61 protein-coding genes (2 of these 61 cut by a window edge) are annotated in these 54,007 nt (G+C 69.8%); 34 read left to right on the top strand and 27 right to left on the bottom strand.

Translation table 11 applies throughout. The features are described from left to right. From NLF94_RS17835 to NLF94_RS17815, 5 genes are all read left to right on the top strand, one after another. Positions 1-1,368, top strand: the 3' portion of a protein-coding gene (locus NLF94_RS17835; RefSeq protein ID WP_254838989.1) for a dihydrolipoamide acetyltransferase family protein. Its footprint begins 240 nt before the window's first position; only the last 1,368 of its 1,608 coding nucleotides appear in the window; its start codon lies beyond the left edge, outside the window; it ends in the stop codon at positions 1,366-1,368. Between the two features lie 55 nt (positions 1,369-1,423). Next, positions 1,424-1,669, top strand: a complete 246-nt coding sequence (locus tag NLF94_RS17830; protein WP_254838988.1) for a PLDc N-terminal domain-containing protein — start codon at positions 1,424-1,426, stop codon at positions 1,667-1,669. 151 nt (positions 1,670-1,820) lie between these two features. Next, complete coding sequence (locus NLF94_RS17825; protein ID WP_254838987.1) at positions 1,821-2,564, top strand: DNA polymerase sliding clamp; 744 nt, start codon at positions 1,821-1,823, stop codon at positions 2,562-2,564. 244 nt (positions 2,565-2,808) lie between these two features. Continuing rightward, positions 2,809-2,979, top strand: coding sequence for a hypothetical protein (locus NLF94_RS17820; protein ID WP_254838986.1), 171 nt, complete (start codon positions 2,809-2,811; stop codon positions 2,977-2,979). Beyond that, entirely contained in the window at positions 2,976-3,275 is a 300-nt protein-coding gene (locus tag NLF94_RS17815; RefSeq protein ID WP_254838985.1) for a DUF7552 domain-containing protein, read from the top strand. The genes NLF94_RS17820 and NLF94_RS17815 overlap by 4 nt, the downstream gene beginning before the upstream one ends. 34 nt (positions 3,276-3,309) lie before the next feature. Here the strand turns inward: NLF94_RS17815 and NLF94_RS17810 are convergent, their stop codons facing one another. The 3 genes from NLF94_RS17810 to NLF94_RS17800 all read right to left on the bottom strand — a co-directional run bounded on the left by NLF94_RS17810 (position 3,310) and on the right by NLF94_RS17800 (position 4,893). Further along, positions 3,310-3,831, bottom strand: coding sequence for an SLOG cluster 4 domain-containing protein (locus tag NLF94_RS17810; protein WP_254838984.1), 522 nt, complete (start codon positions 3,829-3,831; stop codon positions 3,310-3,312). Between the two features lie 59 nt (positions 3,832-3,890). Further along, positions 3,891-4,055, bottom strand: a complete 165-nt coding sequence (locus NLF94_RS17805) for a DUF6757 family protein (protein WP_254838983.1) — start codon at positions 4,053-4,055, stop codon at positions 3,891-3,893. A gap of 67 nt (positions 4,056-4,122) precedes the next feature. Then, positions 4,123-4,893 carry a PHP domain-containing protein gene (locus NLF94_RS17800; protein ID WP_254838982.1) on the bottom strand — a complete coding sequence of 257 codons (771 nt, stop codon included), beginning with the start codon at positions 4,891-4,893 and terminating at the stop codon, positions 4,123-4,125. A gap of 121 nt (positions 4,894-5,014) precedes the next feature. Between NLF94_RS17800 and NLF94_RS17795 the strand changes: the two genes are divergently transcribed. After that, a complete protein-coding gene (locus tag NLF94_RS17795) occupies positions 5,015-5,305 on the top strand; it encodes a DUF5789 family protein (protein WP_254838981.1) in 291 nt (96 codons plus the stop codon). A 90-nt stretch (positions 5,306-5,395) separates the two neighbouring features. Further along, the gene (locus tag NLF94_RS17790) at positions 5,396-5,632 is read left to right on the top strand and encodes a HalOD1 output domain-containing protein (protein ID WP_254838980.1); all 237 of its coding nucleotides are present in this window, start codon (positions 5,396-5,398) and stop codon (positions 5,630-5,632) included. Between the two features lie 78 nt (positions 5,633-5,710). Here NLF94_RS17790 and NLF94_RS17785 read toward each other — a convergent pair whose 3' ends face one another. Both NLF94_RS17785 and NLF94_RS17780 read right to left on the bottom strand, forming a co-directional pair. Next, positions 5,711-7,123, bottom strand: coding sequence for a DUF4393 domain-containing protein (locus NLF94_RS17785; RefSeq protein WP_254838979.1), 1,413 nt, complete (start codon positions 7,121-7,123; stop codon positions 5,711-5,713). Further along, on the bottom strand, positions 7,120-8,427 hold the full coding sequence (locus NLF94_RS17780) for a DUF445 domain-containing protein (RefSeq protein ID WP_254838978.1): 1,308 nt from the start codon (positions 8,425-8,427) through the stop codon (positions 7,120-7,122). Before NLF94_RS17780 ends, NLF94_RS17785 begins: the two co-directional genes overlap by 4 nt. Positions 8,428-8,674: 247 nt before the next feature. On the opposite strand from NLF94_RS17780, the gene NLF94_RS17775 reads away from it, so the two are divergent. Next, positions 8,675-9,346: an apolipoprotein A1/A4/E family protein gene (locus NLF94_RS17775; protein ID WP_254838977.1), complete on the top strand. Its 672-nt coding sequence runs from the start codon at positions 8,675-8,677 to the stop codon at positions 9,344-9,346. Between the two features lie 52 nt (positions 9,347-9,398). Here NLF94_RS17775 and NLF94_RS17770 read toward each other — a convergent pair whose 3' ends face one another. After that, the gene (locus NLF94_RS17770) at positions 9,399-9,752 is read right to left on the bottom strand and encodes a hypothetical protein (RefSeq protein ID WP_254838976.1); all 354 of its coding nucleotides are present in this window, start codon (positions 9,750-9,752) and stop codon (positions 9,399-9,401) included. 53 nt (positions 9,753-9,805) lie between these two features. After that, positions 9,806-12,598 (bottom strand): alanine--tRNA ligase, encoded by a 2,793-nt coding sequence (gene alaS, locus NLF94_RS17765; protein ID WP_254838975.1) that lies wholly within the window; start codon positions 12,596-12,598, stop codon positions 9,806-9,808. 204 nt (positions 12,599-12,802) lie between these two features. On the opposite strand from alaS, the gene NLF94_RS17760 reads away from it, so the two are divergent. After that, on the top strand, positions 12,803-15,286 hold the full coding sequence (locus NLF94_RS17760) for a DEAD/DEAH box helicase (RefSeq protein WP_254838974.1): 2,484 nt from the start codon (positions 12,803-12,805) through the stop codon (positions 15,284-15,286). Here NLF94_RS17760 and NLF94_RS17755 read toward each other — a convergent pair whose 3' ends face one another. Continuing rightward, positions 15,287-15,679, bottom strand: coding sequence for a hypothetical protein (locus tag NLF94_RS17755; protein WP_254838973.1), 393 nt, complete (start codon positions 15,677-15,679; stop codon positions 15,287-15,289). 81 nt (positions 15,680-15,760) lie between these two features. Beyond that, positions 15,761-16,912, bottom strand: a complete 1,152-nt coding sequence (locus NLF94_RS17750; protein ID WP_254838972.1) for an MBL fold metallo-hydrolase — start codon at positions 16,910-16,912, stop codon at positions 15,761-15,763. A gap of 78 nt (positions 16,913-16,990) precedes the next feature. Here NLF94_RS17750 and NLF94_RS17745 point away from each other — a divergent pair, with 78 nt between their 5' ends. The 3 genes from NLF94_RS17745 to NLF94_RS17730 all read left to right on the top strand — a co-directional run bounded on the left by NLF94_RS17745 (position 16,991) and on the right by NLF94_RS17730 (position 18,669). Next, entirely contained in the window at positions 16,991-17,620 is a 630-nt protein-coding gene (locus NLF94_RS17745) for a rubrerythrin family protein (protein WP_254838971.1), read from the top strand. Positions 17,621-17,703: 83 nt separating this feature from the next. Then, a complete protein-coding gene (locus tag NLF94_RS17740) occupies positions 17,704-18,225 on the top strand; it encodes a MarR family transcriptional regulator (protein WP_254838970.1) in 522 nt (173 codons plus the stop codon). Positions 18,226-18,408: 183 nt separating this feature from the next. Then, entirely contained in the window at positions 18,409-18,669 is a 261-nt protein-coding gene (locus tag NLF94_RS17730; RefSeq protein ID WP_256558653.1) for a glutathione S-transferase N-terminal domain-containing protein, read from the top strand. A 94-nt stretch (positions 18,670-18,763) separates the two neighbouring features. Here NLF94_RS17730 and NLF94_RS17725 read toward each other — a convergent pair whose 3' ends face one another. From NLF94_RS17725 to NLF94_RS17715, 3 genes are all read right to left on the bottom strand, one after another. After that, the gene (locus NLF94_RS17725; protein WP_254838969.1) at positions 18,764-19,237 is read right to left on the bottom strand and encodes a histidine kinase; all 474 of its coding nucleotides are present in this window, start codon (positions 19,235-19,237) and stop codon (positions 18,764-18,766) included. A 124-nt stretch (positions 19,238-19,361) separates the two neighbouring features. Then, positions 19,362-20,075, bottom strand: a complete 714-nt coding sequence (locus tag NLF94_RS17720; protein ID WP_254838968.1) for an Sjogren's syndrome/scleroderma autoantigen 1 family protein — start codon at positions 20,073-20,075, stop codon at positions 19,362-19,364. A 37-nt stretch (positions 20,076-20,112) separates the two neighbouring features. Beyond that, positions 20,113-21,474, bottom strand: coding sequence for an APC family permease (locus NLF94_RS17715; protein ID WP_254838967.1), 1,362 nt, complete (start codon positions 21,472-21,474; stop codon positions 20,113-20,115). 119 nt (positions 21,475-21,593) lie between these two features. On the opposite strand from NLF94_RS17715, the gene NLF94_RS17710 reads away from it, so the two are divergent. Continuing rightward, positions 21,594-22,331: an HpcH/HpaI aldolase family protein gene (locus NLF94_RS17710; protein ID WP_254838966.1), complete on the top strand. Its 738-nt coding sequence runs from the start codon at positions 21,594-21,596 to the stop codon at positions 22,329-22,331. On the opposite strand, the gene NLF94_RS17705 is transcribed toward NLF94_RS17710, so the two are convergent. Further along, complete coding sequence (locus tag NLF94_RS17705; protein WP_254838965.1) at positions 22,328-22,906, bottom strand: DUF7090 family protein; 579 nt, start codon at positions 22,904-22,906, stop codon at positions 22,328-22,330. The genes NLF94_RS17710 and NLF94_RS17705 overlap by 4 nt on opposite strands. 51 nt (positions 22,907-22,957) lie before the next feature. Next, the gene (locus NLF94_RS17700; protein WP_254838964.1) at positions 22,958-23,386 is read right to left on the bottom strand and encodes a DUF2391 family protein; all 429 of its coding nucleotides are present in this window, start codon (positions 23,384-23,386) and stop codon (positions 22,958-22,960) included. Between the two features lie 85 nt (positions 23,387-23,471). On the opposite strand from NLF94_RS17700, the gene NLF94_RS17695 reads away from it, so the two are divergent. Beyond that, on the top strand, positions 23,472-24,152 hold the full coding sequence (locus tag NLF94_RS17695) for a class I SAM-dependent methyltransferase (protein WP_254838963.1): 681 nt from the start codon (positions 23,472-23,474) through the stop codon (positions 24,150-24,152). Here the strand turns inward: NLF94_RS17695 and NLF94_RS17690 are convergent. Further along, the gene (locus tag NLF94_RS17690; RefSeq protein ID WP_254838962.1) at positions 24,149-24,715 is read right to left on the bottom strand and encodes a DUF1684 domain-containing protein; all 567 of its coding nucleotides are present in this window, start codon (positions 24,713-24,715) and stop codon (positions 24,149-24,151) included. The two genes, NLF94_RS17695 and NLF94_RS17690, sit on opposite strands and share 4 nt — an antisense overlap. 100 nt (positions 24,716-24,815) lie before the next feature. Between NLF94_RS17690 and NLF94_RS17685 the strand changes: the two genes are divergently transcribed. Next, on the top strand, positions 24,816-27,176 hold the full coding sequence (locus NLF94_RS17685) for an ATP-dependent DNA helicase (RefSeq protein ID WP_254838961.1): 2,361 nt from the start codon (positions 24,816-24,818) through the stop codon (positions 27,174-27,176). Here the strand turns inward: NLF94_RS17685 and NLF94_RS17680 are convergent. Genes NLF94_RS17680 through NLF94_RS17670 form a run of 3 tightly spaced genes read right to left on the bottom strand, consistent with a single transcriptional unit; the run spans position 27,168 to position 30,951 of the window. Further along, positions 27,168-28,214: an ABC transporter ATP-binding protein gene (locus NLF94_RS17680; RefSeq protein WP_254838960.1), complete on the bottom strand. Its 1,047-nt coding sequence runs from the start codon at positions 28,212-28,214 to the stop codon at positions 27,168-27,170. The genes NLF94_RS17685 and NLF94_RS17680 overlap by 9 nt on opposite strands. A gap of 19 nt (positions 28,215-28,233) precedes the next feature. Further along, positions 28,234-29,907: an ABC transporter permease gene (locus tag NLF94_RS17675; RefSeq protein WP_254838959.1), complete on the bottom strand. Its 1,674-nt coding sequence runs from the start codon at positions 29,905-29,907 to the stop codon at positions 28,234-28,236. A 3-nt stretch (positions 29,908-29,910) separates the two neighbouring features. Beyond that, positions 29,911-30,951 (bottom strand): thiamine ABC transporter substrate-binding protein, encoded by a 1,041-nt coding sequence (locus NLF94_RS17670; protein WP_254838958.1) that lies wholly within the window; start codon positions 30,949-30,951, stop codon positions 29,911-29,913. Positions 30,952-31,035: 84 nt separating this feature from the next. On the opposite strand from NLF94_RS17670, the gene NLF94_RS17665 reads away from it, so the two are divergent. Continuing rightward, entirely contained in the window at positions 31,036-32,034 is a 999-nt protein-coding gene (locus NLF94_RS17665) for an AI-2E family transporter (protein ID WP_254838957.1), read from the top strand. A gap of 4 nt (positions 32,035-32,038) precedes the next feature. On the opposite strand, the gene htpX is transcribed toward NLF94_RS17665, so the two are convergent. Beyond that, the gene (gene htpX, locus NLF94_RS17660) at positions 32,039-32,908 is read right to left on the bottom strand and encodes a zinc metalloprotease HtpX (protein WP_254838956.1); all 870 of its coding nucleotides are present in this window, start codon (positions 32,906-32,908) and stop codon (positions 32,039-32,041) included. A 41-nt stretch (positions 32,909-32,949) separates the two neighbouring features. Then, positions 32,950-34,623, bottom strand: a complete 1,674-nt coding sequence (locus NLF94_RS17655) for a gamma-glutamyltransferase family protein (RefSeq protein ID WP_254841444.1) — start codon at positions 34,621-34,623, stop codon at positions 32,950-32,952. Positions 34,624-34,795: 172 nt separating this feature from the next. On the opposite strand from NLF94_RS17655, the gene NLF94_RS17650 reads away from it, so the two are divergent. The 7 genes from NLF94_RS17650 (at position 34,796) to NLF94_RS17620 (ending at position 40,032) form a co-directional block, all read left to right on the top strand. After that, positions 34,796-35,563 carry a hypothetical protein gene (locus NLF94_RS17650; RefSeq protein ID WP_254838955.1) on the top strand — a complete coding sequence of 256 codons (768 nt, stop codon included), beginning with the start codon at positions 34,796-34,798 and terminating at the stop codon, positions 35,561-35,563. A gap of 59 nt (positions 35,564-35,622) precedes the next feature. Then, positions 35,623-35,982, top strand: coding sequence for a MarR family transcriptional regulator (locus NLF94_RS17645; protein ID WP_254838954.1), 360 nt, complete (start codon positions 35,623-35,625; stop codon positions 35,980-35,982). Then, positions 35,983-36,231, top strand: a complete 249-nt coding sequence (locus tag NLF94_RS17640; RefSeq protein WP_254838953.1) for a type II toxin-antitoxin system PemK/MazF family toxin — start codon at positions 35,983-35,985, stop codon at positions 36,229-36,231. It abuts the gene before it with no gap. Positions 36,232-36,327: 96 nt separating this feature from the next. Next, the gene (locus NLF94_RS17635) at positions 36,328-37,590 is read left to right on the top strand and encodes an RNA-guided endonuclease InsQ/TnpB family protein (RefSeq protein ID WP_254838952.1); all 1,263 of its coding nucleotides are present in this window, start codon (positions 36,328-36,330) and stop codon (positions 37,588-37,590) included. A 39-nt stretch (positions 37,591-37,629) separates the two neighbouring features. Next, positions 37,630-37,782, top strand: coding sequence for a hypothetical protein (locus tag NLF94_RS17630; protein ID WP_254838951.1), 153 nt, complete (start codon positions 37,630-37,632; stop codon positions 37,780-37,782). A gap of 37 nt (positions 37,783-37,819) precedes the next feature. After that, entirely contained in the window at positions 37,820-38,950 is a 1,131-nt protein-coding gene (locus NLF94_RS17625; RefSeq protein ID WP_254838950.1) for a 60S ribosomal export protein NMD3, read from the top strand. 2 nt (positions 38,951-38,952) lie between these two features. Next, complete coding sequence (locus tag NLF94_RS17620; protein WP_254838949.1) at positions 38,953-40,032, top strand: class I SAM-dependent methyltransferase; 1,080 nt, start codon at positions 38,953-38,955, stop codon at positions 40,030-40,032. A 183-nt stretch (positions 40,033-40,215) separates the two neighbouring features. Here the strand turns inward: NLF94_RS17620 and NLF94_RS17615 are convergent, their stop codons facing one another. The 3 genes from NLF94_RS17615 to NLF94_RS17605 all read right to left on the bottom strand — a co-directional run bounded on the left by NLF94_RS17615 (position 40,216) and on the right by NLF94_RS17605 (position 42,718). Beyond that, entirely contained in the window at positions 40,216-42,048 is a 1,833-nt protein-coding gene (locus NLF94_RS17615) for a helicase C-terminal domain-containing protein (RefSeq protein ID WP_254838948.1), read from the bottom strand. A gap of 167 nt (positions 42,049-42,215) precedes the next feature. Further along, positions 42,216-42,422 carry a DUF7561 family protein gene (locus tag NLF94_RS17610; protein ID WP_254838947.1) on the bottom strand — a complete coding sequence of 69 codons (207 nt, stop codon included), beginning with the start codon at positions 42,420-42,422 and terminating at the stop codon, positions 42,216-42,218. A 38-nt stretch (positions 42,423-42,460) separates the two neighbouring features. Beyond that, a complete protein-coding gene (locus NLF94_RS17605; protein ID WP_491562649.1) occupies positions 42,461-42,718 on the bottom strand; it encodes a DUF8015 family protein in 258 nt (85 codons plus the stop codon). Between the two features lie 175 nt (positions 42,719-42,893). On the opposite strand from NLF94_RS17605, the gene NLF94_RS17600 reads away from it, so the two are divergent. The 3 genes from NLF94_RS17600 to NLF94_RS17590 are packed head-to-tail and all read left to right on the top strand — an operon-like array spanning position 42,894 to position 45,380. Further along, entirely contained in the window at positions 42,894-43,742 is an 849-nt protein-coding gene (locus NLF94_RS17600) for a YkgJ family cysteine cluster protein (protein ID WP_254838945.1), read from the top strand. Positions 43,743-43,766: 24 nt separating this feature from the next. After that, entirely contained in the window at positions 43,767-44,681 is a 915-nt protein-coding gene (locus NLF94_RS17595) for an NAD(P)H-binding protein (protein WP_254838944.1), read from the top strand. Beyond that, positions 44,682-45,380, top strand: a complete 699-nt coding sequence (locus tag NLF94_RS17590; protein WP_254838943.1) for a DUF7530 family protein — start codon at positions 44,682-44,684, stop codon at positions 45,378-45,380. A gap of 3 nt (positions 45,381-45,383) precedes the next feature. Here NLF94_RS17590 and NLF94_RS17585 read toward each other — a convergent pair whose 3' ends face one another. Further along, positions 45,384-45,554 carry a DUF5786 family protein gene (locus NLF94_RS17585; RefSeq protein WP_254838942.1) on the bottom strand — a complete coding sequence of 57 codons (171 nt, stop codon included), beginning with the start codon at positions 45,552-45,554 and terminating at the stop codon, positions 45,384-45,386. Positions 45,555-45,698: 144 nt separating this feature from the next. Here NLF94_RS17585 and NLF94_RS17580 point away from each other — a divergent pair, with 144 nt between their 5' ends. The 8 genes from NLF94_RS17580 (at position 45,699) to NLF94_RS17545 (ending at position 53,027) form a co-directional block, all read left to right on the top strand. Then, on the top strand, positions 45,699-46,694 hold the full coding sequence (locus tag NLF94_RS17580; RefSeq protein ID WP_254838941.1) for a DUF5784 family protein: 996 nt from the start codon (positions 45,699-45,701) through the stop codon (positions 46,692-46,694). Between the two features lie 40 nt (positions 46,695-46,734). Then, positions 46,735-47,124, top strand: a complete 390-nt coding sequence (locus tag NLF94_RS17575) for a pyridoxamine 5'-phosphate oxidase family protein (RefSeq protein WP_254838940.1) — start codon at positions 46,735-46,737, stop codon at positions 47,122-47,124. A gap of 78 nt (positions 47,125-47,202) precedes the next feature. Beyond that, complete coding sequence (locus NLF94_RS17570) at positions 47,203-48,192, top strand: ornithine cyclodeaminase family protein (protein ID WP_254838939.1); 990 nt, start codon at positions 47,203-47,205, stop codon at positions 48,190-48,192. A 168-nt stretch (positions 48,193-48,360) separates the two neighbouring features. Beyond that, the gene (locus tag NLF94_RS17565; protein WP_254838938.1) at positions 48,361-48,903 is read left to right on the top strand and encodes a fasciclin domain-containing protein; all 543 of its coding nucleotides are present in this window, start codon (positions 48,361-48,363) and stop codon (positions 48,901-48,903) included. 132 nt (positions 48,904-49,035) lie between these two features. Beyond that, entirely contained in the window at positions 49,036-51,678 is a 2,643-nt protein-coding gene (gene leuS / locus NLF94_RS17560; protein ID WP_254838937.1) for a leucine--tRNA ligase, read from the top strand. Between the two features lie 75 nt (positions 51,679-51,753). Next, complete coding sequence (locus tag NLF94_RS17555; RefSeq protein WP_254838936.1) at positions 51,754-52,005, top strand: AbrB/MazE/SpoVT family DNA-binding domain-containing protein; 252 nt, start codon at positions 51,754-51,756, stop codon at positions 52,003-52,005. Continuing rightward, positions 52,002-52,430 carry a type II toxin-antitoxin system VapC family toxin gene (locus tag NLF94_RS17550; RefSeq protein ID WP_254838935.1) on the top strand — a complete coding sequence of 143 codons (429 nt, stop codon included), beginning with the start codon at positions 52,002-52,004 and terminating at the stop codon, positions 52,428-52,430. Before NLF94_RS17555 ends, NLF94_RS17550 begins: the two co-directional genes overlap by 4 nt. A 243-nt stretch (positions 52,431-52,673) precedes the next feature. Then, positions 52,674-53,027 carry a hypothetical protein gene (locus NLF94_RS17545; RefSeq protein ID WP_254838934.1) on the top strand — a complete coding sequence of 118 codons (354 nt, stop codon included), beginning with the start codon at positions 52,674-52,676 and terminating at the stop codon, positions 53,025-53,027. Positions 53,028-53,039: 12 nt separating this feature from the next. On the opposite strand, the gene NLF94_RS17540 is transcribed toward NLF94_RS17545, so the two are convergent. From NLF94_RS17540 to NLF94_RS17530, 3 genes are all read right to left on the bottom strand, one after another. After that, a complete protein-coding gene (locus NLF94_RS17540) occupies positions 53,040-53,192 on the bottom strand; it encodes a hypothetical protein (RefSeq protein ID WP_254838933.1) in 153 nt (50 codons plus the stop codon). 71 nt (positions 53,193-53,263) lie between these two features. Further along, complete coding sequence (locus NLF94_RS17535) at positions 53,264-53,710, bottom strand: peroxiredoxin (protein ID WP_254838932.1); 447 nt, start codon at positions 53,708-53,710, stop codon at positions 53,264-53,266. Between the two features lie 51 nt (positions 53,711-53,761). Then, a protein-coding gene (locus NLF94_RS17530; RefSeq protein ID WP_254838931.1) for a peroxiredoxin crosses the window boundary here: on the bottom strand, positions 53,762-54,007 show its 3' portion. The gene runs 210 nt beyond the window's last position; only the last 246 of its 456 coding nucleotides appear in the window; its start codon lies beyond the right edge, outside the window; it ends in the stop codon at positions 53,762-53,764.

The following is a 54,007-nucleotide window of genomic DNA, read 5'->3' as shown; positions in this document are numbered from 1 at the left end:
GAGGCGGTTCAGGAGGAACCCACTGATGCCGAGGCGGCGGCTGCCGACGAGGCGGCCGACGCGGGCGAGGCCGGCGACGCGACCACCGAGGCCGAGCCCGCGGAGACGGCCGACGCCGGCGACGTGAGCGAGACGGAGGGCCGCGTCTTCGCGGCGCCCTCCGCTCGGCGGGTCGCCCGCGAACTCGGCGTCGACATCGGGAGCGTCGAGGGCAGCGGCCCCGGCGGCCGCGTGACCGAGGCGGACGTCCGGGCGGCCGCCGAGAGCGGCGGCGCGGCCGGCGAAGCCGACGAGTCCGGCGACGGGCAGGCGGTCGAGTCGGCGACCCGGCGGGTCGACGACGAGGGCGACGCGGCGGCGACGACGCCGACGGACGCCGACGGCGCGACGCCGGCCGAATCCGCCGACCGCGACCGCACGCTGGCGGCGCCAGCCACCCGGAAACTCGCCGAGGAGGAGGGCGTCGACCTCGACGCCGTGCCGACCGACGAGCGGAAGGACGGCGAGGCCTTCGTCACCGAGGCGCAGGTCCAGCAGTACGCCGAGGCCCAGCAGCGGGCCCAGGCCGCCGACGCCGAGGCCGTCTCGGCGGGCGGCGAGTCCGCCGCCGTGGAGGCTGCCGGCGAGGACGAACGCATCCCCTACCGGGGCGTCCGCCGCACCATCGGCCAGCAGATGGAGCGCTCGAAGTTCACCGCACCGCACGTCACCCACCACGACCAGGTCGACGTCACGGGGCTGGTGGAGGCCCGCGGCCGACTGAAGGAGCGCGCCGAGGAGCGCGGCACGAAACTGACCTACATGCCGTTCGTCGTCAAGGCCGTCGTCGCCGCGCTGAAGGAACACCCCATCCTCAACTCCCAACTCGACGAGGACGACGAGGAGATCCTCGTCCGGGGCGACTACAACATCGGCGTGGCGACGGCGACCGACGCGGGCCTGATGGTCCCGGTCGTGAAGGGCGCAGACCGGAAGGGGATGCTCGAAATCGCCGACGAGATGCGGGACCTCGTCGAGAGCGCGCGGGAGCGTTCCATCGCCCGCGAGGACATGCAGGGCGGTACCTTCACCATCACGAACTTCGGTGCCATCGGCGGCGAGTACGCCACGCCGATCATCAACTACCCCGAGACGGCCATCCTCGGACTGGGCGCCATCGAGGAGCGGCCGTGGGTCGTCGAGCGCGAGGCGCAAGGCGCCTCGGACGGTGCGAACGGCGACGCCGTGAGCAAAGAGGTGGAGGCGAGGAAGGTGATGACCCTGTCGCTGTCCATCGACCACCGGGTCATCGACGGCGCCGACGCTGCGCAGTTCGTCAACACCGTCAAGGAGTACCTCGAGACGCCCGAGTTGCTGTTGCTCGAGTGATCGTTCGGACGACGAACGAAATCGTTTTGTAACTCCTGGGGGAACGGCCCCATGCATGATTCCAGCCCTCCCCTTGCAGAACGGCGGTGCCGGACTCGTCTTGGTAATCTGGCTCGTGTTCCTGGCGATATTCATCGGTCTCGCCGTCTGGGTCTACAAGGACGCCCAAAAGAACAGCGAGCACCCCGCCTTCCTGTGGGCCGTGGTCGTCTTTCTGGCCCCGCTCCTCGGACTCGTCCTCTACGTGTTGCTCGGTCGCAACGGCGGTGGCGGCGGCTCCCACTCGAGCAGCGGTATCTGAGACTCGTCCGAGCGTCGGTTCGCGTCCCGTCGCGCCGTCGTTCGGACCCGATAGCGTCCGTCGAGAGAGCGGCCGTCGGGTCCTGTAGACGGCCTCGCGCCCGCACACGTACAAGAGAGATTTTTTAAACCGGCGGACAGAACCACCGTCCATGTTCAACGCTATCGTGAGTGCGGACACGCTCGGGGCTGCGCTCGACTCCGTGAGCGTGCTGGTCGACGAGTGCAAGATACGCCTCGAGGAGGAGGGCCTCACGATCCGCGCGGTCGACCCGGCAAACGTGGGGATGGTCGACCTGGAGCTGTCGGCCGAGGCCTTCGAGTCCTACGAGACCGACGGCGGCGTCATCGGCGTCAACCTCGACCGTCTGGAGGACATCGTCGGTATGGCCGACTCCGACCAGCTCGTCCACCTCGAACTCGACGAGGAAACCCGGAAGCTCCACATCTCGCTGGACGGCCTGGAGTACACGCTGGCGCTCATCGACCCCGACTCCATCCGCCAGGAGCCGGACCTGCCGGAACTCGACCTGTCGGCCGAGATCGTCATCGAGGGGCGCGACATCGCCCGCGCCGTGACGGCCGCCGACATGGTGAGCGACCACATCGCGCTGGGCGTCGACCCCGACGACGAGGAGTTCTACGTCGACGCCGAGGGCGACACCGACGACGTCCACCTCGAACTCGGCCGCGAGGACCTCATCGACCTCACCGCCGGCGAGGCCCGCTCGCTGTTCTCGCTGGACTACCTCAAGGACATGAACAAGGCCATCCCGAAGGACGCCGAGGTGACGATGGAACTCGGCGAGGAGTTCCCCGTCAAGATGCACTTCGGCTTCGCCGAGGGCGACGGTCACGTCACCTACATGCTGGCGCCGCGCATCCAGAGCGACTGAACACCCCCCTCTTCCTCGATTGCTCCGACGGCACGACCGCTTCCGTCCACCCGTTTTCAGTTCCCACTCCGCCATCGCTCGGCGCAGGAACCGAAAAGGCTATCAATTTTTAGGCTAGCCTAAAACCATGGCGACGGAGACCGTGGCGTGTGGTGCACCGACGCGGCGAGGCGACCCGAAGCGCGGGTCGCGGCCCCGCAGTCGTCGACTCTCCGCGAGGAACGACGGGACAGGGGTGGCGTAGATGCGGGCCCGCGAGTGGGTCCTCGCCCATCGGTTCGGTGACCCGGCCGACCACGGCATCCCGGAACTCCCGGCGTGGACGGTCTACCGAGACGACTGTGGCGGCATCGCGCTGGCGGACGAGGGAGCACCGTTTATCGCCGCCGAACGACCGGTGGACGTCCGACGATGAGTGATCGGCCCGACACGACGGCCGGACGCACGCTCGCGGACATCAGGCGTCGCCTCGAGGCCCTCGCGGACCCGTCGGGCCGGTACTACCTCGTCTGCGCCCGGACCGGCGGACGACCGTTCCCGGCCGAGACGTTGCGGTTCCGCGACCGGGAGGCGGCCCTTGAGGCGGCCGAGACCGCCAGCGCCTACCGCGCACGGCTCCGGACCTGGGACGAACGGCTCCCCTTCCGTGAGTTCGTCGTCCGGGCCGCGGACCACAGCGAGGGACCGGTCAGGTCGGCGACCGAGGCCTGAACGACGGGCGCTCTCGGTGTCGGCCCTGTTCTGTCTACCTGTGGCTGTCGGCAGCGGATTCGACGTAGTCGACGGCGGCCTCGGGCGTCTCGACGGTCTCGAAGCCGTCGAGGTCGACGGCGTGGGTGTCCAGGCCGGCGACGGGGCGGCCGAAGTCCAGCGCGTGGCCGAGTTCCGAGAGGGTTCCCGCGGCGCCGTCGATGGCGATCGCGGCGTCGCCGTTCAGGACGACGGCGACGTTGCGGGCGTTACCCATCCCGGTTGCGATGGGCGTCGTGACCCACTCGTTGGCGTCGGCGCGGCGCGCGGTGGGCAGGATGCCGATGGTCTCGGCGTCGTGCTCGCCGCTCGCGGGGCTGCCGCCCCGCTCGCCCGATTCGAGGCCACTCGCTTCGCTCGAGGCCTCGCGAGCCCCCCGGCAGACGGCCTCCATCGTTCCGCCGAGGCCGCCACAGACGACGGTGTGGCCCCGCTCGCCGAGCAGGCGACCGACCTCGCGGGCGGTCCCGTAGGTCGCCTCGTCGATGCTGGAGCCGCCGATGACGGAGACGCGCATGCCGGGCGTAGCACGCGACCACGGAAATGTGCCCCGAACGCGCCGAAAAGAGCCGGTCGTCAGTCCTTCAGCGAATCGTCGACCTGTGACTCGACCTCCTCGAGCCACTCGGAGTCGGAGAGTTCCTCCATCCGGTCGCGGAGGTGCTGCTCGCAGAGGCCGACCTTGACGTGGTCCTTCTCGACGGCGACGGCGGCCTCCTCGTCACAGTAGTGACACTGCATGTAGCAGGATAGGACGCCGAGCGGTTTGAACCCAGCGTTATCGGACGCCAGCCGTCGAACGTGCGTCTTACAGCGCGGCGCGGAACCGGCGGTACTCCGTCCGGTCCAGGCCCGCCTCGCCGAGCGTCTCGCCGTGGGCGTCGCTGCCGCCGGTCACGAGCAGGTCGTATCGCTCGACGGCCCGCTCCAGCGGGCGGGTGTCGACCTCCCGGCCGTAGGGGTAGAACCGCTCGACGGCGTCGAGATCGGCACACAACTCCAGGGCTGCCTCGGGGTCGTCGTACCGGAACGGGTGCGCCAGCGAGACCAGTCCGCAGGCCTCCCGGAGGACGGCGGCGCCCTCCTCGAAGGAGGGGACGTCGCGGGCGACGAAGCAGGGACAGTCCGCGCCGATGAGTTCCTCGAAGGCGCCCTCGTAGCTGTACTCGGTCGCGGACTCGATGGCGCGGGCGATGTGGGGCCGACCCAGCCCCTCGCGGGGTTCGACGGGTAACTCGACGCCGACCCGCTCCTCGACGCGCTCGATGATCCTCCGCCCGCGCTCGATGCGGTCGGCCTGGAGGTGCTCGACGAGGGACTCGAGGTCGTCGGTTCGGCGCGCGCCGTAGCCGAGCAGGTCGACCCGTTCGTCGCCGGCCTCGACCCGCAACTCGATGCCGTGGACGACGGTCAGCTCGCCGACGGCGGCGACCGGCGCCCGGATGTCGGGGTGGAGTCGGTCGTGGTCGGTGACGGCGACGGCGGAGACGCCGGCCGCCTCGGCGGCCTCGGCCAGCGTCGAGAGCGTCAACGTTCCGTCGGAGTTCGTCGTGTGTACGTGGAGGTCCGCGACGACCATGCCGACCCTCCGCGCTCGGGGGGCAAAGCCCCGGCGTTTCGGTCCCGCGTCCTAGATGTGATTATATCCGGGGGAGGAAATTATAGACAACATTGATGAAGGATCGGTCGCCAGTTCCGGTATGCGACTGCTCGCCAACGCCGACGAGAAGATCGACGCCCACAGCTATCCGGCCACGGCCGCGGAACTCATCGAGGAGTACGGCGACCTCGAACTCGAGGTGGCGAACGGCGAGGAGACGTTCGGCGAGGCACTCGGCCGACTGGACGGCGAGACGACGCTGGAGAGCGCCGATGACGCCCGAACCGTGACCTACTCGGCGGTCTCGAAGAAAGCCATCGGCCGGGCGAACTACTCCGACCGCGACTCGCCGTCCATCGGGGAGGACGGCCCCGACCAGGTCTCCTTCTGACTTCGGTCCCGACGCCGACGGACCGAATCGCCGTGTGATGAATGTGTCCACAGCACAAACAGTTATACTCGTGGAAACGAATTGACGAGTATGGGGGATGCAGTACTCGGGAAGATAATCCAGGCTATCGCGGAGGCGGAGGGGCGAGAGGCCGACGACCTCGCCGTCGTCCTGCAGGATCACGTCGATACCGACGCGATACGGCTGCTGGCCGCCCATCCCAGCGACTCGTGGACCCTCCAGTTCGAACTCCCGGACCACACCGTGCGGGTGACGGGCGACGACGAGATATTCGTCGACGAAACGCGACAGCGAGCGCGTTCCTGACGACGCGCCCGACGCCGGCGGACGGTCACGAGACGACAGTCCACGATGGCCGGAGCGGCCGGACCGTCCGGCGCGGATTCACTCGCCGGATTCGCGGCGGAACCGCGCCCGCGAGCGCTCGAAGTCGACGCTGACCGGGAGGCAGGTGTCACAGAAGTCGACGCCCAGGTCGGTCAGATAGAGGCTTCCGTAGACGGTCTTGGGGCGTTTCGCGGACTCGCGGGCGGCCTCGATGTGGGGCTGGGCCTCCAGCACCTGGTAGCGCTTGAGGTCGTCGATGGGGTCCTCCGAGAAGGTGATGAGACCGAGTCGTTCGAGGTTCTGGAGGTAGATGGGCGTCCGCTCGGGGAGCCGACAGCCGGCGTCGGCGCCGACCATCGTCATGTGCTCGGCGACGAGCCGCGAGCGGAATGGGATGTAGCCGCGGTCCCGGACGTCCATGTACGCCTGGGTCCCGTCGGTCGCCAGGAGTCGCAGGATGCGCGCCTCGTCGGCGGCCAGTTCGTCGAGGATGGATGGGTAGGCGGGGTGCAGCGACTCGTCGCGGCCCACCTCGGCGGACTTCGAGAGCAGTCGCTCGCCGCGCTCGCGGAGCCGTTCGGCCGTCAGGGGTCGGCGGTCGGCTATCTCCTCCTCGTGGGCCTCCAGCCAGTCGGACTGCTCGTCGCCGATGTCGATGCCGGCCCGCTGGAGTTCGTCGAGCGTGATGGCCCGCGTCTCCGTCAGCAGGTCGGCGGGCGACTCGGCGGTGGCGGCGGCGTAGGCCATCCGGGTCCCGGTCCGGATGCCGGACTCCATGGAGTAGCCCGTCGCCCGCTGGGTCATCGCCGTCGCCACCCGTGCGATGCGGAACATGTCCATCGCGTCGCCGTCGCCGTCGGGGTCGACGTCCTCGGGGTCGACGCCCGTCAGCCCCGGAATCGGGAAGAACCCGCCGAGGTTCCCGCCGGCGGGGTCGGTCAGGTCCACGATGGCGCCCTCCAGCCCCGACCGGAACCGCTCGATGTCCTTCGGGTCCAGCGACGTCGGGTCGGTGAAGCCCTCCTCGAGGACGCCGAAGACGTCCCGCAGGTTCTCGGAGTCGGCGGCGGTCGCGCCGCTGACCGCCTCCTCGAGGACGCCGAGCAGTCCGTCGACGTTGACCTCCTCGAGGTCGTCGGGGTCGAGAACGATCTCCTCGAGAATGGAGACGAGTTCGGCCAGCGTCTCCGGGTTCGTCTCCGAGGGACTCGCCAGCGCCCGCTCCAGCACCGAGAGGAGCCGTTCGACCTGCGACCCCTCGACGGCGTCGTTCGTGACCGCCTCGTCCATCACGGAGAAGACCCGGTCGACCTCCTCCGGCGGGATGTCGGGTTCGGCCTCGGCGTCGACGTCGGGCGCCTCGGGGCGGTCATCGTCCGGTCCGTCGTCCGTCGCGGGGGTATCGCGTCCGTCGTCGGGGTCCGCCCGGCTGCCATCGGATGGGTCCGACGCGTCGGGTCCCTCGCTCATGCGGCGGTCACCACCGCGAGCTGAATCCAGCCGGCGACGAACCCGAGGACGGCCCCCAGCAGGATGAGCATCCACTCGTCCTCGACGAAGGCGGGGCGCAACAGGCCGACGAAGTCCCGTGGGTCGAGGCTCTTGATGCGGTCGGTGATCAGCTGCCGGATGGCCTCGCTGCGCTCCTCGTTGAACTCGGGGTCCTGCAGCGGTTCTATCGTCCGGTCGACGCTCTCGCTTGCGAAGGTCTCGCGGACCTCCTCGTACTGTTCGCTGCCGGTCGTCAGCCGGATGGCGGGTCCGGCGATGCCGACCGCGCGGTCGACCTCGGGGCGGATGGAGTCGCGTATCATCTTTCTGGTCCGGTCGGACTGGCTCCCGTACATGAGGTTCTCGGCGACGTTGCCGATGGTGACGATCTCGTCGGCGACGATCTCGGCGTACTTCTCGGCGGCCTCCGGCTGCCGTTTGATGAACAGTCCCTGGAGCCGGAACGGGCCGACCCGCCGCTCCTCGATGGGCAGGAAGATTATCTTCAGCGCGATCCAGTTCGTCGCGTAGCCGACGAGGATGCCGGCAACCGGGAGGACGAGGTCGCTCTCGATGTAGAGGAAAAGCGGGATGGTGAGACAGCCCAGCAGGCCGCCGATGAGGAACCCCGAGTTGATGATGAACTTCAGCTCCCGGTCGCCGACCTCGAGGAACAGCCGGTTCAGCAGTTCGGGGTTCTCGTCGAGGTGGTTGGTTATCATGAGGTTGATGTCGAGCAGTTCGTCGATGTTGTCCCCGATCTCGTCGGTTATCTCGTCGGCGATGCGGGGGAGCCGTTCTTGGACGCGGGCGTGGACGAGCTCCCGGACCGGGGTGGGCGTGTTGTGCCACAGCTCCGGGTACTCCTCGCGGAACACGTCCTCGGTGAGTTCCCGCATCTCGTCTTTGGAGTTGGTGACCATGTGCGTGGCGATGCGCTCGGGGTCGAACTCCTCGTAGAACTCCCGTTCGGTGGCTATCTTGGCGATGCCCTTCTCGGCGGCGATGGTGCCCATCCGGGCCGACCGCGAGGGGATGATGCCCTGCCAGCCGAGGCGTCCCTCGACGACGCCGGGGATCTGCTTCAGTTTCCGGGGGAACGCCGGGGCGATCTCCTTCATGCCCGGCACCCGGAGACCGACGAAGTCGATGGGGTGAAAGAGCAACTGGATGGCGACCCAGTTGGTCCCGTAGCCGATGATGCCGGTTATCAGCGGGATGAGGAGCAGTCGCCACTCCAGGCCGTAGGGCAGACCCGGCAGGATGCCGGCCAGGGAGTTCACGCTGTGTGGGTCACCACCCGTTGTCTCCGGAGGCCCGCGTCCGCTCCTGGGTCCTCGGGGGCCTCGCTACCGGTCACAGTTCGGTATGATGGGTGTGTAACTTTAATCTACGTTCTTCGACCGAGGCGTGCCACCGGCTCGGAAACCTTCGAGAGAACCTGAATACCATCTGAACCCATCTAGATACATCATATGGTTTTCAGGGGCAAATTTTAAGTGGGTCGGTGCACTACCCCGACGCACAGCCATGAGCGACGACGACTCACCCCTGGCGACCCTGTTCGAGTTGCAGCGGAGTACCATCAGACAGACCGAGGACGCCCTCGAGAGCGCCCTCGAGGTGCCGAGCGACGTGAGCGACACGCTGTACGGCGGTGTCGACACCCAGCGCGAGGTCCAGACGCAGGTCCTCAACATGACCCGGCAGTCGATCCACACGTCGCTGGACGCCGCCGAGTCGGTCACCTCCCAGTCGGCGACGCTGGACGACCTGCGCGACTCCGTCGACGAGACGTTCGACACCCTCGAGGACCAGCAGGACGAGGCCTTCGACACCGTCGACGAGGAGTACGAGTCGCTCACCGAGAGCTACGAGGAGTTCAGCGACGACGCCGCCGAGAGCCTCGACGAACAGCTCGAGGTCCTGATGGACCTCAACGAGGGCGTCGAGGACCAGCTCGTCGACACCGTCGAGGAGTTCGTCGACCAGTTCGAGGAACTCGAGGCGGAGCTCGAAGACCAGACCGACGAGGCCCAGGAGCGCGTCTCCGAGCAGGCCGAGGAGCTGGCCGACCGCTTCGAGGAGCAGCTCGACCAGCTCTCCGAGCAGTTCGAGGAGCAGGCCGAGCGGTTCGACGAACTGGAGGAGCGCATCGAGGACGTCGGCATCGACGTCGGCGACGACGGCGACGACGAGTAACGACGCCGCCCCTTCTTCGAGCGCGACGCCCCGCAGCCGCCGGTCCGTCGGCCTACGCGCCGGGGACGCCGAAGGCGCCGACGCCCAGCCCGAAGGCGGCGTCGACCACGTAGAGGATGACCAGCGCCGAGAGCCACGCGACGACGCCGATGAGTGCGGCGTTGCCCCAGCCGCCCGGGTACTGCCAGTTGATGATGCCGACCCAGACCACGAGCGCGAGAAGCGGTCCGACGAGCGGTATCCAGGACGTCAGCGCCCACCCGATGGCGCCCAGGAGCGCGGTGACGACCGCGTGGCCGTAGTCGTCGCTCCCGACGACCAGGTTCGCGCTCACGTAGATGGCCAGTCCGCCGACGAGCAGTGCGACCAGGAACGCGGCAATCGACCCCGTGTACGGTTCCGCCATGCTCGCGGTGTCCGCCGGACGCGGGAAAAGGTTGTTCGTTTGAAACGAAACCGCTACGCCTCGCGCAGTTGCCGCAGGACGTCGGGCGCGTCCGCCAGCGCGTCGTCAAGCGCGTCGACGTCGGGACCGCCGCCCTGTGCGAAGTCCGGTGGGCCGCCGCCGCCGCCACCGACCCGGCCGGCGAGTTCGCCGACCACGCTCCCGGCGTCGATGTCGACGCCGTCGGGCACCGCGACGACGAACGTCGCGCCATCGTGACCGCTCCCGAGGACGGCGACCTTCCCCTCCTCGACGAGGGCGTTGGCCGTCGCGCGTAACTCCGCCATGTCGGCGTCGACCCGCTGGACGACGGCCGACGCCTCCCCGAGGTCGACCTCCTCGGCGTCGGCGCCGCCCTCCGCGCGGACCGCCGCCAGTTGCTCCTTGAGGTCCTCGATGCGCTTGCCACGCTGTTTCCACTCCTCGAAGAACCGTTCGGCGGTCCCGGGCACCTCCTGCGGGGAGACGTCGAAGGTGTCGGCGGCCCCGTAGAGGGCGTCCTCGGTCCGCTGGGTAGCCTCGATGGCCGCGTCGCCCGCCGCGAAGGTCAGCCGCTCGACGCCGTCCTGCACCCGCTCCGTCGAGAGGATTTTGATGGTCCCGACGTCGCCCGTCCGGGTGACGTGCGTCCCCGCGCAGGCCTGGACGTCCTCGGCGACGTGGATGAGCCGCAACTGCTCGCCCGGCGGGATGCCGCCCTGATAGAGGTCGAAGCCGTGCTCCTCCTCGGCCTCGTGGCGCTGTGGCCACTCCTGTTCGACCGCGAGGTTGTCGGTGACGATTTCGTTCGCCACCCGCTCGATGCGCTTTACCTCCTCGCGGGAGATTCGCTCGTAGTGGCGGATGTCGAACCGCGAGGAGTCGGTGCCCTTCTGGGCGCCGGCCTGCCGGACGTGGTCGCCCAGCACCTCGCGGGCGGCGTAGCCGACGATGTGGGTCGCGGTGTGGTGCTGCATCAGTCGCCTGCGGCGGGCGCCGTCTATCTGTCCGCGGACGAACTCGCCCTTCCCCGGACTCTCGTCGGTCCGGTGGAGGACGACGCCGTCGACCTCCTGGACGTCGGTCACGTCGACGGTCACGTCGTCGGTCGACAGCGTCCCCACGTCGGCCGGCTGGCCGCCGCCCTCCGGGTAGAACATCGTCTGGTCCAGCACCACGTCGTAGACCGTCTCGCCGTCGGTCTCCCGCTCGACGACGTCGAGGACGACCGCCTCGAAGTCGGTCCGCTCGGGGTCCTCGTAGAACAGTTTCTCGGTCTCCGGGAGGTCGGCGACCCGGTCGTCCTCGCCGTCCTCGTCGTCCTCGAAGGCCTCCTCGCTCCCGTGACGGGCCGCCACCAGCGAGTAGAAGTCGTCCGGAATCTCCACGTCGGCGCCGTGCTCTTCGGCTATCTCCTCGACGGTCTCCGGCTGGATGCCGTGGCTGTCGTACAGCTCGATGACCTCCTCCAGTGGGACGGGCTCGTCGCGGCCGGCGTACTCGTCGGCGAGCCGTTCGACCTGTCTGGTGCCGCGTTCCAGCGTCTCGCGGTACTTCTCGACCTCCGTGCGGACGATGTCGCGGACGGTGTCGCGGTTCCGGTAGCCGAGCCGCTCGGCCTGCATGTCGACCAGTTCGTCCAGCGGCGCGTCGACGCCGACGCCGTCACAGAGCCGCTTGGTACGGCGCAGGACCATCCGCGCCAGGTATCCCGTCCCGACGTTCGAGGGGACGATGCCGTCGCCGAGCATGTACGCCAGCGTCCGGCAGTGGTCGGCGATGGCGTAGACGTCCTCCAGCGGTTCGACGAGTTCGAGGAGCCGGTCCGTCTCCACGTCGAGCGCGTCGGCGATGTCGTCGCGGGCGGCCTCGACGTCGTCGACGTCGTCGATGTCGAGTTGCCCCGACAGCCGGGCGGCCCGGCCGACGAGTTCGGCCTCCTCGTCGGTGTACTCGATGCCGGCGTTGTCCTTCAGGAAGTCGACCATCTCGGGGTAGACCGCCTCGTAGACGGTGGCGGTCCCCTGGGACATCCAGGTCCACCGCTCGAGCCCGTAGCCCGTGTCGACGATGTAGGTGTCCATGAAGGAGTAGCTGTTGCCGTCCTTCAGTTCGTAGTCGCCGTCGGGGTCCTGCTCCATGCACATGAAGACCAGCGTCGCCAGTTCCAGCCCCCGGTAGATGACCTCGATGGCGGGGCCGGCGTTGCCGCCGCCGACCCAGGGGTCCTCGATGTAGGTCACGTCCTCGATGTCGGCGCCCATCTCCGCCAGCAGTTCGTCGCAGTACCGCACCGTCTCGTCCTTCCAGTAGACCTCGCCCTGGTAGGCGTACTGGTCCGGATCGTCGAGGTCCTCGCGGGCGTTGAACGCGTGGTGGGCCATCATCTCGAAGGCCATCGTGTGCCGGCCCGTCTTCCCGACGTTGTCGATGTCCTGCATCCGGATGCAGGGCTGGCTGACCGTCAGGGGGTTGGCCGGCGGCGGCGTCTTCCCCGACGTGACCAGCGGCTGGAAGTCGTAAATCGACGCCTGCGTCAGCAGGACGTCGTCCCGCCAGCGGTTCGCCGCCACGGGATAGGGGTCGATTCGCTCGTGGTCGTGCTCCTCGAAAAAGGAGAGGAACGCCTCCCGCATCTCCTCGAGGGTGTACGGCTCGTCGAAGCCCGGGTCGTCGATGAACTCGTAGTCGGCACACGGCGGCTCCCCGCACAGCTCCCGCTCCGTGTCGCGCGTCCAGAAGTGGTCCCCGCAGGACGGACACTCCCGGCGTACGAACCCCTCCTCGTGGAAATAGTCCAGCTGATACTCCTCCTCGAGGTCGCTCATTACGTCCCCTTCACCCGTCGTCGGCTAAAGGGTTTTCGAGGCCAGGGAGAGAAACTGAACGAACGCGAGCGGTCGTCACGGCGGCGGAAACGGAACGAGACAGTCACGAGGTCGGTAACGAAGCGAGACCTCCGTGCAGAAAGGTCGTTTACTTTCACCGCGCTGGCCGAACCCTTATGCGGCGAAGCGACGAACGACCGGTAGATGGCGACGGCCACGGACGAGGTGGAGTACGTCGAGGGTCCGCTCCTCGAGGACGGCCTCATCGAGGAGCGGCGCTACCAGTTGCAGTTGGCCGACACCGCCAGCGGGGACCACACCCTGGTCTGTCTGCCGACCGGCTTGGGCAAGACGGCGGTGAGCCTGCTGGTGACGGCCGACCGGCTGGCCGAGAAGGGCGGCAAGTCGCTGTTGCTCGCGCCGACGAAGCCGCTCGTCCAGCAGCACGCGGCCTTCTACCGGGAGGCCCTCGAGGTGCCCGACGACGAAATCGTGGTCTTCACCGGCGACGTCCGCCCCGACGACCGCGCCGACCTCTGGGAGGAGGCCCGCGTCGTCTGTGCGACGCCGCAGGTCGTCGAGAACGACCTGGTCGGCAACCGCGTCTCGCTGGCGGGCGTGACACACCTGACGTTCGACGAGTGCCACCGCGCGACCGGCGACTACGCGTACAACTACATCGCCGACCGCTACCACGCCGACGCCGACGCGCCGCTGGTGACCGGCATGAGCGCCTCCCCTGGCGGCGACAAGGAGGAGATACTGACGGTCTGCGACAACCTCGGACTGCGGGAGGTGGCGGTGATGACCGAAGAGGACGCCGACGTCAAGGCCCACACCCACCACACGTCGGTCGAGTGGGAGCACGTCGAGTTGCCCGAGACGGTCATCGAGATACGGGACGCGCTGAACGACGTGGTTTCGGACCGCCTGGAGAAACTCAAGCAACTGGGCGTGACGACATCGACGGACCCGAACATGTCCCAGAAGCAGTTGAACGCCATCCGGGCGAAACTGCAGGAACTCATCAACAACGACGACAGCGACGGCTACTCCGGGATGTCGGCCCACGCCGAGATCATGAAACTCCGGCGGGCGGTCGAACTGGTCGAGACCCAGAGCGTCGAGTCGCTTCGCCGCTACTTCGAGCGCCAGCGGGATGCCGCCCGCTCGTCGGGGTCCTCGAAGGCCAGCCAGCGGTTCGTCTCCGAGCCACGCGTCAAGGAGGCGATGCGGCGTGCCGAGGAGTTCGACGACCTGCACCCCAAGTTCCGCCGGACGCGCATCCTGCTCGCGCAGACGCTCGGCATCGAGGACGGCGAGCGCGTCATCGTCTTCACCGAATCGCGGGACACCGCCGAGACCCTCACCGAGTTCCTCGGCGAGCACTTCGAGACGCGCCGCTTCGTCGGGCAGGGTGACAAGGAGGGCTCCGACGGCATGACCCAGAAGGAGCAGAAGGAGACGCTGGACGCCTTCCGGAGCGGCGAGTTCGAGGTGCTGGTCTCCACCAGCGTCGCCGAGGAGGGACTCGACGTCCCCGACGTCGACCTCGTGCTGTTCTACGAACCCGTCCCGAAGGGAATCCGCTCCATCCAGCGGAAGGGGCGCACCGGCCGCGCAAGCGAGGGCCGCGTCGTCGTCCTGCTCGCGGAGGACACCCGCGACGAGGCGTTCTTCTGGATGTCCAGAAACGAGGAGAAGAAGATGGAGGAGGAACTCCGGAAACTGAAGGACCTCGAGGGCGAAATCGAGGCCGAAATCGCCCAACAGGCCGGCCTCGCGGAGTTCGACAGCGGGGGCGAGGCCGACGAGACCGGGGACGACAGCGACGCCGAGGAGCCGGATGCCGGTGGCGACGGGGAGGCGTCCAGCGCCGACGAGAACGCTGTGGAAGACGACAACGGAACGGCCGCGTCCGACGACGACGGCCAGGCCGGCCTCACGGACTTCGCGGGCGAGGCGGACGAGGAGGACGGGACCGACCCCGAGGGAACCGTCGCGGAGGCCGCCCCCGGCGGGGAGGGCGTCGAGGTGGTCGCCGACCAGCGGGAACTGGACTCCCACATCGCCCGGGACCTCTCGACCCGGGAGGGCGTCGAGACGCGCCTGGAGACGCTGGCCGTCGGCGACTACGTCCTCTCGGACCGGGTGGTCGTCGAGCGCAAGTCCGTCGAGGACTTCCTCGACACGCTGGTCGGCGGCGACCGCTCGATGTTCGAGCAGGTCGGCGACGCCGCCCGCTTCTACGCCCGGCCCGTCGTCGTCGTGGAGGGCGAGCGACTGTACGAGGCCCGGAACGTCCACCCCAACGCCGTCCGCGGGGCCCTGGCCTCGCTCGCGGTCGACTTCGGCGCGAGCGTCCTGCGGACCGACGACGCCGACGAGACGGCCGACCTGCTGGAGGTCATCGCCCGCCGCGAGCAGGAGACCGACGACCGCGCGGTGTCGGTCCACGGCGAGAAGGGCGGCAAGACGCTGACCGAACGCCAGGAGTACGTGGTCAGTTCCGTCGCCGAGGTCGGTCCCGTGACGGCGCGGGCGCTACTCGAGCACTTCGGCAGCGTCGAGGCGGTGATGACCGCCGGCGAGGACGACCTCCGGGCGGTCGACGGCGTCGGCGAGGTGACGGCCGAGCGCATCCGGGAAGTGACGGGAAGCGAGTACGCGGACTCGGCGGGCGAGTAGCTACCGTTCGGTGCCGCGGAGCCGGTCGGGGAGGACGGTCCGCTCGAGGGCGACGGCGACCGCGAAGCCGACTACGCCCCCGAAAACCGCGGCGTCCAACGTTTCGAGCAGGGCCCCGGAGAGGAGGCCGACGCCGAGAACGAACGGGAGACAGAGCAGTGCGACGCCGGCGACGACGTAGCCGAGGCGCTCGCGCCGTGCCGCCGGTAGTCGGGCGTGGACGGCCCACGCGAGCGGGCCGGCGAGGAGGAGGCTCCCGACGAGGAAGACGGCTACCCGTCCCCACGGCAGCGGGTCGTAGCCCAGCAGCCGACTCCCGCTCAACGCTGCCGTCGCAGCGAGCGAGGCGGTCAAAAGGACCCGTCCCAGCCACGGTCGTCCGCTGGAACCCATACGGCGTTCGAATCCGGAGCCCAGCGAGAAATACCCTCGGATTCCGCGAGCGACGAGCCGCATACCCGTCTCTCGAAAACCTCAGTCCGCCGAAACCGCGCAGTTGTTCGGGCCGAGTTCCATCTCGAAGGCAGTGGCCTCGTCCACGGACTCCCGTCCGAGGTTGACGGCGGCGATGGTCTCGAAGTTGGCCGGCGGGTCGTCCATCGAGGCGACGACGCGCTCGACGAAGGCCTCGCGGTCGGTCGAGAACGCCGACAGCCGCTCCCGTAGGTCGCCGAGCCGTGCGGTGTGAGTACCGCCCTCGCCCGCCCGCCCCGGCGGGACGTGGCCGGGCGCGACCACCGTCCGGTCCGGCAGGTCGGCCAGCCGCTCGGTCAGCGTCGCGTGCAGCGTCCGCGCCAACTCGGGCGCCGCGTCGTCGCCTTTCTGGAGGTCGGGCCGCGGCGCGCCGTCGAGGAACAGCGAGTCGCCCGACAGCAGCAGGTCGTCGACCCGCAGCGACACCGCGCCGGTGGTGTGGCCGGGCGTGGCCAGCACCTCGACCGCGACGTCGCCGACCTCGATTCCGTCGCCGTCGGCAACCGTTTCGACGCCGCCGTCCATCCCGCGCTCGGCGGCGCCCGCCGAGACGAGCGCGGTCGCGCCGGTCGATTCCGCGAGCCCTCGGAGGCCGCTGAAGTGGTCGGCGTGGACGTGCGTGTCGAGGACGTACTCGACGGTCGCGCCCGACTCGCGGGCGTCCGCGGCGTAGCGGTCGGCGAACGCTCGCAGGGGGTCGACGACGAGGGTCTCGCCGGCCGACTCGACGAGGTAGGCCAGACAGCCGCTCGCCGGCCGGCGGTACTGGTGGACGGTCGCGTCAGTGGCGTCGGCGGCGATCCGGCCGTGGCGGTAGACCCGCGCCCACCCCTCCATGCCGCCGGCGAGGTTGACGGCGTCGACGCCCGCCGCCGCAAGCATCGCTGCGACCTCGGCGCTGGCCTCCCCCTCCGGGCAGACGACCACGTAGCCGTCGTCCTCGACGAGCGAGGCGGGGTCGCCGGTCGCGTTCTCGCTCAGGAACTTCACGTAGGGGACGTGAGTTATCTCGACGCCCGGTCCCTCGACGTGCCAGGCGTCGATCTCGTCGCGGTTGCGGGTGTCGAGGACGGCGACGTCCTCGCCGGCCTCGATGCGGTCGGCCAGCGTCTCGGGCGCAATCTCGTCGGCCGCTGCCGCGTCGGGAGCCATGCACGGCGGTTGGATCTGCGGCGTAATAAGCCGCTGCCCCGCCGACAGAGTTGTGTGGCCCGCGGCCGCAGTCGGCGTATGGACGGCGCCGACTTCCTCGAGACGGTCCGGGAATCGAACGCGACCGCACTCGAACGACTCGGCTCCGAGAAGGCGCTCGTCGCGGTCACCGACGCCGCCCTCGACCGCGAGCGCGTCCTCGAGACGGCCGCGGCCGCCGAGGCCCGGGCGGTGGCGACCTTCGAGGCGTGGACCGACGACGAGGCCGACGACCGCGCCCGCGAGGCGTTCCGGGAGGTCGCGGCCAGCGAGCGGGACCACTACGACCGGGTGTGTGCCCTCGGCGACGTCGCGGCGCCGGACCCGCCGGCCGACGCCCTCCACGCCTACCTCCGGGAACTCGACGACACCGTCGAGCGGGCCGCAGCGGGGCTGGTCGCGCGCCCGCTCGTCGCCTCGCGGACGCTGCTGCAGGTCATCAGCTTCTTCATCAACGAGAGCGAGGCCGGGGCGGCCGACGTCTTCCGCGAGTTGCGGGCCGAGACCGACGAGGGGGTCGAGGCGGGGGCCGCCGTCGTCGCCGGCGTCTGCGACGATGCCGACCGCGAGCGGGCCGAGACGGCCGCCGGCCGCGCCATCGAGGCCGCCTACGGCGAGTACGTCGACAGCCTCGAGGGGCTGGGTATCGACCCCAAGCCCGTCTGCTGACGACAGACGGCCCCTCGCTGCGGTTCCCGTCACGCGCACCAACCCGCGGTACGCTTCTTAGGGTTCGTCCGCAACGACCGCGCATGGACCTCCCGGAGGGCGATGTCGACGCCTTCGAGTGTGAGACCTGCGGGAACGTCGGCCTCGGTGACGGCCGACTCGCCTGCTGTGGGTCGGCGATGTCCCGCGTCGACGTCGACGCTGCGGTCGAGGAGCCCTCGCTGGAGGACCTGCTCCGGGCGGTCTTCGACATGTCCGACGCCGAACTCGACATCTGTCTCTGCGTCATGGAGGGCGGCGACCAGACGGTCCGACAGCTAGCCGAACGGACCGACTACGACCGCAGCGTCGCCGCCCGCCATCTCAACCACCTCGTCGAACTCGGCGTCCTCCGGAAGCGCCGCCGCCTGCTCAGGGAGGGCGGTCACGTCTACGTCTACGCCCCGAAATCGCCCGAGACGGTTCGTCGAAGCTTCAAACGGCAGTTCCTCGTCTGGCTCGCCGGTGCGACCGGCCAGCTCGAGGAACTCCGCCGCGAGAAGGTCGAGGGCATCCTGGAGACCGACGCCGAGGACACCCAGTGGCAGCTCTACCACGAGGAGTGAGGGCGCGTCCGGACGTCGACGCCGATTGGCGGTTCCGTCGCCGCCGGTGTGCGTTTCCCGACGACGAACTTGCCGTCAGAACCGTTGGCTCCTCGACGGACCGACCGACGACGCGTCCGTACATCGGCGGAGACCGGGAGCCGAAACGTGATGTACGTCGGCCGTCTACTCCGGCGTAGGTCGATGCTGGTCCTGTACCAATCGGAGGGATGTCCGTACTGTAAGAAGGTTCGCGAAACGATGTCCGACCTCGGTCTGTCGTTCGTCGCCCACAACCCGCGTCTGCCGGGCGACGAAGGCGGTGACGTGACGAACGAGGTTACGCACGCCGAACTCACGGCCGGCGGCGACGACCAGATTCCGTATCTCGTCGATACCGACCGCGGTGTGACGATGTACGAGAGCGACGACATCGTCGACTACCTCGAAACGCATTACGAGTAACGACCCCGGGGACGTACCGCCGACGGACGTCCCGTCCGGCGCCGTCGGTCGATGGACGGGCGCCGCGACCGTCCCGTATTTCGGCGGCTACTGGTCAGAACCGGCCCTCGACGCCCGCGTAGACGCCGCCGAGGACGACCCCGTAGACGGCGTGCCACAGCAGCGACGGCGGCGCGAAGTTGGGCAACGGCGGGTTCGCCGGCGACCCGACCGCGCCCAGCCAGGCGGGCATCACGAGCGCCGCGAGCACGGCCCAGGTGACGACGCCCCAGACGGCGCCGACGCCGACCTGTTTGCCGGTCGAGTCGAGGTCCGCGGCACCGACGATGCCGGCGAAGACGACGCCGAGCACCGCGCCGTGGGAGACGTGGACGACGAGCCCCGCGGCCGCGTTCTGCGGCGGCGCCAGCCCGTACAGCGACGGGATGGCGACCCCGACGGTCGGGGGGTTCATCACGACGACGAGCGCGCCCATGACGGCCGCGCCGACGATACCTCCGAGGACGCCGGCCTGCCAGCTTCCGCTCGCCGGGCCGGTCGGTCGTGCGTTCTCTGTCGTGGTCGACATGCAACCGGGGCAACGACCGGGAAATATAAACTGGGGACGAGGCTGTGGCGCGACCGCCGACAACGGGGAAAGACTTATGTACGGCAGCCGGTCGGGCGGAATTTCCCGCGGACGGCGCCCGAATCTACAGCCGCCGGACGGTCTCCAGCGTCTCGGCGGCCTCGCGTGCGGCGGCGAAGAAGTCCCGCTTGCGGCCGACGTCGCGGGTCTCCTCGGCCCGCCGGGTCAGGTTGGTTATCTCGCGGACCAGCGCGGCCTCGGCGTCGGCGAGGTCGCGGCGCTCGCCGGCGTCGCCCGGCTCCTCGCGTCGGGCCGGCGGGTCGACCCTGGCGGGCCGGCGCTCGCGGGCCGGCGCGGGGCGGGTCTCCTCGCGGGGCTCGCGCCGTTCCGGCTCGCGGGGTTCGTCGGCGGTCGGCTCCTCGGCCGCTTTCTCGTCGGTGGGGTCGGAGGCCGGCGTCGAGTCGGCTGCCGCATCGGGACTCGCATCGTCGGCGCCGGGGTCGGTCTCGACGGTCTCGCCGTTGGCCGCGGGGTCGGCGGTCGTCCCGGCGTCGGCGGTGCCGGCGTCGGCTTCGGCGTCCGCGCCGGTGCCGTCGGCGCCGGCCTCGCCGGCCAACTCGCCGTCCTCGGTGACCTCGCGCTGGCAGGTCGGGCAGAACGCCGTCCCCTCGTAGGTGAACACCGGCGAGTGACACTCCGGGCAGTGGCGGTTCGTCATCGTCGCGCCCTGCAGGAGGAGTTCGCTCATCCGCTCGGAGGCCTCTCGCTTGGCCTGGTCGCGCTCGTACTGCTCGCGCAGTTTCTCGCGTTCGGCTTCGCGGTCGAAGTCGTCGCTCATACGCGTCACAACGCGGCTGTGCCGGAAAAGGACTGCGCTACCCGGACTCGTGGTCGTGGAGCGTCCGCATCCGTTCGGGCAGGTTGATTCCGCGGGCGCGGTACCGACGGACCCGGAGCCGGAAGACGACCCATCCGAGACAGAGCCACGCGAAGACGGCGCCGGCGACCCGCGGTAGCCGCGTGCCGAGTGCGAGCCACAGGAGGATCGCCGAGCAGACGCTCCCGACGGCCGTGACGCGCAGCACCGGCATCGGGAGCCGGTACAGCGAGTGCTCGTAGCGCTGCGGGAAGAGCCTCGGGAGGTTCCACAGCGCCAGTCCGCCGACGAAGACGGCAAAGAGGATTGCCAGAGACAGCGCGACCGAGAGCACGACCGGCGACGGGGTGAACGGGACGAGGACGAGCGGCGGCACGCCGAGCAGCAGCACCGCGCGGTGCGGGGTGTCGAAGCGGTCGTTGAGGTCGGCGAGCCCGGAGGGGACGACGTCGTCGCGGCCGGCGCGCATGATGGTCCGGGAGTAGCTGGCGAACGTGGTGTTCACCGAGGTGAGCGAGCCGAGCAACGCCGAGACGGCGACCAGGGCGACGAGCGGTTCGGGGAGGAAGTCGCCGGCGACGGCGGCGACGGCGGCGTCGAGGTCGCCGACGCCCTGCCAGCCGGCGACGCCGACGAACACCGCGAGCAGCGCGACCATGAGCGTCAGCCCGACGAGCGCCGAGATGGCGAGCACGCGGGGGATGTTCTTCGCGGGGTTCTCTATCTCCTCGCCGATCTCGATGACCATGCTGAAGCCCCGCAACGGGAAGTGCAGCGCGACGACGGCGACGACGAACGGGCCCAGGCCCTCGGGGAAGGTCGGGGTGAAGTTACCGGGGTCGGCCGTGAGCGCGCCCGGGACGATGAAAGCGAGCATGCCGGCGACCAGGACGGCGACCATGCCGAGCTGGAGCCACGCGACGAGTCGGATGCCGAGGAGGTTGACCACCAGAAACGTCGCGAGGATCGCGTACATCATCGTCTCCATCGGGAGCTGGAGGAAGTAGCCGGCGTAGTCGGCGAACCCGTGGGCGGTAAAGAGGAGTCCGGCCCAGACGCCGGGCACGACGACCCACGGCGTCGCAAATCCCCAGAAGGGCGCGACGAGCCGGGAGCCGTAGACGTAGGTCCCGCCGGCGACCGGGATGGCGCCGCCGAGCTGGAGGACGGTGAGGAGGCTGAAGACCAGCGGGACGCCGGCCACGAGCATCGCCAGCACGACGCTCGGGCCGGCGTCGGCGGTCAGCGGCGCCGCGAGCACGAAGATGGCGATGCCGATAACGTTGCCGACGACCAGTCCCGTCCCGCCGACGAGGCCGACGCGGCGGTCGATGACGCCGTAGTCCGTCTCGGCTCCCATGGCGGCGTGTCGGCCAACCGGCCCGTAATCGTACCGCCCCGACTCTCCGGTTCTTTTTGTCCCGTGACAGCACGGAACACGGCCCGAGGTGTTTTGCCGGCGGCGGCCGCGTATCGACTATGGACGACCTGTACGACGCGGTCGGGACGTGGTGTTCGCTCGGCGACCCCGCAGTCGCCGAGATAGCGGCCGGCGGCGACGTCGACTTCGCCGTCGTCGACACCGAACACGCGCCGCTCGGCCTGGAGACGGTCGCCGACTGCCTGCGTGCGGTCGCCGCGCGGGACTGCCGGTCGGTCGTCCGGGTCCCCTGGAACGATCCGGTCCGCATCAAGCGCCTGCTGGACCTCGGGCCCGACGGCCTGCTGGTGCCGATGGTCGACGACGCCGCGGCGGCCCGCGAGGCCGTCGCGGCCACCCGGTACCCGCCCGAGGGCGTCCGCGGCGTCGCGGCCGCCAGGGCCGCCGACTACGGGCGGGACTTCGAGTCCTACGTCGCCGACGGCCACCGCGACCTGTCGGTCGTCGTCCAGATAGAGCGCGAGGCGGCCGTCGAGAACGCCGCCGACATCGCCGCCGTCGACGGCGTCGACGCGCTGTTCGTCGGGCCGGCCGACCTCTCGACGTCGCTCGGTTGCTTCCCGGACTTCGGGGCGCCCGAGTTCGTCGCCGCCGTCGAGGCGGTGCTGTCGGCGGGCGAGACGGCCGGCGTCCCAGTCGGCACGCTCGGCACCACGCCCGAGGGGATACGCTCGCTGGGGTCGCTCGGGATCGACTTCCTCGTCGCCGGCGCCGACTTCACGCACCTCGTCGAGGGGCAGCGACGCGCCGTCGGGACCGCCGAGGACGTCCTCTAGAAGTCGGCGTAGACGGTGCCGTCCTCCGAGAGCGTGACGACGCCGTCGAAGAGCGCCTGGAACTCGGTGACCGCCTCCTCGTCGTGGACCTCCGCCGAGAGGTGGAAGAGACCGACGGCGTCGTACTCGGCGAGCAGGTCGAGTATCTCCTCGACGGCCTCCATCGCCCGCTCCTCGTCGGCGTAGTAGGCCATCTCGGTGATGGAGTCGAGGCTGACCCGCCGCTTGCCCTCGTTGTCGGCGAGGAACTCCCTCGTTATGTCGACGATGCCGGCCAGGTCGTCCGGCGAGGAGACGTAGTGGACGTGATCGGACGGTCGCCGGGAGTAGCCCCGCTCGACGGAGAGCGTGTCGAGGATGTCGGCCTTCGTCTCGTCGACGTCGTAGTACTCCAGTTTCTGCTGGACCTCCCGGGCCGTCGTCCGCGTCGAGATGACGAGCAGGTGGTCGGTGTCGGACTTCAGGAAGTCGGTGTCGATTCGGTCCGTCTCGCCCGTCGACGGGTGGACCAGCAGAACCCCCGTCCCGCCAGGTACGGTGTCGGGTGCGTTCTCGATGGCGAGTTCGTAGTCCATACCGAGGTACGGGGCCGGGGCCATCTTAAATCATTGTCAGGCGCGCCCGCCCTAGAACACCGAGTCGGCCGTCGCGGCGCCGACGACGCTGAAGACCGCGCCGATGCCGACCGCCTTCGCGGTGACGACGGCGGTCCGTCGAGGCGGGAGGTCGGCGAGGAAGGTTCCGGGCGCGTCGAACGCGACCGCCAGGACCAGGACCGCACCGTAGGAGACGAGCATCAGCGAGGCGAACCTGGCGGGAACGCCGGCGAGTTCGAAGTCGTCCTCGGGGTCCCGGTCGGCCGCCTTGTACAGCGCCGCGTAGCCGATGGTGAACACGATGGCGACCGTCAAAAGCGCCTGATAGACGTTCATGCTCTCGGCGAGCACCCACACCTCCTCGGTGACGACGAACGGGCCGGCCAGCAGGAACCCGCCGACGACCTGCTGGGCGGAGTCGGCCAACCGGAAGCGACGGTGCGGGCGGAACCGGGCCATGCCGGACCGAGCACGGCCGCGACCATAACGTCTGTTCTCCGCGTTGGTTCGTGGCGGTTAACCCGCCGCGCGTCGAACCGCCGGCATGAGCGTCCGAGCCGAGTTCGACGCCTGGGCCGCCGACGGCCGGGACCGCGGGATGGAAGAGCGCCACTGGCACACCGCGAAACACGCCCTCGCGCGGATGCCCGTCGAGACCGGCGACACCGTCCTCGATCTGGGCTGTGGCAGCGGCTACGCCGCCCGCGCGCTCCGGGAGGCCGACGGGGCCGCCCGCGCCTACGGCCTCGACGGCGCCCCCGAGATGGTCGAAAACGCCCGGAGCTACACCGACGACCCACGCGTCGCCTACGTCGTCGGGGACTTCCAGTCGCTGCCGTTCGCCGACGACAGCGTCGACCACGCCTTCTCGATGGAGGCCTTCTACTACGCCCCCGACCCGGTCGGCGCCCTCGAGGAACTCCGGCGGGTGCTCCGGCCCGGCGGGACGTTCTACTGTGCGGTCAACTACTTCGAGGAGAACGTTCACACCCACGAGTGGCAGGAGAACATCGACATCGAGATGACGCTGTGGGACTACGAGGACTACCGCGAGGCCTTCAGGGCGGCCGGCTTCGTCGTCGCCGAACAGGACACCATCCCGGACCGCGAGACGGAGATTCCGCCGGCGAGCGAGTTCCCGACCGACGACTGGGAGTCCCGCGAGGACATGGTCGAGCGCTACCGGGAGTTCGGGACGCTGCTGACCGCCGGGGTCGTGCCCTAACCCTCGTACCGCTCGCCGGCCGGAATCGCAATCTCCAGCCAGTTCTCCCGCGGCGGTAGCGGGCACTCGTAGGCGTCGCTGTACGCACAGAAGGGGCTGTACGCGAGGTTGAAGTCCAGCGGCACCTCCGCGCCGTCCTCCAGGTTCCCGTCGTGGTGCAGTTCCATGTACCGGCCGCCGGGGTAGGTCTGCTGGCCGGTCGTCTTGTCCCGGAACGGGACGAACAGCGACCCGCCGTCGTGGTCGACGCGCTGGTAGGCGACGAGCGTCGCCTCCGTCGCCTCGCCGGACGCGTCGGGCACCTCGAAGGAGAGGCGAGTGGCCCGGTGGTACAGCTGTTCGCCCTCGGTCGACGTCTCCATCGTCACCGTCTCGTCGCTGTCGACGGTCTCGACCGTCGCCTCGACCCGGTAGTCGGGGTCCGGCTCGAAGTAGTCCAGTCCGTCGAACTCCGCTCGCTCGTCTGGCGGCAGCGGCGACTGCCGGGACTCGGCGAACTGCTCGTCCTTCTGGTCGCGGTAGGACCGCAGTTCCGTCCGCCAGGCGTCGGTGTCGAACTCCATACCCGGTACGTGGTGGTTCGGCCCCATAAGCCGCCCGGCGGGCGCCGCCGTCGGCTTCCCGTTCGACACGTCTTTAGGCGAAGGCGCGTCACCTCCGGACGTGTCCGCCGACCCCGACTGGCGCCCCATCTTCGGCCACGACGAGCCCTACGACGAGCAGGTCGACGGCATCGAGACCGCAATCGAGACGGCCCGCAATTCGGGCTTCCTGGCCCTGGAGGGCGCCTGCGGGACTGGCAAGACGATGCTGGCGCTGACCGCCGGCATCGACCTCGTCCGGGACCCGGATTCGGACTTCGAGCGCGTGTTCGTCCTCACGAGCGTCAAACAGCAACTGCGGCAGTTCGAGGAGGACCTCCGGACCATCAACGCGAACCTGCCGGACGACTGGCGGCCCGTCTCGGCGATGACGCTCGTCGGGAAGGCCGACGTCTGCCCGTACAACCTCGCCGGCGCCGGCGACATCGACGACGGCAACGTCTACGAGCGCTGCGAGGGGCTCCGCGAGCGGACCCGGGCGCTGACCGAGGGGACGACCGCCGACTCGCTCGCGGCCGAGGCGCGCAGCCAGCAGGTCGGCCTCGCCGACTCCGGCGCCCGCGAGGGCGGCGGCGCGACCTACCTCGAGGCCGCCGGCGAGCCGACCCCCTATCCGCCCGAGACGCCCGAGGGCGGCGACGGCGACGTCGAGTACTGCCCCTTCTACGCGGGGTTCCTCGCGGACCTGCCCGAGGACGGCGACCCCTCGGAGGCCGTCCCCTTCGACCCGACGGACGTGGGTCTCGTCGAACCCGAGGACCTCGTCCGGCTGTCGGCGAGTCACGGCTCCTGTCCGCACTCGGTGATGGGCGCGCTGCTGCCGAAACTGGAGGTGCTCGTCGGCAACTACTACCACGCCTTCGACCCGACGACGGTGCAGTCCTTCACCGGCGCCCTCGTCGACGAGGAGACGTTCGTCGTCTGCGACGAGGCGCACATGCTCGAACCGCGCGTCCGGGAACTGGTCGGCGACGATGTCTCCGACCGGGCGCTTTCGGACGCCGGCGCGGAACTGTCGCGGGTCATCCAGCCGCTGGCGGCGATGGAGGAGGCGGGCCAGGACGCCCGTCACGGCCGCGACGCGAAGGAAGCGGCCGCGACGATTCGGGAGGAACTGGACGAGACGGACGTGACGCTCGGGGAGTTGCGCGACACCCGCCGGTTCCTCTCGGCGCTTGAGGAGGAACTCGATCGCCGCGTGACCGACCACCTCGACGCCGAACGGCCGGGCTGGCGGCGGAACCTCCCGGACCTCGAGGACGACGAGATACCGCTCCGGGACCCGGAGGAACCGGGCGTCGACGAACTGACGGCGTGGGCCGAGCGCAACGGCTTCGACGCGAAGGTCTGGACCCGGAGCGAGACGGTCTGTGCCGTCGTCGCCCGCGTGCTGAACACCCTCGAGGAGGAGGACACCCGCCGGGCGGCCCCGGCGGTCGGCCGGACGCTTTCGACGTGGTACCGGGCCGACCACACGGACTTCTTCCGGGAGATACGGCTGGAGCGAACCATCGACGAGAGCCGGCCGGCCGAGTCGTGGCGACGGGCCTACGTCGCCCGCTACTCGCTGCACAACTGCCTGCCGGCCGGCGCCATCGGCGAGCGCCTCGGCGAGTTCGGCGGCGGCGTCCTGATGAGCGCGACGCTGGAACCGCTGGACGTCTTCGCGGAGGTGACCGGTCTCCGGCACCTCGAGTCGGAGGCCGACCGGCCGGTCGTCGAGCGGACCTACGGTCTGGAGTTCCCCGAGTCCAACCGCGCCTCGATGGCGCTGTCGACGCCGAAGTTCACCTACGCTAACCGCGGCAATCCCGGCGAGGACACCGAGACCCGCCACGCCCACGCCCGCGCCATCCGGCAGGTGGCGGCCGCGCCCGGCAACGTCCTCGTCGGGATGCCCTCCTATCGGGAGGCGGAGTGGGCCGCCTCGGTTCTCGACGACTGCGACAAGGAGGTGCTCGTCGACGCCTCGACGGACGACGTGGCGACCGAGCGCCTCAAGCGGGCGTTCTTCGACGGCGACCCGAAGGTGCTCGTCACCAGCCTCCGCGGGACGCTGACGGAGGGCGTCGACTACCGGGGCGACCGCCTCTCGGCGGCCATCGTCTGCGGCGTCCCCATCATCAACACCGCGAGTCCCCGCACGCGGGCGGTCCGGACGGCCTACGACCGCGCCTTCGGCGACGGCTTCCGGTCCGCGCTGGCGGTGCCGGCCGTCCGGAAGGCCAGACAGGCCGTCGGGCGCGTCATCCGCGGGCCCGACGAGCGGGGCGTCCGGGTGCTGTGCGACGAGCGCTACGCCCGCGAGTCGTGGGACAGCGTCCGCGAGTTGCTCGGCGAGGCCGAGCGCGAGGAGTTCGACGCCGTCAGCACCGACATGTTCGAGTTCGCCCTCGAGCGGTTCTGGGACGACTCAGGGTAGGACCCACGCGTCGTCGGGGTCGAAGCCGACCGTCACCTCGTCGATCTCCGGTGGATTGTCGAGCGCGACGACGAGGCGGCGGCCCTCCCACGCGAGGTGGACGCGGGTGGTCTCGCCGAGGAACTCGCTGTCGAGGACGTCGGCGGTGATGCGGTTCTCGCCGGCGTCGCGCCGGAAGGCGGCCGGGCGGACGCAGAACGTCAGACGGCCGTCGGACGGCATCTCCACCGGAGAGAGGCGGAAATCGTGACCCTGCACCCGGACCGACGACCCCTCCGTTTCACCTCCAGGTCCCGACCCGTCGACCACCTCGGCGTCGAAGACGTTGTTCTCGCCGAGGAACTCCGCGACGAACCGGCTCTCGGGGCGGCGGTACAGGTCGCGGGGGCGGCCGACCTGCTCGAGTCGGCCGTCCGAGAGGACCGCCACGCGGTCGGAGACGGCCAGCGCCTCCGCCTGGTCGTGGGTGACGTACACCGTCGTGACGCCGAGGTCCTGCTGTATCTCGCGGACGTCCCGCCGGAGCCGTTCCCGGAGACGGGCGTCCAGCGCGCTCATCGGTTCGTCGAGCAGCAGGAGGTCGGGGTCGGGCGCCAGCGCCCGCGCCAGCGCGACCCGCTGTTGCTGGCCGCCCGATAGTTCGGTCGGATTGCGGTCGCCCATCCCCGGGAGGTCGACGAGTTCGAGGAGTTCGGCGACCCGCTCGTCCGTCGAGAGACCGCCGGGTGGGTCGGAAAACCGGAGCCCGTAGCCAACGTTCTCGGCGACCGTCATGTGGGGGAAGAGGGCGTAGCTCTGGAAGACCAGGCCGACGCCGCGGTCCTCCGGCGGCACGCCCGCCATCGACTCGGCGTCGAAGCGGATGGCGCCCTCCGTGGGGGCCTCGAAGCCGGCAAGCAGCCGCAGCGTCGTGGTCTTGCCGCACCCCGAGGGGCCGACGAGCGTGAAGAACTCGCCGTCCTCGACGGTCGCGGTGAGGTCCGACACCGCCGTCGTCGGGCCGTAGCGCTTCGAGACGGCGTCCAGCGTCACTCGCATCGGCGTGGCCTCCGGGTCGTCATCGGGCGAAGCCTCCGTACCCGCCGACGCGTTCGATGACCACGAAACTGACGCTCGTCACGACCAGGAGTACCGTCCCCATCGCGGCCGCGGGCCCGAGCGGCCGGGCCGAGAGGTACCGCTCGACGGCGACCGGCATCGTGTAGGCGTCGCTGCCCTCCACGAGGACGACCGTCGAGTTGAACTCGCCGATGCTGATGGCGAAGGCGAAGGCAGCGCCGGCGGCGACGGCGGGGGCGACCAGCGGCAACTCGACGTCCACGAGCGCGCGGGTCCGGGAGGCGCCGAGGCTGCGGGTGGTCTCGACGAGGCGGTCGTCCATCGAGGACAGTGCCGGCGCGACGGTCCGAACGACGAACGGGTAGGCACCGACCGCGTGGGCGGCGACGACGGCGACGGCGCCGGTCACCTGCACGCGGCGGCCGAGCACCTCGACGCCGAAGACGACCGTCTGCAGCAGGCCGAACCCGACGACGACGCCGGAGACGGCGAAGGGCAACATTGCGAGCGTCCCGACGACCCGCGCCGACGGGGTGTCGCGGGCCGTCGCCAGCGCGACGACGACGCCCATCGGGACGGCGACGGCCAGCGTCCCGACCGCAAAGACGAGCGAGTTGCGGATGGCGACGTCCGACTGCGTTCCGACCGCGACGTCCCGGCGAGCGAGGAGGAACTCGTACCACTGGAGGGTGAACTCGCCGCCGAGGTTCGTCACGCTCGCGAGCAGCATCGAGGCGATCGGACCCAGGAAGACGACCGCGATGCCGACGCCGTAGAGGCCGACCGCGAACGCCTCGAGCGGGTGGACCGCGGACAGCCGCCGGCGGACCCGTGGTGCGACGCTCCGGGTCGCCGCCTGCGCGGTCTCGTAGTGGAGGTACGCGTAGGTCAGTCCCAGCGTCACGACGGCCTCCAGCACCGCGAGTGCGGCCGCCTCCTGGAGCCGGAGTCGCGTGATGCGGTCGTAGAGCCACACCTCGACGGTGGCCAGCTCCAGCCCGCCCAGCGCGAGCACGATCGGGAAGGACATGAACGTGAAGATGAACACGAGCAGCGCGCTCGTGAGGACGGCCGGCGCGAGCTGTGGCGCGACGACGTCGGCGAACGCCCGGCGCGGCGACGCGCCGAGGCTGCGGGCGGTTTCGACCGTCCGGGCGTCGACGCCCTCCCAGGCGGCCGCCACGATCCGCGTCACGAGCGGCGCGTTGTAGAAGGCGTGCGCCAGGACGATGATCCGCAGCGTGAACATGAGCTCGAGTTTCGGGAGGCCGAGCGCGGCCAGCGCCCGATTGAGCGGCCCGTTGGTCCCGAACATCGCGGCGAAGCCGATCGCGACCATGATGGACGGCAGCACGAACGGGACCAGCGTCACGGACTGCAGCGTCCGCCGGCCGGGGAACTCGAAGCGCGCCAGCAGGTACGCGCCCGGCAGGCCGAGCGCGAGGCTCAGAAGCGTCGACAGGATCGCCTGGTAGATCGTAAAGCCGAACAGGTCGTGGTAGAAGGGGTCCGCGAGGACGTCCACGAGCGGCGACAGCGACGGGCGGCCGTCGACGACGACGCCCTCGACGAGGACGCTCGCAACCGGGTAGTACAGCATGACGACGAGCAGCGCGGTCGTCGCGAACCCGGCGACGAGAAACGGGAGTTCGACCCGCCGGAGCCAATCCATCGGTCAGCCGGCGATCTGGCGGGCCCAGTCCTCGATCCACCCCTCGAGGTTGCCGGTCAGTTCCTCGTAGGTGAACGTCACCGGCTCGGGCGGGACCTTGGCGAACCGTTCGAACTCCTCGTCGAGGGCGGCGTCGTCGACGGCGGGGAACTGGACGTTCCGCATCGCGATCTCGCCTTGGGCCTCGCTGGTGAGCACGAACTCCATGAAGTCGGCGGCCGCCTCGGGATCGCCGGCGTCGGCGAACCGGGCCATCCCCTCGGGGTTGGCGTAGCCCTGGTCGTTGAGGAAGCCGATCTGGTGTCGCGTCGTGTCGCCGTAGTACACCTGGTCCGTCGAGTACGAGACGACCATCGGCGCCTCGCCGTTGCGGTAGGCGCCGTTGTAGGCGGCGTCCCAGGAGCCGAGGATGCGAACCTCGTTTTCCTGCAGGTCCGCCCAGTAGTCGAGGTAGCCGTCCTCGCCGAACTCGTGGATCGTCCACAGCAGGAACGCCCGCCCCGGATCGGACTGCTGGGCGTTCTGGGTGATGAGGTCGCCGCGGTTCCGCTCGGCGGTGAGGTCCGCGAACGTCTCGGGTTCGACCTCGCTCTCGTCGTAGACGAGACTGATGTAGCCGGTGTCGTAGGGGACCGCGCGGCCGTCGGGATCGAACCGGAGCTCCTCGAGCACCCGGTCGCCGCCCTCGAGGTCGCCATCGATGCTGTCGAACAGCGCTTCGTCGAGCTGTTCGTCCAGCCGGATGAGTTCGTCGACGTTGAGGCCGACGTAGAGGTCCGCGTCGATGTCGGCGCCCTGCCTGGCGCGCTGGATGTACTGGTTGATGCCGCTCTCGGGCACCTGGAACTCGACGGTCACGTCGTCGTCACGCCGGGACTCGAAGGCCTGTTTGAGCCACGGCCCGGCCGGTTCGTTCCCGTCCACGAAGGACTCGTAGGTGGCGACGGTCACCACCCCGTCCCCCGAGGTGCCCTGGTTCCCCAGACAGCCCGCCGTCGCGGCGACGCCGGCCCCGAGGCCGGCGACGAACGTGCGTCGTCTCATTACTCGGTGGTATCTCTCCGTGTACTTAAGCGACCCGTTACGGGCGGGAAACGGTTTTGTCGCCGGGCTGAAAACGGGGCGCGCATGGCATCGCTTCGACAACGGCGCTACGTCCTGGCCGGGTTACTCGCCGCCGTCGGCCTCCTGACGGCGGCGGTGCTCTGGGACGTCCTCGAGGTCGTCTTCTTCGCCGTCACCGTGGCGTACGTGCTCTACCCTCTCCGCCAGCGGCTGGTCGGCCGCGGCGTCCCCGTCCGGGTGGCGAGCGCCCTCGTCACGACGACGGCCTTCCTCGTCGTCGTGGCTCTGCTTGCGCCCATCGGCTGGGCACTGTTCCGCCGCCGGGGCGACCTCGTGGCGCTGCTGCGGAACCTCCCCGACACCCTCCCCATCGAGGTGGCTGGCTTCACCTACCCCGTCGACGTCGCCAGCCTCACCGACGCCGCGATCGTCGGCCTCCGGGCGTTCGCCCTGGACCTCGCGGCCAACGCCGTCTCCATCCTTCTGGAGCTTGCGATGTTCACCCTCGTCCTCTACGGGCTGTTGTTGCGGCCGGGTGCCGTCGGCAAGGCCACCTTCGAGATCACGCCGCCGGACTACCACGACGTCATCCGGGCGCTCAACGGGCGGGTCAGCGGCACGCTGTACGCGCTGTACGTCATCCAGGCGGCCACCGCCGTCCTGACCTTTCCCGTCGCCTTCGGCGTCTTCTTCGCGCTCGGCTACGACGACGCCTTCGTCCTGTCTGTCGTCGCGGCCATCCTGCAGTTCATCCCCGTTCTCGGGCCGGGCTTTCTCGCCGTCGGGCTGGCCGCAAGTGACCTGCTGGCCGGGCTCACACAGCGGGCCATCGCGGTCGGCATCCTCGGTCCCGTGATCATCGGGCTCGTGCCGGATCTGATCGTCCGGCCGCAGCTGGCCAGCCGGCAGGCGAAGCTCCCGGTCAGTCTCTACTTCGTCGGGTTCGTCGGCGGCGTCCTCACCGTCGGCATCATCGGCGTCATCGCCGGGCCGCTCGTCGTCGCGCTGCTGGTCGAGGTGGTGGAACTACTGAGCGGCGACGAGGCCGTCTCCCCGGAGTGAGCGGCTACCGCGTCTCCATCTCCCGTTCGAGTTCGCGGAGCCGCTCGATGCGCTTCTCCGTCGGCGGATGCGTCCGCGCCAGCCGGCCGATGAACCCCTTCGAGATGGGGATGATGAAGAAGGCGTTCATCTCTGCCTGCTCGCGGAGGTCCTCCTCGGGGACGCGGTCCATCCGCCCCGAGATGGTCACGAGCGCCGACGCCAGTGCCGAGGGCCGGCCGGTGATTGTCGCGGCCCCCCGGTCGGCGGCGAACTCCCGGTAGCGCGACAGCGCCCGGATGAGGAGGAACGAGACCACCCACACCACCAGCGAGACGAGGATGGCGACGAGGACCGGCGCCTGGTTTCGGTCGCGCCCGCCGAACAGCCACCCCCACCGGACGATGATGAACGCGATGGTCGACAGGAAGGAGGCGATGGTCATCACCGCCACGTCGCGGTTCTTGACGTGGGCGAGTTCGTGTGCGAGGACGCCCTCCAGTTCCGCGTCGTCGAGCGCCTCCAGGAGGCCGGTCGTCACGCAGACGACGGCGTTGTCGGGCGACCGCCCCGTCGCGAAGGCGTTCGGCGTCTTGCTGTCGGCGACCGCCACCCCCGGTTTCGGCAGGTCCGCCTGCTGGGCGAGTCGGCTCACCCGGTCGTGGAGGTCGGGGTACTCCGAGGGCTCGACGCGGCGCGCGCCCATCGACCGCAGCGCGAGTCGGTCGCTGAAGAAGTACTGCACCAGCGAGAAGGACCCCAGCAGGACGACCGGAATCAACAGGTTGTCGAAGTACAGCGTCAGCACGCCGACGAAGGCGACGTAGAGGCCGAACAGGAGGAACATCGTGAACGCCATGCGGAGGCGAAGCCCCCAGTCCGGTTGCCACTCCATGTACCGAATTGGGGTCGGACGTGCTTAAGCCCCTCGCGCGGTCAGTACCCGGCCACGGTCCCGTCCTTCCGTGGCTCGGTCGCCCCCGACAGCGTCCCGCCGCGGTCCCGGACCACCTGGGCGCCGCCGAACATCGACGGCGGCAGCACCTGCACGTCGTGGCCGCGCCGCAGGAGACCGTGCTGGACCTCGGTCGGCGTGCGGGCCTCGACGGCCAGCCGACCGTCCTCGCGGTAGCGCCACCGCGGGCGGTCCAGCGCCGCCTGCAACGACAGGTCGTCGTCGAGCATCCCCACCAGCGTCTGGAGGTGGCCCTGTGGCTGCATGTAGCCGCCCATGACGCCGAAGGCCGACCAGTCGTCGGCGCCGCGCCTCAGGACGCCGGGGATGAGCGTGTGGAACGGCCGCTTTCCGGGTTCGAGCCGGTTGGGGTGGTCGGCGTCCAGCGAGAAGGAGGCGCCGCGGTTCTGCAGCGCGATGCCGGTCGACCCGGCCACGAGACCGCTGCCGAACCCGGCGAAGCGGGAGTTGATGTAGGAGACGACGTTGCCCTCGCCGTCGGCGACACACAGCAGGACCGTGTCGGCGTCCTCGGGAACGTTCGGGTCCCGGGGGTCGGCGGGACCGTCTCCCGCACTATCCTCGGCGTTCGCGTCCGGGAGGCCGAAGGAGACGTCGGCCGCCTCCGGTCCGATGTCGGCGGCCCGCTTTGCCGCCCACTCCTCTGAGGCCAGGGGCGGCACCGACTCGAACTCGGGGTCGGTGATGTAGCGATGGCCGTCGTGGAAGGCGCGCTTCAGCGACTCGACGAGGTAGTGGGTCCGGGCCGCCGAACCGGCCGGGTGGTCCGCGGCGCCGACCTCGCGGGCGATATTCAGCGCCTCCAGGGCGACCAGCCCCTGGTTGTTCGGCGGCAACTCGTAGACGTCCGCGTCGCCGTACGTCGTCGAGACGGGGTCGGGGTACTCCACCTCGAAGTCCGCGAGGTCCTCGACGGTCAGGAAGCCGCCGGCAGCCTGGACCTCCTCGGCGATGGCCTCGCCGATGTGGCCCTCGTAGACGACGTCGGCGCCCGCCTCGGCGATGGCGGACAGTGACTCCCCGAGGTTCTCCAGGCGGACGGTCTCGCCCGGCCTCGGGGCGCGCTCGCCGTCGACGAGGTACGCCTCGCGGGCATGGTCGGCGTCGAACAGCGTCTCGGCCTGCCGCCAGGCGTCGGCGACCACCTCGCTTGCGGGGTAGCCCTCCGTGGCGTACTCGATTGCGGGGTCGAGCACGTCCGCGAGCGTCAGCCGACCGAACTCCTCGACGGTCGCCTCCCAGCCGCGGGCCGTGCCGGGGACGGTGACGGTGTGGGGACCGACCTCGGGCATCGTCGCCGCGGCCGGGTCGACGCCGCGCTCGTCGGCGACGGCCGTCCGGACCCGCTCGCGGGTGGCGGCCGCTGGCGCACCGCCGCAGGCCCGCATCGCGCCGACCTCGCCGTCGGCGTCCCGGTACAGCATGAAGACGTCGCCGCCCAGCCCCGTCGAGGTGGGTTCGACGACGTTCAGCGCCGCGGCGGTGGCGACGGCGGCGTCGAAGGCGTTGCCGCCCGACTGCAGCGTCCGGACGCCCGCCTGTGCCGCGAGCGGCTGGCTGGTCGCCACGGCGCCGTTCGGCGCGTGGACGGTCGACCGCCGGGACCCGAACTCGTCGACGGTGGCGTTCTCCATACCGTCGCTGGGGGCCGCGGGGACATAGGGGCGGCGACCGAGGTCGTCGCCGCGGTCGCGGTCCATCGGCTCGCGGCCCGCCTCTACCGGCTCAACGTCGCCCCTGCGAGTGGGTGAAACGGCCGTTTGACGTTCCACAAGGCCGACGACTACCGCCCCCCGTTGCACCGCCATGGACGCCTCACGCAGAACGCTGCTCGCGGCCGCGGGTGCCGTCGCCGTCGGCACCGCTGGCTGTATCGGCGACCCGACGGGCGACGGCTCTCCGACCGGGACGGACCGCGACCTGCCCGGGGAGTGTCCGACGACCCGGGACCTCGGGGTCGAGTGGCCCGCGGAACTGGACGCCGAGACCGCCGCCTCGTTCGTCGAGTCCTACGAGAACGCCTACTACCGGGAGGCCGTCGTCGAGTACGAACCCGACTCGCGGGTCGACGAGTACGGCCTGGAGGCGACGACCGGCGACGTGACGGCCGTCGGCGAGGGCTACGAGGTCACCGTCTCCGGCAACGGCGGCGTCTACCACCCGACGCTGCAGTTACAGGCGGCGGCCGCCGAACCACCCGAGAGTGCCGACGTCGTGCCGTTCTCCGAGGTCGAGGACGACCTGCTCCGGGAGGTCCTCGCACGCGCCGCCGAGTCGGGCGAACACGATGCCCACGTCGACGACCCGGGCGAGCGGGTCGACCACTACATCGAACGCGTCGCGGCGCTGTCCGACGACGTCGAACCGCTGACCGAACCCGGCGATTCCGACACCGCCTACTTCGACGTCGACGGCACGGGCGTCGAACTCGTCGTCCAGGCGACGCAGTTCCACGGCGACTACTGGTGGGGCGCCCGCTACTACGTCGACGAACGGGTCGTCCGGCGGGTCGAGGACGACGAGGGCGACCCCCGCGAGGACGGCGAACTGTTGGAGTGTCGGGAACGGGAGTGAACCCCGTCGCTGACCGTAGCCGAATATTGAAGTCGTTTGCTGACAAATACTGACGTACTGTGCCCGTCCGCATCGAGGACCTGGAGGACGGCCGGTCGTTGCCCGTCTCGCCCGGGACGAACGCCCACGAACTGCTCGCGGTGCTCGTCGACCATCCTGATCTCGCCTTCTCGGCGAGCGAACTCGCGGAGGTGACCGACGTTCCCGATGGAAGCGTCAGCAAGACGCTCTCGCGGCTAGCAGAGCGGGGTCTCGTCCGCCGTATCGACGGCTACTGGGCGGCGGGCGACGAGGTCACGGCCGAGCGGGTCGCCAGTCTGGTGAGCCTCGACGCCATCGCGGACCGCTACGGCGACGACCGCTATGGTCGGGACGACGAGTGGGCCGAGGACCTGCCCGACCTCGGCGAGAACGCGTAGATGGCCTACGCACAGGGCAGCGTCGTCCTCGCGCCGGCGTCGTTCCGGGGCGGGCGTCGACCGTACCTGGTCGTCTCCAACGAGGACCGACCGTTCTTCGGGGAAGAGTACACCGTCGCCGTCATCACGACGACGGTGCGCGAGGCGGCCGTCGAGGTGACCGCCGAGTCGTTCGTCGAGGGACGCCTCGACCGCTACCCGAGTTACAGAAATTCGAGGCGAAAGCCTCGCGCTTCAGCGCGGGGATGAAGCCGACAGCTGAGAATCTTTCCACGGTCGTAGCCCCGGGTGGATATTCAACACCGAGCACCAATATTTATGTAAGAGAAAATACTATGCTTACGTATGGCGAATCGGGTCGTCACTCGGACACTCAAAGCGAATATCCGCAACCACTCGCAAGTCAGTGATGACCTCGATTCGCATGGCTTTGCCGCGTCGAAATTATGGAACGTCGGGCGATGGACGATCTCGCGTATCTGGGATGCTATCGACCATATTCCAGACGCCGATGAACTCTGCTCGTACCTCAAATCCCACGAACGCTACGCGGACTTGCACTCACAATCTAGTCAGCGAGTTCTTCAGGAACTCGGTGAGGCGTTCGTCTCGTGGTACGAACAGGACGACTCGGACGCGAACCCGCCCGGCTACCGCAAACACGGCGACGACCACCCACGCTCGACGGTGACGTGGAAAAACCAGGGCTTCAAACTCGACACTCACTACAATCGTATCCGTCTCTCGAAAGGGACGAACCAGAAAGAGTCGCGGTACGCCGCTGACTACATCCTCTGCGAATACACACTCCAAGCAGACGAGCAGACGCTCGACGCTGTTGAAAGCGTCCAAACGGTACGTGCTGTCTGGACTGGCGATCAGTGGGAACTGCACTTCGTCTGCAAGATGCGGATTGAGACGCCTGAGACGACCGGTGAGAAGACAGCAGGTGTTGACCTTGGCATTTGCAACACGGCGGCCGTCTCTGTCGGTGACGAAACACTGTTGTATCCCGGCAACGCCCTGAAAGAGGACGCCCACTACTTCCGACAGCAGGAATACGACACGGAAGGTGAGAACGGCCCCAGCAACCACGCAGAGTGGGCCAGACAAAACAAATCCCGGCGACAGGAGCATTTCCTGCACGCGCTCTCGAAAGACATCGTTGAGGAATGTGCTGATCGTGGTGTTGGGGCGATAGCAGTCGGTCATCCGAAGAACATCCGTAACGACAAAGACTGGGGACGACACGGGAACAAACGCCTGCACGACTGGGCGTTTGAAACATTGCTTAGTCACATCGAGTACAAGGCTGAAGAACGTGGCATCGCGGTTGAACGGGTCGATGAGTATGAGTTGGCCACGTCGATAACGTGCTGTGAATGTGGCACGAAAGCCGATTCAAACCGTGTCGAACGTGGCCTGTACGTCTGTGAGAACTGCGAGTTAGTCGCTAATAGTGACTTGAACGCGGCAGAGAATATGCGAGCGACGGTAACTCCAAGTCCTGAAAAGGATAGGAGTAACGGCTGCTTGGCACAGCCATCGGTGCGCCTGTTCGACAAATCCACGGGCAGAGTATGCCCACAAGAGCAGGTTGCCCCGTAGACCCTACTATCCCAACGTGGGAATCCCACGGCTTCAGCCGTGGGAGGATGTCAAGTCAATCCCTGGTCGCTCCACGTCTTCCAGCACGACGACGTCGACCGCCGGGTCGGACAACTGGACGAGGCCACGGTCGCCGCCGTCGCGGAGGGCATCGGCGAGTTCGTTCGCCCGAACGGGAACCCCGTCGCGTGACGCGCCGTTTAAACGGCTCCGCCGATTACGCCCGCCAATGAGTACCGGTTCCGGGTCGGGGGAGTTCTGTCCGCGCTGCGGTGACGCCATCGAGCGGCCGCCGGACGTCGAGTTGCCCGGCGGGCCGGGGGGCGGCCCCGCCGACCCCGACGCGGTTCTGTGTGACGACTGCTACTTCGAGGAGTTCGACCTCGTGGACGCGCCCGACCGCATCGAGGTGCGGGTCTGCAGCCAGTGTGGCGCCGTCCACCGCGGCAACCGCTGGGTGGACGTGGGCGCCCGCGACTACACCGACATCGCCGTCGAGGAGACCGCCGACCGCCTCGCGGTCCACGTCGACGCCCGCGAGGTCGACTGGGGCGTCGAACCCGAGCAGGTCGACGAGAACACCATCCGGATGCACTGCCTGTTCACCGGCGTCGTCCGCGAGGCGCCGGTCTCCGAGGAGGTGACGGTGCCGGTCTACGTCGCCCGTGAGACCTGCGACCGGTGCGGTCGCATCGCCGGCGACTACTACGCCGCCATCGTCCAGGTCCGGGGGACCGACCGGACGCCGACCGACGCGGAGAACGACCGCGCCGTCGAGATCGCGGAGGAGTACATCGCCGAGCGGGAGGCGACGGGCGACCGCAACGCCTTCATCACCGAGACGACCCGGACGGACGACGGCGTCGACATGAAGATATCGACCAACCAGATGGGGCAGGGCATCGCCCAGCACGTCGTCCGCGAACTGGGTGGGTCCGTCTCGGAGGCGCCGACGCTCGTCACCGAGGACGGCGACGGCAACGAGGTCTACCGGGTGACGTTCACCGCCCGCCTGCCACCGTACACGCCCGGCGACGTCATCGACCTCGGGGACGGCGACGGGCCGGTGCTGGTCACGAGCGCCCACGGCAACCTGAAGGGCCGCCGTCTGGAGACCGGCGAGCGCTACGAGGCCGACTTCGAGGAGGGCATCGCGCCCGACGCCCGGAAACTCGGCGAGCGCGACGACGCCGAGCGGACGACGCTGGTCGCCGTCGAGGACGACCACGCCGTCCAGGTGCTCGACCCCGACACCTTCGAGTCCAAGACCGTCCCGCGCCCCGAGTACCTCGACCCCGACGCCGACGAGGTGCCGGTCCTCAAGCACCGAAACGGCCTGCACGTCCTGCCGGAGGAGTGAGCGTGGGCGACGCCGGCCCGAATCGGGACGCCGACCTCGCGGCTATCGTCGACAAACCGCGCGCAGAGGCGGCAATCGACGGCCTGCGCGCGGAGGGCGTCTACGACTCGACCCGGAGCGTCGAGACCTACGACGACGAGCGGGTCGCCGTCCCGGTCGTCGCGCCGCCGGCCGACACCGACGTCGAGTCCGTCGAGTCGGTTCGGCTCCCGCGCCGCGAGCGCGGTCTCGAGGACCTGCTGGCCGACCGCGGCTTCTCGGCGGCCGAAATCGAGACCGCACCCGGGTCGTGGGCCGTCGTCGGCAGCGTCGTCCTCGTCGACTTCGGGGACGTGTCGGCCGACGACGCCCTCCCCGAGGAGCGCCGCGAGACCGTCGGCGAGGCGCTGCTGGCGTTGCACGGCGAGGCCGACACCGTGCTGGCACGGGGCGGCATCTCGGGGACCCGGCGGGACCCCGCTCCCGAGGTGGTCGCCGGGACCGGCGAGACCGAGACCGTCCACGTCGAGCACGGGACGAAGTACGCCCTCGACCTCGCCGACGTGATGTTCTCGCCGGGCAACAAGGCCGAACGCGCCCGGATGGGCGAGACCGTCGAGGCCGGCGAGCGGGTCTTCGACATGTTCGCCGGCGTCGGCTACTTCGCGCTGCCGATGGCGCGGGCCGGCGCCGAGGTGACGGCCGCCGAGATCGACCCCGAGGCCTACCGGTTCCTCGTCGAGAACGCGCGGCTGAACGGCGTCGCGGACCGCCTGCGGCCGGTGCTGGGCGACTGCCGCGACGTCGAGACGACCGCCGACAGGGTAGTGATGGGCCACTACGACGCCGCCGAACCACGCGCCGACGACGGGACCGGGGAGCGATTCGAGTACCTGGACGCGTCCCTCGACGCCCTCGTTTCGGGTGGAACCGTCCACCTCCACGAGGCGACGCCGGAGGCGCAGTTCCCCGAGCGGCCGGTCGAACGGCTCCGGGCGGCGGCCGCCGACGCCGGCCGCACCGTCGAGGTGCGTGAGTCGCGGGTCGTCAAGAGTCACAGCGCCGGCGTCGTCCACGGCGTCGTCGACGCGGCGGTCGACTGACGCCCCGCGGCGCGGGTTCCTCGCGCCCGACGAGCGCCTCGTCGACGTGGCGAGCGATTTATACGACCGTGACGGCAACGGCCGGTATGGACCGGCAGAAGCTGTTCGCGCTGTTCTTCGCGCTGCTCATGATGACGTCGATGATAGCCTACGCGGCGAGTTTCTTCTGACCTGACCGTCGCGTCAGCCGTCGCCCCAAACATCGGAGAGTGGGTGGTCCTCGATGTTCCCGGCGTCGTCGTCCGAGGCGGCCGTCTCCGACCGACTCCGGGTCCGTCCCCGGGAGCGGCCGCCGGCGTCCCCGCCCGTCGTCCGTCCGTCGGTCGACGCCGACCCCTCGCCGGCGCCGGTCTCGAAGGGGGGCAGTTCGGGACGGCTCATGCGGTCGACCTGTGTCTCGAACCAGGGTGGCATGTCGGTCCGGGCCCGCTCGAAGAGGTCGAGCAGCGACGAGTCCGCGAGGTAGGTCGCGCCGTGGTCGTCGGGCGAGCGGACGACCCGGCCGCAGGCCTGGACGACCGTCCGCAGCGCCGTCCGGTAGTACCACGCCCACTGGCCGTCCTCCAGGCGCCGCGCGACCCGGGAGTCGTTGGTGTTGGGGTACGGCGCCTTGCAGAGCACCTGCCACCGGCAGAGGTCGCCCTCCAGGTCCAGGGCCTCCTCCATCTTCACCGAGACGAAGACGTCGGCTCCGTCGCTCCGCTTCCAGCTCGACAGCGCCGCGTCGCGGGTCTCGGCGTCGTGGCCGCGGACGCGGCCGCCGACGCCGAAGTCGTCGAGCAGCGCCTGGAGTCGGTCGGCGATGGCGTACGAGTGGGCGTGAATCAGCCCCTTCTCGTCGTCGTGTTTCGCCATCAGCCGGACGATAGTGCGGGCCACCGCCGGCAGGGTCTCCTCGCGGTGCTCGTAGGTCATCTTCCCCTGCGTCACGTCGTACAGCGGGCGGTTCTCGACCGGGAATGTGTGGGGGACGTCCACCAGCGCGACGTCGGCCGGGTCGAGACCGGCGCCGCGACAGAACGCCTCCTTGTCGAGGATGGTCGCCGACAGCAGCGCGAACCGGGTGCCGCGGTCCCAGACGGTGTGGTGGAGGTAGCGGGCGGGGTCCAGCGGCTTGACCGTGACGGCACCCCCTCGCGGGTCGCTCTGCTCCCCGCTCGGCCGTTCCGCGGCGCCTCGCGCCGCGGGCGCCTGGTCCGCGACCCACGTTGTCGGACTCTCGGGGTCCCGCAGGTCCTCGAGGAACCAGCCCAGGTCGCGGACGAGTTCCGCGAGTCGGTCCCGCTCTTCGGCCTCTGCCGGCGAGAGTTCGGCCGTGCCGCGGAGCTCCTCCTGGCGGCGCTCGCAGACGGTCGTCAGCCGTTCGGCGTAGCTCTCGACGTCGCCCAGGTCGTCGATTTCGGGCGGTTCGCAGGCGTCCCACACCGGCACCGTCGACGGCGATAGCTCGATTGTCGCGTACATCTCGGCCCACTCCGCGAGACCGTGGGCCTCGTCGACGACGACGACGTCGCGTGCTCCGAACACGTCGCTGCCGGCGGTCTGCATGAAGTACGCCAGCGTCATCGCGGCGATGGGGCGGTTCGAGGCGATGGCCCGGTCCGAGAAGTACGGACACCGGTGCTCGACGGAGCAGTCGAAGCCCCGCTCGCGGGCGCAGGGCGCGCGGTCGACGGGCGTGTCCGTCTCGCCCGGCAGGATACACGAGTAGTTGGACTTCCCGCGGATGATCTCGAGGTCCTCGAGCAGTTCGTCGCCGGCCACGTCGTCCAGTTGCGACACCTGCGGCGTCGTGTAGTAGGCGCCGATGGGGTCGACGGGGTCGCCCTCGCCGGCCCGCCGGGCACAGCCGGCGATGGCGCGCGCGAGCAGCGACTTGCCGCTGCCGGTCGGCGCCCGCACCAGCACGACGTCGTTGCCGGCCTCGAAAGCCGCACGGATGTCACGGAGGGCCTCCTCCTGGGCACCCCGGAACGACGGGGCGGGGAACTCCTCGACGATGCGGGACGGGTCCACACCGAATCGAGCGACGGCACGGTCCTAAACCCATCGGCTCCGGGCGCCCCCGGTCGGACGCAGGCCGGCCCGCCGTCCACCGAACTAGCGGTCCCGGCGCCACCGGAGCCGTCCAGCCTCCTGTCGGGGACCGGGTTCCCCGTCCCTGGCGACGGCCGGCGACCGACTCACTCCTCGACGGCGTCGGCGACGTCGGCCGCCGTCGGCTCCTCGGGGAGGTCGTCGATGCAGTCGAAACAGAGGAAGAACTCGCTGCCGTCGGGGAACTCCAGCGTCATGCCGCCGGTCCCCTGGGGGTCCGACGACCACATCCCGGAGATGCCGCCCCCGATGGGGACGTCCTCGCCGCAGGCGTCGCAGGGTTCGCTGGCCATGCCACCGCTAACGGGCCCACGGAGAAAAGCCGCCGGAATCACCGCGGGGGATTCACCGCCAGGCCGTCGGCGACCAGCGGGAGCGCGAGGAGCGAGCCGACGGCCATCGCCGCCCAGACGGGGACGCCGGAGAACTGCCCGACCAGCCAGGCGACCGCGAGGAGGACCGAGATGGAACCGAGGAGGACGTCGTACCGGGAGGGACCGGCCGGGTCAACGGGCTGCAGTTCGTCCGGGGCGACCGGACGGCCGGTTCCGAAGCTGCCGCTGTTCGGCTGGCGCTCCGACACGAACATCACCTCTACCGCAATCTAACGACTTCGTGGAACAAAAACGTTACTTCGAAACTGCTGGGAATTATAGTAGCTGTATTCTAGTGATATTCAAGAATATTTCGAGACGGTTCGAGGTGACGTTACCCGCGGTTTTCCGGACGAAAAGTGGTTTGTGCATCGGTACCGTACATCGAACATGGAGCTGGACTGCGAGGGCTGTGCCGGTTGCTGTGTCGACTGGCGGCCCCTCGCGCCCGAGTCCGTCGACCTCGACCACGAGCGGCGGGGGCGGTTCGACCCCCTCGACGACGCGTACAACCTGGTGCCGCTCTCCAGCGACGAGGTGCGGCGGTTCGTCCGGGACGGTCTCGGCGACGCCCTGACGCCGCGGCTCTTCTCGGCGGAGGCGGGTTCGGTCCGGGTCGACGGCCACGACCTCGCCGCCGTCGACGGTCGGCCCGCGTTCCTCGTCGGTCTCAGGAAGGTACCCAAGCCCGTCGCGCCCTTCGGGACCGACCCCTCGTGGCTCTCGGCTTGCGTCTTTCTCGACCCGTCGACGCTGCAGTGTCGCATCCACGGCGGGGCGCGGTACCCCGACGCCTGCGGGACGTACCCGGCCGACAACCTCGCGGTCGGCGCCGGGACGGAGTGCGAGCGCGTCGAGACCGCCTTCGGCGGGAATCGGCTCCTCGACGGCGACCCGGAGGGCGCCACCCCGCTTTTGGGCGCCGGCGCGCTCGGGGCGACGGTGTTCGCCCATCCCGACCCGGACCGACTCGAGGGCCGGGTCGACCGCGTCGTCGCCGGCGAGACGACCCCGGCCGACCGCGCGGAGTTCGTCGCCGTCGCCGCCGCCTCCCGCCCCGGCGGGCTCGAGGTGGACGGCGACCGCTACGAGACCGCCCGAAAGCGGGTCCTCGAAGCCGATTCGTGGGTCGGCCGGGCCATCGAGGCCTGGACGGAGCGAGCGGGCGGCGACGCGGACCCCGGCCTCGGCGCGCTGGAGGAGCAGCGCGGCGCGCCGGCGACGCCGGGATGGGATTAAGGCGCCGGCGGCCGTAGACGGCGTATGCGCGTACTCGTGACCGGGGCGACGGGTTTCGTCGGGCGGCGCCTCGTCCCCGCCCTTCTGGCGGAGGGACACGACGTGGTCGCACTGGTCCGGGACGCCGACCGCTACGACGCGCCCGAGGGCGTCGAGGTCCGCGAGGGCGACCTGCTCGAACCGCCGGTGTCGCTGCCGTCGGTCGACGCCGCCTACTACCTCGTTCACTCGATGGGGTCGGGCGGTGACTTCGAGTCCAAGGACCGTCTTGCGGCCCGGACGTTCGTCGACGCCGCCGAGGCGGCCGGCGTCGACCGGGTCGTCTACCTCGGTGGGCTCGGCTCCGACCGCGAGGAACTGTCGGTCCACCTCGCCTCGCGCCGCGAGGTCGAGCACATCCTCGGCGAGGGGGACTACGACCTGACGGTCCTGCGGGCGGCCATCGTCGTCGGCGAGGGGTCGGCGAGCTTCGAACTGATCAGACAGCTCGGCGAGCGGCTCCCGGTGATGGTGACGCCGAAGTGGGTCCGCACCGACTGCCAGCCCATCTACGTCGGGGACCTGCTGGAGTATCTGGTGGGCGTCATCGGGGTGCCGGAGACCCGCGGGCGGACCTTCGAGGTCGGCGGCCCGGACGTCCTCACCTACGAGGAGATGCTGGTCCGGACCGCCGAACTGTCGACGGGGCGCGCGCCGCTGGTCGTCCCGGTGCCGGTGCTGTCGCCGCGGCTCTCGGCCGGCTGGCTGTGGCTCGTCACCGACGTCTCCCTCGACGTGGCCAAGCCGCTCGTGGCCGGTCTCCGCAACACGGTCGTCGTCACCGACCACAGCATCGAGCGGTACGTCGATGTCGACCTCACGCCGTTCGACGAGGCGGTCCGGGCGGCGCTGGGCGAGCGGGCGGCGCCGACCGACGCACCCACGGCGGGTGGCGCGTAGATGCACCCCGACTACGGCGAGACGTGGGCCTACGAGAGCATCATCGGCGCGCTGCCGGGCGTCGACCTCTCGCGGGGGGAGGCCATCGCCATCCAGCTTCTGGTCTTCGAGACGGCCGTCCTCGCGTTGGCCGCCTACTACGGGCTCTGGTCGGCCGCCGTCGCCGGCACCGCCGCCGTCGTCGTCGCCGCCGTCGGCAGCGTCGAGATGCTCCGCATCAGCCGGGCCGCACGCGCCCCCGAGACCCCCGAGCCGTACCGACGGCTGCTGTTCAGCTCCAGCATCGAGGTCGTGCTGGCGGTGCTTGCGTTCGTCGCCCTGATCACCCACCTGTTCGTCTTCGACCCCCGGAGCGGCGGCCGACTCGTCGAGCGGCTGTTCGGCCCGGACCCGCCGCTGCTGGTCGTCTACCTCACCCTCCTGGTGCTGTGGGACGTCTGTTACCGCATCGGGACCGGCTGGTGGGCGTCGGTGGTCGGGCTGTGGCGGTCGGCCCGCTATCGGTTCGACCCCGAGACGGCCGCGACGCTGCGCCGCGCCGACCGCGAGACGCTGCTGTTCGGCGTCGTCCAGCTACTGCTGGTGCCGTTCCTTCTGGAACACCGGGTGCTACTCGCGGCGCTGGTCGGCCACGTCACGGCGGTGACCGTCGTCACCGGAACGTCGCTGGTACTGTTGCGCGTCCGAGAAACCGACTGACCGTTACGACTTCATCTGCTTGAACTGGTCGATGAGTGCTTCCGCCGAATCGCCGGAGTCGTACTCCAGTTCCCCCTCGTAGTTGGTGCGCTCGTCGTCGAAGGACGCGTCGACGTTGGAGGCTTTCTGCTCGCGGCGTTCGTGTTCGTCTTCGTCATAGGCACCCATTGACATGGTAACCACACCCTATCTTACGAATTGTACATAATCAATGTGTCGGGGATGATGCCCGGGGATTTATATACTATCTCGGGATTGCAGGCCGTCGCTGCCCGCGAGGAACGCAATCGGTAAACGCAGCCGACCCCTAACTCCGGTGTGGCTGGTCCCCTCCGATTCCGCCGGTCGAACGAAACCTGGACCCGCGAGCGGGTCCGGGAGCAACTCCTCTCGCCGCTCGCCTCGTCCTTCGGCGCGCGCCTCGAGGACCCCTGGTTCGAGGTGGGCGACGACCGTTACGACGCCGCCCGCCTCGAGATGGACAACGGCGACTTCGCGCTGTTCTGCTTCCGTCCCGGCCGAGCCTACTGGATGGGCAACACCGAGACCCCCGAGCCGCTGTGGCGGACCGACAAGGAGACCTTCGAGGAGGCGCCCCACGCCGTCTCCCGGTGGGCACAGCGGGAGCTCACCGCACGGGTCGAACTCACCGACCCGTGGCTCGCCGACTTCGAGTACGTCACCTGGTTCTTCCTGCCGGTCTTCTGCTCGAAGGACGGCCGGGACACGACCCGGCGGTTCTTCGCCGAGGACGCCGCCGGCTTCCCCGACGCGACCCGCGAGGAGGGTCTCGCCTTCTACGAGTCGCTGCTCTCGACGGGGGTGCTGGACGCCCACCGCTACACGATGGCCTCGAAACTGGGCACCTCCGCCGGCTACGACGTCGGCCGGATGCGGGCGACGATGGCCGAGTTCAACGTCGCGGGGCTGCTCGCGGACGCCGGTCTCGATTTCGTCCCCGAGGTCGAGCAGGAAAGCGGGCACGCGCTGGACTTCGCGGTCGACGGGGACCTCGTCGAGGTGACCCGCCCGGAGCCGCCGGCGCGCCGCTCCGGTGCCGACCACCCCGTCGCCGCCGTCAGGGAGACCGGCGGCGCGAAACGCTCCGACCAGCTGGCGAAACACCCCGACTCCGCGCTCTTCATCGACTGTACCTCCTTCCGGGACGACGAGTGGGCCGCCGTCCGCGGCGAGCAACCCGGCGTCGGCCACGAACCGACCGTCGTCTTCCGCGCCCGCCCGGACGGCCACGTCGAGGGCTACCTCCACGGCGCCCTGCCCTTCGACCTCGGCGGCGCCATCGAGTGGGTCTGACTGCCGGTCGACGTATGTTCGTGGCGCCCCAACACCACCCATGAGCGACCCCGTCCCGCCGGAACTCGAGGAACTGCTCACGGGCGACCCGCTGGTCGCGTACCTGGCGACCAGCCACGAGGACCGGCCCCACGTCGCGCCGCTGTGGTTCCGCTACGAGACGGGCACTGTCGAGGTGATGACGACGGGTCGGAAACTGGCGAACCTCCGCCGGAACCCGAAGGCGTCGCTGGCGGTGCAGGCGGGGCCGGCGACCGACCCCGACTGGACTGCGACGCTGCGCGGGACCGCACACGTCGTCGACGACGAGGCCGAGGCCCGGGCGGCGAACCGCCGGATCAACCGCCGGTACGGAGCCAGCGAGGACGCCTGGTCCGGGAACACGCTCGTCCGCATCGAGGTCGGGTCGGCGACGTTCCGGCGCTACTGAGCCGGTGCTACCGGACGAGGGTCCCCCGCTCCCCGAAAAGGCGGGAAGCTAAGTAGGGACCCGTGCAAATTTTGCCTCATGGAGACGCTGCTGCTGGACCCCGAGGACGTCGCCGACAACGCCCGTACGGAGGAGGTAATCGTCGCCGTCGAGGAGGCATTCGCCGCCTACCAGCACGGGAACGTCCAGATGCCCGCCAAGTCCTACATCGAGTTACCCGAGTACAGCGGGGACTTCCGCTCGATGCCCGCCTACATGGCTGCCGACGAGTGGGACGCCGCCGGCGTCAAGTGGGTCAACGTCCACACCGACAACCCCGAGGGGTACGACCTGCCGACCGTGATGGGGACGATGATCTACTCGAACCCGCGGAACGCCTTCCCGCTGGCCATCATGGACGGGACGACGCTGACCCGCCAGCGGACCGGCGCGGCCGCCGCCGTCGCCACCGACCACCTCGCCGTCGAGGACGCCACGTCGCTGGGCATCGTCGGCGCCGGCGTCCAGTCGTACACGCAACTGGAGGCCATAAGCGTCGTCCGGGACATCGAGGAGGTCGTCGTCGCCGACAAGCGCCAGTCGGCCGTCGAGGCGTTCGTCGACCGCTTCGCCGAGGAGTTCGACGTCCGCGGCGGCTCCATCGCCGAGGCCGCCGGATGTGACGTCCTCTCGACGGTCACGCCCGTCCGCTCGCCCATCGTCGACGCGGTCGGCGAGCACACCCACGTCAACGCGATGGGCGCCGACGCCGAGGGCAAGCAGGAACTCGACCCCGAAATCCTGCTCGACGCCAAAGTCGTCATCGACGACTACGAGCAGTGTACCCACTCCGGCGAGATCAACGTCCCTTGGAGCCGTGGCCTGCTGGACGACGGCGACCTCTACGGCGAGTTGGGCGAAATCGTGACCGGCGCGAAAGCCGGTCGAACGCCCGAGGACGGCGTCACCGTCTTCGATTCGACCGGGCTGGCCATCCAGGACGTCGCCACCGCCCACGTCGTCTACGAGCGGGCGAACGAGGACGGCGAGGGGACGCCATACGCGCTCGTGGATACCGAGGTTCGGTAACTGTCGGGATACGGTACCCGGGTCGGCGTCCACCGCGTCGACCGGAGCGACGCCGGCTCCACCCTGTTTTCGGCCGTTTTCGCCGGTTACGGGCGCGTTTCCGCGGTCCCTCCGTCGTTAACGGCCCAGTTACTACGAGTACGACCGCCGTTCCGTTCTTCGAGGACGATGACAGACCAGCAACGACGGCAGTTACTGCGGCGTATCGGAACGGCGGGCGCGCTCCTGGCGGTCGGGGGGGCCGGAACCGCCGCCGCGAACGGGCGCGGTCGGGGAGCGAACGGACCGCGACGGGGTGCCAGCGCCCCGAACACCATCTTCGAAATCGCCGAGTCCGACGGCCGGTTCAGCACGCTGGTGGCCGCACTCGAGACGACGGGTCTCGACGACGTGCTGGACGGCGGCGGCGGCCAGTACACGGTGTTCGCGCCGACGAACGCGGCCTTCGAGGCGCTGGCCGACGAACGCGGCGTCGAGGTGGGCGACCTCCTCGAACTCGACGGCCTCGAGAACATCCTCCTGTATCATGTGACCAGGGGGCGCCGGTACGCCCCGTCGGTGGTCAATCCGGCCGACGTCGGGATGCTGAACGGGGACAGCGTCTCCACCGACGGGACGACCCTGAACGACGGTCAGGCCACCATCGCGGCCACCGACATCAAGGCGTCCAACGGCGTCGTCCACGTCATCACCGGCGTGTTGCGCCCGTAGCGACGGGGACCGGCTACCGGACGTCGCCCACCACGCCCGCGACTGCCGACCGCCGTCGGGAGTCCGACAGCCGGGGCTGTCGGATGGAAAGCTTAAGGGCCGAACCGACACTGGGTCCGGACAACTGACTCCATGCACGACGACGGCTACGACCACACGTCGGTCGAACGACGCTGGCAGGAGGCGTGGGACGACGCCTCCGTGTATCGGACGCCCGACGACGTCTCGGGCCCGACCTACGTCCTCGGTATGTACCCCTACCCGTCGGGGGAACTGCACATGGGCCACGTCCGTAACTACACCATCACGGACGCCTACGCGCGGTTCCGCCGCATGCGCGGCGACGACGTGCTGCACCCGATGGGGTGGGACGCCTTCGGCCTGCCCGCCGAGAACGCCGCCAAGGAACGGGACACCAACCCCCGCGACTGGACCTTCGACTGCATCGAGACGATGAAGGGACAGATGCAGTCGATGGGGTTCGGCTACGACTGGGACCGGGAGGTGACGACCTGCCGCCCCCGCTACTACAGGTGGAACCAGTGGCTGTTCCGCCGGTTCGTCGAGGAGGACCTCGCCGAGCGCCGCGACGCCGAGGTGAACTGGTGTCCGTCCTGCGAGACGGTGCTGGCCGACGAGCAGGTGGAGGGCGAGACCGAACTCTGCTGGCGCTGTGACACGCCCGTCGAGCAGCGGGAACTGGAGCAGTGGTTCCTGAAGATAACCGACTACGCCGACGAACTGGTCGACTACATCGACGACCTGGAGGGGTGGCCCGACTCCGTCCGGCAGATGCAGCGCAACTGGATCGGCCGCCAGGAGGGGAGTCGCGTGGAGTTTTCGGTCGAGGGCCACGGCCCCATCGAGGCGTTCACGACCCGTCTCGACACCATCCACGGCGCGACGTTCTTCGCGCTGGCGCCTGACCACCCCGTCAGCGAGCAGTTGGCCCGCGAGGACGAGGCCGTCCACGAGTTCCTCCACCACGAGGCCGACCCGGAGGGCGACGAGCCGAACGGCGTCGAGACGGGCTTGACGGCGACCAATCCCGTCACCGGCGAGGAGATCCCCGTCTTCGTGGCCGACTTCGTGCTGTCGGACGTGGGGACGGGCGCGCTGTACGGCGTCCCCGCGCACGACGACCGCGACCACGCCTTCGCCGAGAAGATGGGCCTGCCCATCCGTCCGGTCGTCGCGCCCGACGAGGACTCGGCCGTGCCGGACGTCGAGGCGTCGGCATACACCGAGGACGGCGTCGTCGTGAACAGCGGCGACTACTCCGGGCTGACCAGTGCCGAGGCCCGAACGCGGCTGACCGAGGACATCGACAGCGCCGCCTTCGAGACGGTCTACCGCCTGCGCGACTGGGGCATCTCCCGGCAGCGCTACTGGGGTACCCCGATCCCGGTCGTCCACTGCGACGACTGTGGGCCCGTCCTCGTGCCCGAGGACGAGTTGCCGGTCGAACTGCCGGAGTTCATCAACACGACCGGCAACCCGCTGGACGAGGCCGACGAGTGGAAGGCGACGACCTGTCCCGATTGTGGCGCCGACGCCACGCGGGAGACGGACACGATGGACACCTTCGTCGACTCCTCGTGGTACTTCCTGCGGTACGTCTCGCCGGACCTCGAGGAGGCACCGTTCGATCTGGAGCGGGCCAACGACTGGATGCCCGTCGACCAGTACGTCGGCGGCATCGAGCACGCCGTGATGCACCTGCTCTATTCGCGCTTCGTCACGAAGACGCTGGCCGACCACGAGGGGCTCGACCACCGCGAGCCGTTCACGAACCTGCTGGCCCAGGGGATGGTCCAACTGGAGGGCGAGAAGATGTCCAAGTCGAAGGGCAACGTCGTCTCGCCGCAGGCCATCGTCGAGTCCTACGGCGCCGACACCGCCCGCCTGTTCATGATGCAGGCCGCCCAACCCGAGCGGGACTTCGACTGGACCGAGGAGGGCGTCCGCTCGGCGTACGCCTTCCTGACGCGGCTGAAGGAGACGACCGAGGCGTTCACGGCCGGCGAACTGGAAACCGCCGACTCCCCCGGTTCCGTCGCCGACTACGTCGAAAGCGAAACCGAGGCCGCCGTCGCCGTCGCCACCGAGGAGTACGACGAGTTGACGTTCAACACGGCCATCCGGGAGGCACAGGACCTCGTCGGCACGCTGCGGGGCTACGGCGAGTACACCGCCGTCGACGCCGAGGTCTTCGAGCGCGGCCTGGAGACGGCGCTGAAGCTGCTCTCGCCCGTCGCGCCGCACCTCTGTGAGGAACTGTGGGACGAACTCGGCCACGGGGGCTTCCTCGCGGAGGCCGACTGGCCGGGCACGGACGCCGACCGCGAGACCGCAGAGCGCCGCCGCCGCCTCGTCGAGAACACCCGCGAGGACGTCCGCGAGATCAGCGACGTCGCCGGCATCGACGACCCCGAGCGCATCGACATCGTCGTCACGCCCGACTGGAAGTACGAGGCGCTGACCGTCGCCCTCGAGAGCGACGCCGACAACCTCGTCGGCGAGTTGATGCAGCATGACGACATCAAGCGCCACGGCGAGGCCGCCGCCGACTACGGCAAGGACCTGCAGGCCGAACGCGAGGCGCTGCAGGAGGCGCTCGCACCCGACGCCGAGTACACGGCGCTGCAGTCGGCCGCCTGGCTGGTCGAACGCGAGTTCGACGCCGAGGTCCGGGTGCTGGCCGCCGCCGAGGCGGACGACGACGTGGCCGGGCGGGCCGAACCCGGCCGGCCGGCCATCGACATTCGGGAGTGAACAGGAGGCTCGTCCCGTGGACACGGGGCTAATTACGGGGGAAATTACTTCCGCAGACGGTCCGTAGAACGACCCATGTCGGAGCGAGTCGAGGACGAAACGACGGTCAACGACAGCTACTCGGTCACCGTCCCGGCTGCCGTCCGGCGTGCGGCCGGCATCGACGCGGGTGACACGCTTCGCTGGCGCGTCGACGAGGATGGGAACCTCTCCATCGAGGTCGTCGACCGGCGGTACGGCGCGTTCTCCGAACTCGAACCGGTCGACATCGGCGAGGAGACCGACGCGGCGGAGGACCACGACCTGATCCCCGGTGGCTCCCGATGAACCGGTCAGTGGTCGACGCGAACGTGCTCATCGCCGCCCGGCTGTCGCGGGATCAGAACCACGAGACTGCACGGGATATCACCCGCGAGTTCGACGAGGGATCGTTCCCGACCGGCTACGTGTTCGACACCGTCCTCGAGGAGGTGCTCAATTACCTGCAGGCGAGGAGCACGCACGACGCCGCGGTTCGGACGCTCGACGCGACCATCGAGAGCAACGGCTTCGAGATAGCTCGTACCCGGAAGAGCGATTTCGACGCCGGTCGGTCCCTGTTCCGTCGGTACCAGTCCCTCTCGCTCACCGACGGCATAATCGCCGCCGCGATGGACCGGCGGAACCTCGAATACCTCTACTCGTTCGACGACGGGTTCGACGCGGTCGACGAGGTGACCCGTCTCGATACCGCTGCCGACCCGTTCGCCTGACGCCTTCGGACGAACCGCCACCCGGTCGTCGGTGTCGTTCTCGTCGAAACTCGACGAATCACCCCGTGACCGTCTCGCTATCGCAGGTGCCGCGTCCTACTTTTTTAGTCGCCGGCCCGTGAGCTCGAGCTCGCGGGCGCCTTCGCCGACGACGCCGCCGAGCACCTCCGGGACGCGCTGGCCGACCGGCTCGACAGCCACGCGTGGACGACCGAACGCTACGTCGGCCGGACGCCCGTCGACGTGGCCGGCGATGGCGATCCGCTGGTACTGGTCGAACTCGAGTGGCGACGCGCGGACCCGTCGAACAACACGGTGAAGCTGTTCCGGCACCTCGTCGAGGACGACCTGGCTGAGGAGGTCCGTCTCGTCCAGCTTTTTACCCGGTACTACGAGTTGCAGTCGGGCGGCGTCTCATCGAAGCGCGCGAACGCCGAGTTCGTCGGCGAGCGGATCGCGGCGACCGTCGACGGCGTCGCCTACGCGCCGCTGACGCTGGAGGTCGACCCGCCGAAGCGCGGCGGCGAGCGTCGGGACGGCTGGCGGGCGGCAATCGAGTGGGCGGCAGACCGCATCGAGGCTCGCGTCCGGCCGTAACACCGCGCCGCCTCAGTTCAGCCAGGGGTGGTCGAGCGGTTCGAAGCGGTGGCCACACGAGGGACACTCGACGCGTCTCGTTCCGTCGACGGTCACGACCGCAAAGCGGCGGCTCCATCCCCTGTACCCGCAGTCGGGACACCGGCGGACGAGCGGCGGGATCATGTGAGCCCTGGCCTAGCGGGGCGACGAGCAAGTACCTGCCGGCGGCCGCCGGCCGTTCGCGTCGCCCACGACTACGTGTCGAGTCGCTGCACGGCCGCCAGCACGTCGGCGGCGTGGCCATCCGGCTGCATGGTGTCGGCGTCGACGACCGCCTTCACCTCGCCGTCGGCCAACACGAAGGTGATGCGGTCTGTGAAGTCGTCCCGGACGTCGACGTCGAAGGCCGCCGCCACCTCGCCGTCGGGATCCGCCAGCAGGTCGAAGGAGAGGTCCTCCTCGTCGACGAACTCGCGGTGGGAGTCGACCTCGTCGGTCGAGACGCCGTAGACGGTCGCGCCCGCCTCGCGGAAGGAGTCGATGTCGGCCTCGAACTCGCGGGCCTCCAGCGTACACCCCGGCGTCCCGTCGCGGGGGTAGAAGTAGACGACCGTCGGGTCGTCGAACGCCGGGGTCACGTCGTCGCCGTCCTGATTTCGCGCCGTCACGTCCGGGGCCGGGGTGTCGGAATCGAGTGTCATGGGCGCCGTGCGGGCGGCGGCCACATCAATCCGGTGTTCGAGGCGACCTGCTCACAGCGACACGAGGCCGTCGTCCAGCAGGTCCATGAGAACGTCGCGGGCGTGGCCGTCCGGGGCGACGGCGGTGTAGACGCGGTGGACCGCGCCGTCCGCGAGGACGAACGTCGTGCGTTTCGCACGACCCTGGGGGTCGCGCTCGACGCCGAACGCGTCGATGACCTCGCCGTCGGGGTCGGCCAACAGGTCGAACTCGACACCCCGTGCGTCGGCGAACGCGCGGTGTGAGTCGACGCCGTC

Source organism: Natronomonas marina (genome assembly GCF_024298905.1).
Classification (GTDB): Archaea; Halobacteriota; Halobacteria; order Halobacteriales; family Haloarculaceae; genus Natronomonas; species Natronomonas marina.
This window is presented reverse-complemented; position numbering and strand designations above follow the sequence as displayed.

Excerpts from the sequence above, each read along its gene's own strand:
- NLF94_RS17830 (WP_254838988.1), top strand. The coding sequence starts at position 1,424 with ATGATTCCAGCCCTCCCCTTGCAGAACGGCGGTGCCGGACTCGTCTTG.
- NLF94_RS17825 (WP_254838987.1), top strand. The coding sequence starts at position 1,821 with ATGTTCAACGCTATCGTGAGTGCGGACACGCTCGGGGCTGCGCTCGAC.
- NLF94_RS17820 (WP_254838986.1), top strand. The coding sequence starts at position 2,809 with ATGCGGGCCCGCGAGTGGGTCCTCGCCCATCGGTTCGGTGACCCGGCC.
- NLF94_RS17815 (WP_254838985.1), top strand. The coding sequence starts at position 2,976 with ATGAGTGATCGGCCCGACACGACGGCCGGACGCACGCTCGCGGACATC.
- NLF94_RS17810 (WP_254838984.1), bottom strand. The coding sequence starts at position 3,831 with ATGCGCGTCTCCGTCATCGGCGGCTCCAGCATCGACGAGGCGACCTAC.
- NLF94_RS17805 (WP_254838983.1), bottom strand. The coding sequence starts at position 4,055 with ATGCAGTGTCACTACTGTGACGAGGAGGCCGCCGTCGCCGTCGAGAAG.
- NLF94_RS17800 (WP_254838982.1), bottom strand. The coding sequence starts at position 4,893 with ATGGTCGTCGCGGACCTCCACGTACACACGACGAACTCCGACGGAACG.
- NLF94_RS17795 (WP_254838981.1), top strand. The coding sequence starts at position 5,015 with ATGCGACTGCTCGCCAACGCCGACGAGAAGATCGACGCCCACAGCTAT.
- NLF94_RS17790 (WP_254838980.1), top strand. The coding sequence starts at position 5,396 with ATGGGGGATGCAGTACTCGGGAAGATAATCCAGGCTATCGCGGAGGCG.
- NLF94_RS17785 (WP_254838979.1), bottom strand. The coding sequence starts at position 7,123 with ATGAGCGAGGGACCCGACGCGTCGGACCCATCCGATGGCAGCCGGGCG.
- NLF94_RS17775 (WP_254838977.1), top strand. The coding sequence starts at position 8,675 with ATGAGCGACGACGACTCACCCCTGGCGACCCTGTTCGAGTTGCAGCGG.
- NLF94_RS17770 (WP_254838976.1), bottom strand. The coding sequence starts at position 9,752 with ATGGCGGAACCGTACACGGGGTCGATTGCCGCGTTCCTGGTCGCACTG.
- alaS (WP_254838975.1), bottom strand. The coding sequence starts at position 12,598 with ATGAGCGACCTCGAGGAGGAGTATCAGCTGGACTATTTCCACGAGGAG.
- NLF94_RS17760 (WP_254838974.1), top strand. The coding sequence starts at position 12,803 with ATGGCGACGGCCACGGACGAGGTGGAGTACGTCGAGGGTCCGCTCCTC.
- NLF94_RS17755 (WP_254838973.1), bottom strand. The coding sequence starts at position 15,679 with ATGGGTTCCAGCGGACGACCGTGGCTGGGACGGGTCCTTTTGACCGCC.
- NLF94_RS17750 (WP_254838972.1), bottom strand. The coding sequence starts at position 16,912 with ATGGCTCCCGACGCGGCAGCGGCCGACGAGATTGCGCCCGAGACGCTG.
- NLF94_RS17745 (WP_254838971.1), top strand. The coding sequence starts at position 16,991 with ATGGACGGCGCCGACTTCCTCGAGACGGTCCGGGAATCGAACGCGACC.
- NLF94_RS17740 (WP_254838970.1), top strand. The coding sequence starts at position 17,704 with ATGGACCTCCCGGAGGGCGATGTCGACGCCTTCGAGTGTGAGACCTGC.
- NLF94_RS17730 (WP_256558653.1), top strand. The coding sequence starts at position 18,409 with ATGCTGGTCCTGTACCAATCGGAGGGATGTCCGTACTGTAAGAAGGTT.
- NLF94_RS17725 (WP_254838969.1), bottom strand. The coding sequence starts at position 19,237 with ATGTCGACCACGACAGAGAACGCACGACCGACCGGCCCGGCGAGCGGA.
- NLF94_RS17720 (WP_254838968.1), bottom strand. The coding sequence starts at position 20,075 with ATGAGCGACGACTTCGACCGCGAAGCCGAACGCGAGAAACTGCGCGAG.
- NLF94_RS17715 (WP_254838967.1), bottom strand. The coding sequence starts at position 21,474 with ATGGGAGCCGAGACGGACTACGGCGTCATCGACCGCCGCGTCGGCCTC.
- NLF94_RS17710 (WP_254838966.1), top strand. The coding sequence starts at position 21,594 with ATGGACGACCTGTACGACGCGGTCGGGACGTGGTGTTCGCTCGGCGAC.
- NLF94_RS17705 (WP_254838965.1), bottom strand. The coding sequence starts at position 22,906 with ATGGACTACGAACTCGCCATCGAGAACGCACCCGACACCGTACCTGGC.
- NLF94_RS17700 (WP_254838964.1), bottom strand. The coding sequence starts at position 23,386 with ATGGCCCGGTTCCGCCCGCACCGTCGCTTCCGGTTGGCCGACTCCGCC.
- NLF94_RS17695 (WP_254838963.1), top strand. The coding sequence starts at position 23,472 with ATGAGCGTCCGAGCCGAGTTCGACGCCTGGGCCGCCGACGGCCGGGAC.
- NLF94_RS17690 (WP_254838962.1), bottom strand. The coding sequence starts at position 24,715 with ATGGAGTTCGACACCGACGCCTGGCGGACGGAACTGCGGTCCTACCGC.
- NLF94_RS17680 (WP_254838960.1), bottom strand. The coding sequence starts at position 28,214 with ATGCGAGTGACGCTGGACGCCGTCTCGAAGCGCTACGGCCCGACGACG.
- NLF94_RS17675 (WP_254838959.1), bottom strand. The coding sequence starts at position 29,907 with ATGGATTGGCTCCGGCGGGTCGAACTCCCGTTTCTCGTCGCCGGGTTC.
- NLF94_RS17670 (WP_254838958.1), bottom strand. The coding sequence starts at position 30,951 with ATGAGACGACGCACGTTCGTCGCCGGCCTCGGGGCCGGCGTCGCCGCG.
- NLF94_RS17665 (WP_254838957.1), top strand. The coding sequence starts at position 31,036 with ATGGCATCGCTTCGACAACGGCGCTACGTCCTGGCCGGGTTACTCGCC.
- htpX (WP_254838956.1), bottom strand. The coding sequence starts at position 32,908 with ATGGAGTGGCAACCGGACTGGGGGCTTCGCCTCCGCATGGCGTTCACG.
- NLF94_RS17655 (WP_254841444.1), bottom strand. The coding sequence starts at position 34,623 with ATGGAGAACGCCACCGTCGACGAGTTCGGGTCCCGGCGGTCGACCGTC.
- NLF94_RS17650 (WP_254838955.1), top strand. The coding sequence starts at position 34,796 with ATGGACGCCTCACGCAGAACGCTGCTCGCGGCCGCGGGTGCCGTCGCC.
- NLF94_RS17640 (WP_254838953.1), top strand. The coding sequence starts at position 35,983 with ATGGCCTACGCACAGGGCAGCGTCGTCCTCGCGCCGGCGTCGTTCCGG.
- NLF94_RS17635 (WP_254838952.1), top strand. The coding sequence starts at position 36,328 with ATGGCGAATCGGGTCGTCACTCGGACACTCAAAGCGAATATCCGCAAC.
- NLF94_RS17625 (WP_254838950.1), top strand. The coding sequence starts at position 37,820 with ATGAGTACCGGTTCCGGGTCGGGGGAGTTCTGTCCGCGCTGCGGTGAC.
- NLF94_RS17610 (WP_254838947.1), bottom strand. The coding sequence starts at position 42,422 with ATGGCCAGCGAACCCTGCGACGCCTGCGGCGAGGACGTCCCCATCGGG.
- NLF94_RS17605 (WP_491562649.1), bottom strand. The coding sequence starts at position 42,718 with ATGTTCGTGTCGGAGCGCCAGCCGAACAGCGGCAGCTTCGGAACCGGC.
- NLF94_RS17600 (WP_254838945.1), top strand. The coding sequence starts at position 42,894 with ATGGAGCTGGACTGCGAGGGCTGTGCCGGTTGCTGTGTCGACTGGCGG.
- NLF94_RS17595 (WP_254838944.1), top strand. The coding sequence starts at position 43,767 with ATGCGCGTACTCGTGACCGGGGCGACGGGTTTCGTCGGGCGGCGCCTC.
- NLF94_RS17590 (WP_254838943.1), top strand. The coding sequence starts at position 44,682 with ATGCACCCCGACTACGGCGAGACGTGGGCCTACGAGAGCATCATCGGC.
- NLF94_RS17585 (WP_254838942.1), bottom strand. The coding sequence starts at position 45,554 with ATGTCAATGGGTGCCTATGACGAAGACGAACACGAACGCCGCGAGCAG.
- NLF94_RS17575 (WP_254838940.1), top strand. The coding sequence starts at position 46,735 with ATGAGCGACCCCGTCCCGCCGGAACTCGAGGAACTGCTCACGGGCGAC.
- NLF94_RS17570 (WP_254838939.1), top strand. The coding sequence starts at position 47,203 with ATGGAGACGCTGCTGCTGGACCCCGAGGACGTCGCCGACAACGCCCGT.
- NLF94_RS17565 (WP_254838938.1), top strand. The coding sequence starts at position 48,361 with ATGACAGACCAGCAACGACGGCAGTTACTGCGGCGTATCGGAACGGCG.
- leuS (WP_254838937.1), top strand. The coding sequence starts at position 49,036 with ATGCACGACGACGGCTACGACCACACGTCGGTCGAACGACGCTGGCAG.
- NLF94_RS17555 (WP_254838936.1), top strand. The coding sequence starts at position 51,754 with ATGTCGGAGCGAGTCGAGGACGAAACGACGGTCAACGACAGCTACTCG.
- NLF94_RS17550 (WP_254838935.1), top strand. The coding sequence starts at position 52,002 with ATGAACCGGTCAGTGGTCGACGCGAACGTGCTCATCGCCGCCCGGCTG.
- NLF94_RS17540 (WP_254838933.1), bottom strand. The coding sequence starts at position 53,192 with ATGATCCCGCCGCTCGTCCGCCGGTGTCCCGACTGCGGGTACAGGGGA.
- NLF94_RS17535 (WP_254838932.1), bottom strand. The coding sequence starts at position 53,710 with ATGACACTCGATTCCGACACCCCGGCCCCGGACGTGACGGCGCGAAAT.